Source organism: Amycolatopsis sp. lyj-108 (genome assembly GCF_046549005.1).
Classification (GTDB): domain Bacteria; phylum Actinomycetota; class Actinomycetes; order Mycobacteriales; family Pseudonocardiaceae; genus Amycolatopsis.
The window spans coordinates 451293-507010 of record NZ_JAJPWQ010000005.1 but is presented as its reverse complement, the minus strand read 5'-3'; the positions used below and the strand labels follow the sequence as shown (position 1 = coordinate 507010).

60 protein-coding genes and 1 tRNA gene (2 of these 61 cut by a window edge) are annotated in these 55718 nt (G+C 68.9%); 39 read left to right on the top strand and 22 right to left on the bottom strand.

The annotated features are described in order from the left end of the window. The 17 genes from ACLJO0_RS21780 to ACLJO0_RS21700 all read left to right on the top strand — a co-directional run. A protein-coding gene (locus ACLJO0_RS21780; protein ID WP_410580269.1) for a hypothetical protein crosses the window boundary here: on the top strand, window positions 1–400 show its 3' portion. It extends 50 nt beyond the left edge of the window; only the last 400 of its 450 coding nucleotides appear in the window; its start codon lies off the left edge, out of view; its stop codon occupies window positions 398–400. A gap of 17 nt (window positions 401–417) precedes the next feature. Continuing rightward, entirely contained in the window at window positions 418–858 is a 441-nt protein-coding gene (locus ACLJO0_RS21775; RefSeq protein ID WP_410580268.1) for a hypothetical protein, read from the top strand. 121 nt (window positions 859–979) lie between these two features. After that, complete coding sequence (locus ACLJO0_RS21770; RefSeq protein WP_410580267.1) at window positions 980–1351, top strand: hypothetical protein; 372 nt, start codon at window positions 980–982, stop codon at window positions 1349–1351. Then, window positions 1348–2001 carry an HNH endonuclease family protein gene (locus tag ACLJO0_RS21765; RefSeq protein WP_410580266.1) on the top strand — a complete coding sequence of 218 codons (654 nt, stop codon included), beginning with the start codon at window positions 1348–1350 and terminating at the stop codon, window positions 1999–2001. Before ACLJO0_RS21770 ends, ACLJO0_RS21765 begins: the two co-directional genes overlap by 4 nt. A 15-nt stretch (window positions 2002–2016) precedes the next feature. After that, a complete protein-coding gene (locus ACLJO0_RS21760; RefSeq protein ID WP_410580265.1) occupies window positions 2017–2268 on the top strand; it encodes a hypothetical protein in 252 nt (83 codons plus the stop codon). 17 nt (window positions 2269–2285) lie between these two features. Beyond that, window positions 2286–2888 (top strand): hypothetical protein, encoded by a 603-nt coding sequence (locus ACLJO0_RS21755; RefSeq protein ID WP_410580264.1) that lies wholly within the window; start codon window positions 2286–2288, stop codon window positions 2886–2888. Window positions 2889–2904: 16 nt separating this feature from the next. Further along, window positions 2905–3213 (top strand): hypothetical protein, encoded by a 309-nt coding sequence (locus ACLJO0_RS21750; protein ID WP_410580263.1) that lies wholly within the window; start codon window positions 2905–2907, stop codon window positions 3211–3213. After that, window positions 3210–4118 carry a bifunctional DNA primase/polymerase gene (locus ACLJO0_RS21745; protein WP_410580262.1) on the top strand — a complete coding sequence of 303 codons (909 nt, stop codon included), beginning with the start codon at window positions 3210–3212 and terminating at the stop codon, window positions 4116–4118. The genes ACLJO0_RS21750 and ACLJO0_RS21745 overlap by 4 nt, the downstream gene beginning before the upstream one ends. A gap of 84 nt (window positions 4119–4202) precedes the next feature. Beyond that, window positions 4203–4427 carry a hypothetical protein gene (locus ACLJO0_RS21740; RefSeq protein ID WP_410580261.1) on the top strand — a complete coding sequence of 75 codons (225 nt, stop codon included), beginning with the start codon at window positions 4203–4205 and terminating at the stop codon, window positions 4425–4427. A 47-nt stretch (window positions 4428–4474) separates the two neighbouring features. Further along, window positions 4475–4657: a hypothetical protein gene (locus ACLJO0_RS21735; protein ID WP_410580260.1), complete on the top strand. Its 183-nt coding sequence runs from the start codon at window positions 4475–4477 to the stop codon at window positions 4655–4657. 126 nt (window positions 4658–4783) lie between these two features. After that, window positions 4784–5302, top strand: a complete 519-nt coding sequence (locus ACLJO0_RS21730; RefSeq protein ID WP_410580259.1) for an AAA family ATPase — start codon at window positions 4784–4786, stop codon at window positions 5300–5302. Between the two features lie 32 nt (window positions 5303–5334). Continuing rightward, a complete protein-coding gene (locus tag ACLJO0_RS21725) occupies window positions 5335–5640 on the top strand; it encodes a hypothetical protein (RefSeq protein ID WP_410580258.1) in 306 nt (101 codons plus the stop codon). Continuing rightward, window positions 5637–6218 (top strand): DUF1643 domain-containing protein, encoded by a 582-nt coding sequence (locus tag ACLJO0_RS21720; protein WP_410580257.1) that lies wholly within the window; start codon window positions 5637–5639, stop codon window positions 6216–6218. The genes ACLJO0_RS21725 and ACLJO0_RS21720 overlap by 4 nt, the downstream gene beginning before the upstream one ends. Further along, complete coding sequence (locus tag ACLJO0_RS21715) at window positions 6218–7189, top strand: hypothetical protein (protein WP_410580256.1); 972 nt, start codon at window positions 6218–6220, stop codon at window positions 7187–7189. The genes ACLJO0_RS21720 and ACLJO0_RS21715 overlap by 1 nt, the downstream gene beginning before the upstream one ends. Before the next feature lie 39 nt (window positions 7190–7228). After that, complete coding sequence (locus ACLJO0_RS21710) at window positions 7229–8818, top strand: hypothetical protein (RefSeq protein ID WP_410580255.1); 1590 nt, start codon at window positions 7229–7231, stop codon at window positions 8816–8818. 360 nt (window positions 8819–9178) lie between these two features. Next, a complete protein-coding gene (locus ACLJO0_RS21705; RefSeq protein ID WP_410580254.1) occupies window positions 9179–9385 on the top strand; it encodes a helix-turn-helix domain-containing protein in 207 nt (68 codons plus the stop codon). Beyond that, on the top strand, window positions 9385–10545 hold the full coding sequence (locus ACLJO0_RS21700) for a tyrosine-type recombinase/integrase (protein ID WP_410580253.1): 1161 nt from the start codon (window positions 9385–9387) through the stop codon (window positions 10543–10545). The genes ACLJO0_RS21705 and ACLJO0_RS21700 overlap by 1 nt, the downstream gene beginning before the upstream one ends. Before the next feature lie 55 nt (window positions 10546–10600). On the opposite strand, the gene ACLJO0_RS21695 is transcribed toward ACLJO0_RS21700, so the two are convergent. From ACLJO0_RS21695 to ACLJO0_RS21685, 3 genes are all read right to left on the bottom strand, one after another. Continuing rightward, window positions 10601–10675: transfer RNA gene (locus ACLJO0_RS21695), tRNA-Val, on the bottom strand. 39 nt (window positions 10676–10714) lie between these two features. Beyond that, on the bottom strand, window positions 10715–11176 hold the full coding sequence (locus tag ACLJO0_RS21690) for a peroxiredoxin (RefSeq protein ID WP_125792822.1): 462 nt from the start codon (window positions 11174–11176) through the stop codon (window positions 10715–10717). Window positions 11177–11252: 76 nt separating this feature from the next. Continuing rightward, window positions 11253–11684 (bottom strand): DUF3052 domain-containing protein, encoded by a 432-nt coding sequence (locus tag ACLJO0_RS21685; protein WP_125786920.1) that lies wholly within the window; start codon window positions 11682–11684, stop codon window positions 11253–11255. Window positions 11685–12086: 402 nt separating this feature from the next. Here ACLJO0_RS21685 and aceE point away from each other — a divergent pair, with 402 nt between their 5' ends. Both aceE and ACLJO0_RS21675 read left to right on the top strand, forming a co-directional pair. Further along, complete coding sequence (gene aceE / locus ACLJO0_RS21680; protein WP_410580252.1) at window positions 12087–14882, top strand: pyruvate dehydrogenase (acetyl-transferring), homodimeric type; 2796 nt, start codon at window positions 12087–12089, stop codon at window positions 14880–14882. A 126-nt stretch (window positions 14883–15008) separates the two neighbouring features. Continuing rightward, window positions 15009–16220, top strand: coding sequence for an alpha-hydroxy-acid oxidizing protein (locus ACLJO0_RS21675; protein WP_410580251.1), 1212 nt, complete (start codon window positions 15009–15011; stop codon window positions 16218–16220). A gap of 65 nt (window positions 16221–16285) precedes the next feature. On the opposite strand, the gene ACLJO0_RS21670 is transcribed toward ACLJO0_RS21675, so the two are convergent. Beyond that, window positions 16286–16927, bottom strand: a complete 642-nt coding sequence (locus ACLJO0_RS21670) for a nicotinamide riboside transporter PnuC (RefSeq protein WP_410580250.1) — start codon at window positions 16925–16927, stop codon at window positions 16286–16288. A 226-nt stretch (window positions 16928–17153) separates the two neighbouring features. Next, window positions 17154–17891, bottom strand: a complete 738-nt coding sequence (locus tag ACLJO0_RS21665) for a mechanosensitive ion channel family protein (protein ID WP_125792818.1) — start codon at window positions 17889–17891, stop codon at window positions 17154–17156. 327 nt (window positions 17892–18218) lie between these two features. Between ACLJO0_RS21665 and ACLJO0_RS21660 the strand changes: the two genes are divergently transcribed. Further along, entirely contained in the window at window positions 18219–19433 is a 1215-nt protein-coding gene (locus ACLJO0_RS21660) for a PucR family transcriptional regulator (RefSeq protein WP_125786411.1), read from the top strand. A gap of 181 nt (window positions 19434–19614) precedes the next feature. Here ACLJO0_RS21660 and ACLJO0_RS21655 read toward each other — a convergent pair whose 3' ends face one another. After that, entirely contained in the window at window positions 19615–20184 is a 570-nt protein-coding gene (locus tag ACLJO0_RS21655; protein WP_410580249.1) for a DinB family protein, read from the bottom strand. Window positions 20185–20383: 199 nt separating this feature from the next. Between ACLJO0_RS21655 and ACLJO0_RS21650 the strand changes: the two genes are divergently transcribed. The 4 genes from ACLJO0_RS21650 (at window position 20384) to ACLJO0_RS21635 (ending at window position 23895) form a co-directional block, all read left to right on the top strand. Further along, complete coding sequence (locus tag ACLJO0_RS21650; RefSeq protein WP_410580248.1) at window positions 20384–21310, top strand: ACP S-malonyltransferase; 927 nt, start codon at window positions 20384–20386, stop codon at window positions 21308–21310. Then, window positions 21307–22290: a beta-ketoacyl-ACP synthase III gene (locus tag ACLJO0_RS21645; RefSeq protein ID WP_125792815.1), complete on the top strand. Its 984-nt coding sequence runs from the start codon at window positions 21307–21309 to the stop codon at window positions 22288–22290. Before ACLJO0_RS21650 ends, ACLJO0_RS21645 begins: the two co-directional genes overlap by 4 nt. A gap of 68 nt (window positions 22291–22358) precedes the next feature. Further along, on the top strand, window positions 22359–22604 hold the full coding sequence (locus ACLJO0_RS21640; RefSeq protein ID WP_004559006.1) for an acyl carrier protein: 246 nt from the start codon (window positions 22359–22361) through the stop codon (window positions 22602–22604). Between the two features lie 40 nt (window positions 22605–22644). Then, window positions 22645–23895 (top strand): beta-ketoacyl-[acyl-carrier-protein] synthase family protein, encoded by a 1251-nt coding sequence (locus ACLJO0_RS21635; protein WP_410580247.1) that lies wholly within the window; start codon window positions 22645–22647, stop codon window positions 23893–23895. A 52-nt stretch (window positions 23896–23947) separates the two neighbouring features. Here ACLJO0_RS21635 and ACLJO0_RS21630 read toward each other — a convergent pair whose 3' ends face one another. After that, complete coding sequence (locus ACLJO0_RS21630) at window positions 23948–24517, bottom strand: hypothetical protein (RefSeq protein WP_410580246.1); 570 nt, start codon at window positions 24515–24517, stop codon at window positions 23948–23950. Between the two features lie 47 nt (window positions 24518–24564). Beyond that, on the bottom strand, window positions 24565–25074 hold the full coding sequence (locus tag ACLJO0_RS21625; protein ID WP_410580245.1) for an RICIN domain-containing protein: 510 nt from the start codon (window positions 25072–25074) through the stop codon (window positions 24565–24567). Between the two features lie 139 nt (window positions 25075–25213). On the opposite strand from ACLJO0_RS21625, the gene ACLJO0_RS21620 reads away from it, so the two are divergent. Beyond that, a complete protein-coding gene (locus ACLJO0_RS21620) occupies window positions 25214–26770 on the top strand; it encodes an alpha/beta fold hydrolase (RefSeq protein ID WP_410580244.1) in 1557 nt (518 codons plus the stop codon). Here ACLJO0_RS21620 and ACLJO0_RS21615 read toward each other — a convergent pair. From ACLJO0_RS21615 to ACLJO0_RS21600, 4 genes are all read right to left on the bottom strand, one after another. Continuing rightward, window positions 26751–29111: a cation-translocating P-type ATPase gene (locus ACLJO0_RS21615; protein ID WP_410580243.1), complete on the bottom strand. Its 2361-nt coding sequence runs from the start codon at window positions 29109–29111 to the stop codon at window positions 26751–26753. The two genes, ACLJO0_RS21620 and ACLJO0_RS21615, sit on opposite strands and share 20 nt — an antisense overlap. A 65-nt stretch (window positions 29112–29176) precedes the next feature. Next, window positions 29177–29770 carry a hypothetical protein gene (locus ACLJO0_RS21610; RefSeq protein ID WP_410580242.1) on the bottom strand — a complete coding sequence of 198 codons (594 nt, stop codon included), beginning with the start codon at window positions 29768–29770 and terminating at the stop codon, window positions 29177–29179. Between the two features lie 42 nt (window positions 29771–29812). Then, the gene (locus ACLJO0_RS21605; RefSeq protein WP_005154552.1) at window positions 29813–30316 is read right to left on the bottom strand and encodes a DUF3145 domain-containing protein; all 504 of its coding nucleotides are present in this window, start codon (window positions 30314–30316) and stop codon (window positions 29813–29815) included. A 223-nt stretch (window positions 30317–30539) separates the two neighbouring features. Next, the gene (locus tag ACLJO0_RS21600) at window positions 30540–32012 is read right to left on the bottom strand and encodes a S8 family serine peptidase (RefSeq protein ID WP_410580241.1); all 1473 of its coding nucleotides are present in this window, start codon (window positions 32010–32012) and stop codon (window positions 30540–30542) included. A gap of 193 nt (window positions 32013–32205) precedes the next feature. Here ACLJO0_RS21600 and ACLJO0_RS21595 point away from each other — a divergent pair, with 193 nt between their 5' ends. After that, window positions 32206–33657: a hypothetical protein gene (locus tag ACLJO0_RS21595; protein WP_410580240.1), complete on the top strand. Its 1452-nt coding sequence runs from the start codon at window positions 32206–32208 to the stop codon at window positions 33655–33657. Here the strand turns inward: ACLJO0_RS21595 and ACLJO0_RS21590 are convergent. Next, entirely contained in the window at window positions 33654–35027 is a 1374-nt protein-coding gene (locus ACLJO0_RS21590; RefSeq protein WP_410580239.1) for a dihydrolipoyl dehydrogenase family protein, read from the bottom strand. The two genes, ACLJO0_RS21595 and ACLJO0_RS21590, sit on opposite strands and share 4 nt — an antisense overlap. A gap of 157 nt (window positions 35028–35184) precedes the next feature. On the opposite strand from ACLJO0_RS21590, the gene ACLJO0_RS21585 reads away from it, so the two are divergent. Continuing rightward, a complete protein-coding gene (locus tag ACLJO0_RS21585; RefSeq protein ID WP_410580238.1) occupies window positions 35185–35913 on the top strand; it encodes a histone-like nucleoid-structuring protein Lsr2 in 729 nt (242 codons plus the stop codon). A 101-nt stretch (window positions 35914–36014) separates the two neighbouring features. Here ACLJO0_RS21585 and ACLJO0_RS21580 read toward each other — a convergent pair whose 3' ends face one another. The 5 genes from ACLJO0_RS21580 to ACLJO0_RS21560 all read right to left on the bottom strand — a co-directional run bounded on the left by ACLJO0_RS21580 (window position 36015) and on the right by ACLJO0_RS21560 (window position 40700). After that, entirely contained in the window at window positions 36015–36764 is a 750-nt protein-coding gene (locus ACLJO0_RS21580; protein WP_125792809.1) for a lipoate--protein ligase family protein, read from the bottom strand. Continuing rightward, entirely contained in the window at window positions 36761–38146 is a 1386-nt protein-coding gene (locus tag ACLJO0_RS21575) for an NAD(P)(+) transhydrogenase (Re/Si-specific) subunit beta (RefSeq protein WP_410580237.1), read from the bottom strand. The genes ACLJO0_RS21580 and ACLJO0_RS21575 overlap by 4 nt, the downstream gene beginning before the upstream one ends. Then, window positions 38143–38442, bottom strand: coding sequence for an NAD(P) transhydrogenase subunit alpha (locus ACLJO0_RS21570; protein WP_007032801.1), 300 nt, complete (start codon window positions 38440–38442; stop codon window positions 38143–38145). Before ACLJO0_RS21570 ends, ACLJO0_RS21575 begins: the two co-directional genes overlap by 4 nt. Next, a complete protein-coding gene (locus ACLJO0_RS21565) occupies window positions 38442–39548 on the bottom strand; it encodes a Re/Si-specific NAD(P)(+) transhydrogenase subunit alpha (RefSeq protein WP_125792807.1) in 1107 nt (368 codons plus the stop codon). The genes ACLJO0_RS21570 and ACLJO0_RS21565 overlap by 1 nt, the downstream gene beginning before the upstream one ends. A gap of 495 nt (window positions 39549–40043) precedes the next feature. Continuing rightward, the gene (locus tag ACLJO0_RS21560) at window positions 40044–40700 is read right to left on the bottom strand and encodes a TetR family transcriptional regulator (protein WP_125792806.1); all 657 of its coding nucleotides are present in this window, start codon (window positions 40698–40700) and stop codon (window positions 40044–40046) included. 89 nt (window positions 40701–40789) lie between these two features. Between ACLJO0_RS21560 and ACLJO0_RS21555 the strand changes: the two genes are divergently transcribed. The 5 genes from ACLJO0_RS21555 (at window position 40790) to ACLJO0_RS21535 (ending at window position 45238) form a co-directional block, all read left to right on the top strand. Continuing rightward, on the top strand, window positions 40790–41881 hold the full coding sequence (locus ACLJO0_RS21555; RefSeq protein WP_410580236.1) for a ferredoxin reductase: 1092 nt from the start codon (window positions 40790–40792) through the stop codon (window positions 41879–41881). Between the two features lie 13 nt (window positions 41882–41894). Further along, complete coding sequence (locus tag ACLJO0_RS21550; RefSeq protein WP_125786426.1) at window positions 41895–43010, top strand: fatty acid desaturase family protein; 1116 nt, start codon at window positions 41895–41897, stop codon at window positions 43008–43010. Between the two features lie 10 nt (window positions 43011–43020). Beyond that, the gene (locus tag ACLJO0_RS21545) at window positions 43021–43221 is read left to right on the top strand and encodes a hypothetical protein (protein ID WP_125786427.1); all 201 of its coding nucleotides are present in this window, start codon (window positions 43021–43023) and stop codon (window positions 43219–43221) included. An 84-nt stretch (window positions 43222–43305) separates the two neighbouring features. After that, window positions 43306–44577 (top strand): sensor histidine kinase, encoded by a 1272-nt coding sequence (locus ACLJO0_RS21540; protein ID WP_410580235.1) that lies wholly within the window; start codon window positions 43306–43308, stop codon window positions 44575–44577. Window positions 44578–44593: 16 nt separating this feature from the next. After that, on the top strand, window positions 44594–45238 hold the full coding sequence (locus ACLJO0_RS21535; protein ID WP_410580234.1) for a response regulator: 645 nt from the start codon (window positions 44594–44596) through the stop codon (window positions 45236–45238). Between the two features lie 322 nt (window positions 45239–45560). Here ACLJO0_RS21535 and ACLJO0_RS21530 read toward each other — a convergent pair whose 3' ends face one another. Continuing rightward, the gene (locus ACLJO0_RS21530) at window positions 45561–46091 is read right to left on the bottom strand and encodes a GNAT family N-acetyltransferase (protein ID WP_410580330.1); all 531 of its coding nucleotides are present in this window, start codon (window positions 46089–46091) and stop codon (window positions 45561–45563) included. A gap of 31 nt (window positions 46092–46122) precedes the next feature. On the opposite strand from ACLJO0_RS21530, the gene ACLJO0_RS21525 reads away from it, so the two are divergent. The 3 genes from ACLJO0_RS21525 to ACLJO0_RS21515 are packed head-to-tail and all read left to right on the top strand — an operon-like array spanning window position 46123 to window position 47922. Continuing rightward, entirely contained in the window at window positions 46123–46686 is a 564-nt protein-coding gene (locus ACLJO0_RS21525) for a helix-turn-helix domain-containing protein (RefSeq protein WP_410580233.1), read from the top strand. Between the two features lie 10 nt (window positions 46687–46696). Next, complete coding sequence (locus ACLJO0_RS21520; protein WP_410580232.1) at window positions 46697–47506, top strand: DUF3626 domain-containing protein; 810 nt, start codon at window positions 46697–46699, stop codon at window positions 47504–47506. Between the two features lie 5 nt (window positions 47507–47511). Then, window positions 47512–47922, top strand: coding sequence for a YjbQ family protein (locus ACLJO0_RS21515; RefSeq protein WP_410580231.1), 411 nt, complete (start codon window positions 47512–47514; stop codon window positions 47920–47922). Here the strand turns inward: ACLJO0_RS21515 and ACLJO0_RS21510 are convergent. After that, window positions 47860–48864, bottom strand: coding sequence for an ABC transporter permease (locus tag ACLJO0_RS21510; RefSeq protein ID WP_410580230.1), 1005 nt, complete (start codon window positions 48862–48864; stop codon window positions 47860–47862). The two genes, ACLJO0_RS21515 and ACLJO0_RS21510, sit on opposite strands and share 63 nt — an antisense overlap. A 127-nt stretch (window positions 48865–48991) precedes the next feature. On the opposite strand from ACLJO0_RS21510, the gene ACLJO0_RS21505 reads away from it, so the two are divergent. The 4 genes from ACLJO0_RS21505 (at window position 48992) to ACLJO0_RS21490 (ending at window position 53702) form a co-directional block, all read left to right on the top strand. Further along, window positions 48992–49678, top strand: a complete 687-nt coding sequence (locus ACLJO0_RS21505; protein ID WP_125792970.1) for an HAD hydrolase-like protein — start codon at window positions 48992–48994, stop codon at window positions 49676–49678. Between the two features lie 9 nt (window positions 49679–49687). Continuing rightward, complete coding sequence (locus tag ACLJO0_RS21500; RefSeq protein ID WP_410580229.1) at window positions 49688–50608, top strand: hypothetical protein; 921 nt, start codon at window positions 49688–49690, stop codon at window positions 50606–50608. After that, window positions 50605–51462, top strand: a complete 858-nt coding sequence (locus ACLJO0_RS21495; RefSeq protein ID WP_410580228.1) for a hypothetical protein — start codon at window positions 50605–50607, stop codon at window positions 51460–51462. The genes ACLJO0_RS21500 and ACLJO0_RS21495 overlap by 4 nt, the downstream gene beginning before the upstream one ends. Window positions 51463–51533: 71 nt before the next feature. Beyond that, complete coding sequence (locus ACLJO0_RS21490; protein ID WP_410580227.1) at window positions 51534–53702, top strand: bifunctional lysylphosphatidylglycerol flippase/synthetase MprF; 2169 nt, start codon at window positions 51534–51536, stop codon at window positions 53700–53702. Window positions 53703–54184: 482 nt separating this feature from the next. On the opposite strand, the gene ACLJO0_RS21485 is transcribed toward ACLJO0_RS21490, so the two are convergent. Both ACLJO0_RS21485 and ACLJO0_RS21480 read right to left on the bottom strand, forming a co-directional pair. Further along, the gene (locus tag ACLJO0_RS21485) at window positions 54185–55120 is read right to left on the bottom strand and encodes a hypothetical protein (protein WP_410580226.1); all 936 of its coding nucleotides are present in this window, start codon (window positions 55118–55120) and stop codon (window positions 54185–54187) included. Then, a protein-coding gene (locus ACLJO0_RS21480) for a proline--tRNA ligase (RefSeq protein ID WP_410580225.1) crosses the window boundary here: on the bottom strand, window positions 55120–55718 show its 3' end. It continues 1150 nt past the right edge of the window; only the last 599 of its 1749 coding nucleotides appear in the window; its start codon lies off the right edge, out of view; the stop codon is at window positions 55120–55122. The genes ACLJO0_RS21485 and ACLJO0_RS21480 overlap by 1 nt, the downstream gene beginning before the upstream one ends.

The following is a 55718-nucleotide window of genomic DNA, read 5'->3' as shown; positions in this document are numbered from 1 at the left end:
CGAGGTCGGGCACGCGATCGCCTGCCAGGCCGCCGGGTTGCGGGTGATCGAGGTGCGGCTGTTCCCGGACCGCGGCTATGTCGAGCACAAGGAGGCCGATCCGGCCGACCAGGCCCAGGTCGACGGGGAGCTGGTGGTGCTGCTGGCCGGGCTGGAGGCCGGGGCCCGCTGGCGGCAGAAGCACTCCGGGCTGTGGCGCGGGGAGGCGCTGCGCTGGTCCCGCGGCTGCTCCGATTCGGACCTGGCGCTGTTCCGCCGCACCAAACGGAACGCGTCGATCTCGCCGTCCCGGTTGGAGTCCCGCGCCCGGTCCCTGGTCGCCCGGCAGTGGGGGCGGATCGACCGGCTGTCCCGCAAGCTCGCCGACTCCGGCCGCCTACCGGTCGGCCAATTCAACTGACCACGAGGGGGTTTGTCATGGGGTTGTTCAGTCCTGCTCGCGATCCGGAAGACCCGCGTCAGCTCCAGATCGCGGTGCACGAGCTGGGTCACGCGTGGGCGTGGAAGGAAGGCGGGTTCCGGATTCTGGAGATCCGGCACACCGGCGACGCCGGGTGGGTCGACACCAACCGGGAGCAGCGCGGGTGGGATCAGGACATCGCCCGTGAGTACTGCCTCGGCTGCTGGGGCGGATTCGAGGCTGAAGACCGGTGGATGCGGAAGTTCGGCCACGGCCGCGCTCACCGCGGCAACAGCGGCCACGACATCAGCAACTTCAAGCACGTCGCCCGCGGCCTGAAACCCGGGCTGCAGGAAAGCAAGGCCCGCGCGATCGCGCGGGACCGGGTCGCGAAGCACTGGTCGCAGATCCTGCGCCAGGCCCCGGTCCTGGTCCGCGACGGCCGGATCTCCATCTGACCCGGCTGTCCCCGATCCGGCCGGCCGCGGCCCCTTCACCACACACCGTTCGCCGGTCCGGCGGCAGGCCACCGTCGCCCCGCCGGTCCGGCGAAACCCATCACCGCAAGGAGGTCTCTTCATGTTCCTGCCCATGTCCGACCTGTCCGAGAGCGACGCGTTCGCCTGCCTCGGAGTCCGCCGCCCCACCGTGATCCTGCACAACCGCGACGTGTTCGCGGTCGGGTTCACCCGGCCCGACGTCGCGCGGGACGCCGTTGATGCGGCCGTCCTGGATCTGTGGCTGCCGGTGCCGACGCGGGACGACGCGAGCGTGTTCCGGCTGGCGTGGTTCGCCTACACCCACCCCCTCCGCCAGGGCGACCCGGCGATGCGCCGCGCCGTTCCTGGCGAGGACGGCGCGTTCCCGGTCATGGTGTGGCGCGCGGTCGACGTCGACACCGCCCGCACCCGGCAGGTGGCCGCACTCGACGCGCTGGTGGTGGCCGCGTGATCTCCCGGAGCATCGGCGCGCTCGTCGTCGCCGCCGCGCTGGCGGCCACGCCGGCCGGATGCCAGACCGCGAGAACCCGTCCGGCCGACACCGTCGCCGCCGACGTCGCCCCCGGCGGCACGACCCGGATCGACGCGGCCGCGGTGCGGGCCCGGCTGGAGAAACTGCGGATCGCCGTCGAAGACACCGGCAATGTCTACCGGCGAACCGATTGGCCGCACTGGGAACCGGTCACGGGCGGCTGCGACGCCCGCGAACACGCACTCAAGACCCAGGGAACCGGGGTCACCACAGGGAAAGGCTGCGCGGTCACCGGCGGCCGGTGGGTCTCGCCGTACGACGGGATCACCATCACCGTCGCCGGGCAGCTCGACGTCGACCACGTCGTCCCGCTCGCCGAGGCCGCCCGCTCCGGCACCCGCGGCTGGTCCCGCGCCGACCGCCAGCGCTACGCCAACGACCCGGACGTGCTGATCGCCGTCACCGCGAAATCCAACCGGTCCAAAGGCGACTCCGACCCGGCCAAGTGGCTGCCCGCCAAAGACGCGTGCGGCTACCTCGCCCGCTGGGTCGAGACCAAACACGACTACCGGATGACCGTCGACCAGGCCGAGCGCGACGCGATCGCCGCCGCGCTCAGCCGCTGCTGAAAGGAAGTGACGCCGATGTCGACTGTTCACCTGATGACGACCTACGACGCGAACGGGGACGAGGTCGCCGCCGTCTGCTCGTGCTGGTTCGGCCAGTCGCACCACGGGGAAGCACGCCGCGGTCATCCCGTCGTCGGCGCCGCGATCAGCGCCGGGAACCCGACCGCCATGCCGGGTCACCAAACCTGGTCGGCCGCCCATGGCTGCGAGTGCGGCTTCGCGTGTCCCTCGATCGCCTACTGGCTCGCCCACCTGGAGGCCCTGTGACGAACGGAAAACCGGCCATGCACGGACTCTACGACGAGGTCGCGTCGGCATCGGGGGTGTATCAGCCGATGCTCGTGCCGCCCGCCGGAACCCGCCGGGGCGACGCCATACGGCTGCTGGCCGCCACCTGCACGGCGCGGGTAACGGTCACCGCCGCCATCCATCAGCCCGCTGGTGGCGTACCGCGGTTCACGCTGATACGGGACCCGAGCGTCACCGACGGCGCACCGGGCATCGACGAGTACGCCGCGATCGCCGCCTCGCTCAAGCACGACCACGGCTGGCGGGTCCTGGCGGCTGGCGACGCGAGCCTGCCGGTCACGGTGATGCTCGGGTTGCGTGAGGGCTACGTGCAGGGCGCGCCGGTGCACGACGCGGCGGAAGTCCTGTCCCTGCTGTGGTTCCACCTCGCCAGCGGCGTGTTCATCAGCAGGGTCCACCTGATGTGTGCCCGGCACCTCGACGGCGAGGTGCGGGTCCACGACGAACCCGGCGTGCTCATCGTCGGTGAAGCACCGATCCTGCCCGCCGTCGCCAGCGTCGCCGCCCGGCTGGCGCAGCACCGGTTCGTCGTCACCGACCGGGACCAGAACCGCACCTACGCCCTGCGCCGCCGCTGACGGGCGGTGCGTGGCCATGGCTGGCGGCAAACGCACCACCCGCTACACGGCCACCGACGTCGTCGAGTGGCTGCGTGACATCGAGTACGCCGACCCCGCCTCCGCCCGGCAGGCGGGCCGCGCGGTGGCACGGGCGTGGAACGACAACGAGTTCTACGCCTCCGCCACCGCACTGCCGATCGCACGGTGCCTGCGCTCCTCGCCGGAAATGGCCGGGCCGCTCGACGCGGTGCTGTCCCGGCTGGCGCGGCGCTTCGCGGTGCACCTGCACGAGTGCCCGGCATGGGACCCGAAACCGCACTGGCGGAAGGAGATCCGTGGATGACTGACGTGCACCGTGACGCCCTGATGCGGGCGGCGCTGGAGATGGCTGGCAGGGGGATACCGGTCTTCCCCCTCTGGCCCGGCACCAAGATCGCGGCCTGGCACCGTCCCGGTCGCTGTCCCGAAACCGGTGCCTGCGCCGAGGGGCACGCGATGCCGGAAGACCTCGCCACCCTCGACCCCGACCGGATCCGATGGCGCTGGGCGGACCGGCCGTGGAACGTCGGTGTCTTCCCCGGCCCCGCCGGCCGGATCGTCGTCGACTGCGACCAGCCCAAGACAGGGACCGGTCCGGACGGCTGGGACCAGCTCCAGGCACTCGCGGCCGACCGGGGCGGGCCACTGCCGGACACCTGGACCGTCACCACCCCGTCCAGTGGGCGGCACCTGTGGTTCCTGGTCCCGCCCGGGTGCCGACTGCGCGGGACGGTCAAACACATCGCGTCCCATGTGGACACGAGGTGCTGGGGCACCTACGCCCTCGCCCCGGGGTCGGTGTTCGAGGGCGGCGCCTACGAACTGCTCGACGACACCAGCGAAGCCGAGTTCCCCGGCTGGCTGATCCAGGCCAACGTCGAACACGCCACCACCGCCATCTCCGGAGGCGGTGAGAAGCCCGTGAAGGCGCCGGACGCGTTCGCGGCGGCCGCGGTGCGGGGCGAGACCGACCGTGTCCGCCGCGAGCCGAAGGGGCAGCGGAACAAGGTCCTGTCGACCGCCGCCTACGCACTCGGTCAGCTCGTCGGCGCGCATGTGTTGGACGAGCACCTGGCGCGGACCGAGCTCCAGGCCGCTGTCGCCGCCTGGGGCACACCCGAATCCCGGGTGAAAGACCACGGGGTCATCGAAACCAGCCTGCGCGCGGGCATGCGCAATCCCCGCCGCATCACCGGAAAAGCGGCCTGAACCCCGGGCCAATCGCACCACCAACCCACACACCCCGGCCGTCGACCGGCGGCCGGAATCCTCACACCGGAAGGAAACACCATCATGGCGAACAACCGTTTCGAGTGGACCGTCAAGGGCAGCGAGCGCACGCAGGGCGGCATCAAGCACACCGCCGGCGACGCGTGGGCCATCGCGGGCAAGCGCGCCGCCTCGCAGCTCAAGAGCACCATCGACTCCGCCACGATCAGCGTCAACGGCGAGACCATCTCCGTCACCAAGAACACGCTCGCCCGGGAGATCGCCGCGAGGATCAAGGCCAGCAAGTAGTCACGCCGTCCGTCACAACGTTCGCTGACCAGGAGAAAGGCTTCGTAATGACTGACTTCGATCCGGATCTTGATGAGGAAGACCTGGGTGCCCCGGTAGCTGGTCTCGTCACTGGTATCTGCCGACGCTGCGAAGCGCAGATCACCGACGTCACTGAGGAAGAAGGCGAACGCTGGGAGCTGGAACACCGGCGAACCTGCCCGCGTAAAGACGACCCCGCGATCTGGTAGCCCTCGTGCAGTTCATGCGCGAGGCCTCGAAGGTCAAGGCCAGCAAGTAACCCCAGTATCCCGTCGTGAGGGCCCGCGCAGCTCGGCTGCGCGGGCCCTCACTGTGTTCGAAGGAAAGGGGGCCGCGTGACGCGCGCGACCCTGATCGCCACGATCGGCCCGTGCGGGGCCGGGAAGACCACCTGGCGGCAACGTCACGCACCCGTCGACGCGGTCGTGGTGTCGCTCGACGAGACCCGGGCGGCGCTGTCGCCGTGCGGGTGTTCGGCGAACCAGGCCGTCAACGCCGCCGCCGTCGAGGCCGCCACCGCCACCACCCGGGAGGTACTGGCGGCCGGGGGCACGGTCGTGTGGGACACGACCGCCTACCTGCCGCGGTTCCGGTGGAAGCTGCTCGACCTCGCCGACGACTACGGCGCCCACACGATCGGGCTGGTGGTGCTGCCGCCGCTGCTGACCGCGCTCGACCGCAACGCCGGCCGGGACGCCACCGCGTGCCCGCACTGCGGATACGCCCGCCGCGTCCCCGACCCGGTCGTCTGGCGCATGCACCACGCCATCACCACCGCCCTGCCGCGCCTGCCCGGCGAGGGCTGGCACGAACTGCGGTTCCTTGACCTGCCGCCCTATCTGCGCACCCGCTGAACCCGTTGCACCACAAGCGAAGGAGTTCCGTCATGGCCGCGATCATCCACCGCTGCACCACCTGCACCCACCCGGACCTGTTCCACTCCGAACGCGACGAGGGCAACTCCGGCAAGTGCAGCTACGGCGCCTGCCACGCCAGCCCGCACACCTTCGGCCCGCCCGAGATCATCCCGACCTGGTCCGCAGGCGGAGACCCGACCAGTCAAGCCAAGCCCGATCCCACGCTGATCGAGCCGGGATCCAGCGGCGGCGCCAGCTTCGGCCGGACCTGTGACTGCGAGGACTGCTGGGCGCTCTATCGCGCCGAAACTGCCCCGGCGGGGGTGAGCGCGTGAACCCGCTGCCTGACACCGGCCCCTTCTCCGAACGGCTCGACGTGCAGGTCCGACCAGACCTGCTCTCGGAGTCGGTCGCCGTGTTCAACTCCACCGGCACGCACCGCTATCTGCTCACCCGTCGGTGGGGAGCGGGCGACTCGCTCACGGTGATCATGCTCAACCCGTCCACTGCGGACGCGTTCGCCGACGACCCCACGATCACCCGTGTCACGCGGTTCGCCCGCCGTGACGGCTACGGCGGGTTGGTGGTGCTCAACCTCTACGGGCTGCGCGCCACCGATCCCGTCGAGCTGGCCCGCGCGGACGACCCGGTCGGGCCGGACAACGACACGATGATCGCCGGATGTACCTGGGACACCGCGCGTCCCGTGGTGGTCGCCTGGGGTGCGATCGCCTACCAGCCCCGGCACCGGGCCCGCGTCGCCGCCGTCGTCCACGACCTGACCGGACGGGGTGTGCCGCTGTGGTGCCTCGGTCGCACCGCCGCCTGGCACCCCCGCCATCCGCTGTACCTGCCCGCCGATGCGCCCCTGGGCCCGTGGTGGCTACCGCCCAACGCGAAGGAGGTGCGCTGATGGCCAGTGTTCCGCGGATTCTCAGTCTGGGTGCTGGGGTTCAGTCGACGACGCTGATGCTGTTGTCAGCCCACGGGGTGCTCCCGCGGTTTGATGCCGCGATTTTCGCGGATACCGGGTGGGAACCGCCGGCGGTGTACACGCACCTGGAGCGGCTTGAGAGTGAGGTCGCAATCCCGGCCGGGATTCCGATCCTGCGTGTGCAGGTCGGCAACATCCGCCACGACGCGCTGGACCCAGTTCGAGGGTTCGCCTCGATGCCGCTGTATGTCCGCAACCCAGACGGATCCCGGGGTATCGGCCGCCGTCAATGCACAGCGGAGTACAAGATCCGGCCGATCCAGGAACAGGTACGGCGGATGCTGGGTGCGAAACCGAAAGCCAACGGGCGCCCCGGTCGGGTTCCCAAGGGCCGGCACGTGGTGCAGGCGATTGGGATCTCGCGCGATGAAATCCAGCGCGCGAAGGACTCCCGCGTGACCTACTCCCGCCACGAACACCCGCTGCTGGACCTGCCCGGCGCCGCCGACGGGCGGCGCGGGTGGACACGCTCGGACTGTCGCCGCTACCTCCGCCGGCACAATTTCGGCACCACACCGAAAAGCGCCTGCGTCGGATGCCCGTTCCGGCGGAACGCGTCCTGGCGCCGGATGCGCGACCACGACCCCGCATCGTGGGCGGACGCGGTCGCGTTCGACCGGGCCATCCGCCACGACTACCCCCGCGCCGCCGCACGCGGTGCCACGTTGCGCGGCGAGTACTTCCTGCACGAGTCGCGGCTGCCGCTCGACCAGGCCCCGATCGACCGGGTCACCCGCGCCGAATGGGCGGCCCGCCAGTCCAACGTCTTCGATGCGATCGCTGACAACGCCTTCGACCTCGACGACGACCCGGACGCCGATGTCGGCTGCTCGCCGTTCACCTGCCCCGGATCACTTGCCACTGGGGAGCACCTGGAACCCGTCGCGTGACCCGGCGGACGCACCACCCGCACGACCGAAGGAGGCCACATGTCCAGCACGCCCGACACCACGCCGCACGGCGGCACGTCGTTGTGGCCGGTCGGCGACGACGGCCGGCGGATCGTGCGGATCGGTGAGGACCCGGACGCCATCCGGGTCCTCACCCGCGCCTTGGACGCGCGGATCATCCCCGGCACCTACGTCTCCGACGGCGCCCCCGTCGTGATCGAGGAGATCTCCGGCGCGGCAGGGCCGGAATCTGCCGACGAGGACGTGGCGCTACCGCTGACCGCGTCGGTGCTGAAACCGTCGCTGTTGGCGGCGCTGCTGGCCGAACACGCCACCGTCCACGGGCAGAAGAACGGGAAACCGGCGGAGGTCAGCCCGCCGGGCCCGGTGCTGTCCGCGGTGCTTGCCCGCCGGGCGTGGCCGGGGCTGCCGGTGCTGCACCGGATCATCTCCACCCCGGTTCTGCGTCCGGACGGAACCCTGCTGCAAACGCCGGGATACGACGAACGCACCGGGTTCTACCTCGCGGGCAACACCCACCTCGCGCCGATCCCGGACAATCCCACTCCGGACGAGGTAGCCGCCGCGCGGGAGTTCCTGCTGGAGCGGTTCTTGCGGGACTTCCCGTGGCGTGACCCGGCCGCCGACCGCGCGAACTATCTGGCGCTGCTGGTGACGCCGTTGATCCGGTCGTTCACCCGTGCGTTGTCGCCGTTCGGGCTGATCGAGGCGTCCATGCCCGGCTCGGGGAAAACGATCCTGACCGGCTGCGTCGGGTTGTTGGTCGGGCAGACCGTGCAGACCTGGAACGAATCGGAGGACGAACTCCGCAAGACCATCACCACCGTTCTCGCTGACGACCACGGCGTGATCGTGTTCGACAACCTGGAGGAAGGGACGGTGGTCAACTCCGCCGTGCTCGCGCGGCTGATGACCGAACGGACGTGGGCGGACCGGAAGCTGGGCACCAACAGCAACGCCAGGTTCACCAACGACCGCCTGTGGCTGGCGACTGGGAACAACCTCCGCACCGGCGGCGACATGGCCTCGCGGACGGTGTGGGTGCGGCTCGACCCGGACTGTCCCCGGCCGGAGGCGCGGACGGGGTTCACGATCCCGAACCTGGATTCCTGGATCCTCGATCCGCGTAACCGGGCCACGGTGCTGCGGCACATCCTGATCCTGATCCTCGACTGGACCAGCCACGGCGCCCCGCTGGCTTCCGGGGCGATTCCGCAGATGCGGCAGTTCACCGCGTGGGCCAAGCAACTCGGCGGGTTCCTTGAGCACCACGGGATCACGGGGTTCCTGGCGAACGCGGACAGCGTGCGCGGGCTGGACGACGACAACGCCGAATGGCGCTCGTTCCTCCACGCCTGGCTGGACGTCCACGGCGACAGCCGCCTCACCGCGCAACAGCTTCGGGTGTCTGGCGAACCCACCGCGGGCACCGATCCCTGGGCCGGGACGTTCCCGACCACGCCGGCCGGGAAGCCCGTCACGACCAAGTCCCTGGGCAGGAGGCTGGCAGGACATGTGGACCGCTGGCACACCGACATCGTGTTACGCAGCGCGATCGACAGTCACCACAACTGCCGAACCTACTGGGTCGAGGAAGCCAGCTCCTAGGAATCCCGGGGAAAGAAACCCGCAAACCCGCAAACCCGCAAAACAAGCTCTGACCAGGAGAAACACCACGCGGGTTTAAATGATCATGGTCTCTTCCAAACCCGCAAACCCGCGGCTTTGCGGGTTTGCGGGTATGTCCTCCGCATCGAAACCCGCACACATCTACGCAGGTCAGAGGCCACTTTGCGGGTTTGCGGGTTTGCGGGTTTGGTTTCAGCCCCCGCGCCCCCAGCACCCAAACCCGCCATCCACCACCTGCCAGCACTCTGACCCAACCCGCTACCCAACGTCACGTCGAACAGGCCGCCGGGCCACCACCGGCGGCCTGTTCGACGTGCCCGAACGAAGGGAATCGCCGCCATGGAACCCACTGCGCCCGACCAGGAACCGTTGCTGTTGAAAGTCGATGAGGCGGCGAGGCTGCTGTGCATTGGCAGGACGCGGGTCTACGACCTGATCCGGTCGAACGACCTGCGCTCAGTGAAGATTTTCGGTGCGCGCCGGATCCCGCGTACGTCGCTCGACAGCTACGTCGCCAGCCTGCTTGAGGAATCGGAGGCCGCCTGATGACCCGTCGTGCCGCGAACGGCCTGGGCACCATCGTCAAACGCAAGGACGGCCGCTACCAAGCCGCGGTCCACGTCTCGACGTCGACTGGCGAGACCAAACGCAAGTACGTCTACGGCAAGACCTGGCAAGAGGCCAACGACAAGCGTGTCGAGATGCTGGACAACAACCGCAAAGGAGTGCCGTCGATCGCGTCCAGCATGCGACTGGGTGACTACCTCGATCACTGGCTGGAGGAAATCATCAGGGTGGAGCGCGGCCCGTCCACCTACTCCGGTTACGAGATCGTCGTGCGCCGGTACATCAAAAAGCACCTCGGCACAAAGAAGCTCAACGCCCTGACCCCGACGCACGTGCGTGCCTTCGTGGCCAAGCTGCGGAAAGAGAAAACCGTACTCGGCAAGCCACTCTCCGACCGTTACGTCCAGAACGTCTTCGAGACGTTGCGCAGCGCGCTCAGTTCGGCGATGCGCGAGGAGCTGATCGGGCGGAACGTCGCCCGCCTGGTGGAAACGCCGTCGCGGGGCGGTTTCGACGCCGAGCCGTTGTCCGAAGCCGACGCGCGGAAGTTCATCGCGCAGGTGTCGCAGCACTGGCTCTGCGCCTTGTGGTTGATTCTCGTCACGACGGGTCTACGGAAGGGCGAGGTGCTCGGGCTGACCTGGTCCGACGTCGACATGGAGACCGGGGCGTTCCGGGTGAAGCGGACCGTGCAGCGGGTGCGCGGCCAGCTGTTGTTCGGCAAGGTCAAGACCAAGAAGTCGAAACGGACGCTGTATCTCGGGCAGGTGTGCCTCGCCGCGCTGGCGCGATATCGCCAGGAGTCGATCGACCGGCTCAAGCCGCCGTACAACCCGGCGGCCGGCCAGCCCGACGATCTGATCTTCGTGACCAGCTCAGGGCGGGTCGTCGAGCCACGCAACGTCAACACCATGCTCAACCGGCTGCTGCTCCAGGCCGGGCTCGAACGAGCCCGGGTGCATGACCTGCGGCACACGGCGGCGACCCTGCTGCTGATGGACGGCGCGACGATCCGAGAGGTGATGGAGCAGCTCGGCCACGCGTCGATCGCCACCACGGCGAACATCTACGGGCACGTCTTGGACGAGGCGAAGCGGCGGATGGCCGCCCGCATGGACCGGCTCGCGAGCCCTGACTGATGTCAATCGGTGATGTCAACGGGGCCCCCAATGATCTTGGGAGCCCCGTTTGGCCTGGTGGGCGCAGTAGGGATCGAACCTACGACCGCTCGGGTGTAAACCGAGTGCTCTCCCGCTGAGCTATGCGCCCGGAAGGTGGCACCCGCGCACGGGTGCCACCGGTGAAGACTCAGGCCAGCGAGGCCACGGCCTTCTTCCACGCCTGCTGGTCACGCGCCTCGCCGGGCTGGTTGACCTCGGCGAACCGCACGATGCCGTCCTTGTCGATCAGGAAGGTGCCGCGGGTGGCCAGACCGGCCGTCTCGTTGAAGACGCCGTAGGCCTTCGCGACCTCACCGTGCGGCCAGAAGTCCGAAAGCAGGGGGAACTGGTAGCCCTCCTGCTCGGCCCACGCCTTGAGCGAGAACGGGGTGTCCACGGACACGCCGATGACCTGGACGCCCTGGCCGTCGTAATCCGCGAACTCGTCGCGGAGCTGGCACAGCTCGCCGGTGCAGATGCCGCTGAACGCGAACGGGTAGAACACGAGCAGGACCGGCTTCTCGCCCTGGAAGGACGACAGCTTCACGGCCTGCTTGTTGTAGTCGTTGAGCGTGAAGTCCGGGGCTTGCGTTCCGACCTCGACGGCCATACCGGCGGTTTCCTCTCAAGAGCGAACAGGGGCCTGCGACGACAACCCTATCGTGTCGCTCGCGCGGCTCCTGAGGTCACCGCTTGGTCTTCGACGACTTCGGCGACACCAGCCGGGTTCCCGCCCACTTGGGGCCGGCGCTGATGTTGGCCGTCTGCGCCAATCCCACCTGCGGCACCGCTTCGGCGATCTCGCTCGGCTGGACGTGTCCTGGCTGCCCCGTTTTCGGGGTCAGCACCCAGATCACGCCGTTCTCGTTCAAGGGGGTCCGGACCTCGATCAGCGTGTCGCCGAGATCACCGTCGTCTTCGCGCCACCACAGCAGCACCACGTCGATGACCTCGTCGGCGTCCTCGTCGAGGATGTCGCCGCCGATCTGCTCCTCGATCGCCGCACGAAGATCGTCATCGACGTCCTCGTCCCAGCCGATCTCCTGGACCACCATGTCCGGCTTGATCCCAAGCCTTTCGGCGACGCTGTTCTGATCAGCGTCTCCCGCGGCGACCACTGCTGTCACTCCTCCAACTACGACGGAGCGTGGTGTCACCACGGCCGGATCGACCGGGCGGGCACCACACTCGGGTACACGATGCCCGTTAGCGAACACTGGTGAGGCGCTGCGCGCAACCGTCCACACCGGATCTTGAACAACTCGTGTCGCAGCGTACGGGCATTCGGACCACTCGGGCGAGGTCAATTCAGGCGCGCCTGGGCGCCTCCGAACGCCCTGCTCTAGGGTGGGAGAGAAAACGCGCGCGCGAATACAGGCGCGTGCGAGGCGTGTCGCAATCGGGTCCGCGAACGTTACCGATCAGTAGCGGTGACGAGAACGGAACCGGAGGACGACGATGGAAGGCGAACACGCCCGCGTACGAGCACAACCAGCTACCACCTTTTGCAAGGAGACCCCTTGGCCCCGCAGAACGACGGCGCCTCCGGCAAGGAGACCCCGGCACGCGTCCGCGTCATCCGTGACGGCTTGGCGGCGCACCTGCCCGACATCGACCCGGAGGAGACCGCCGAATGGCTGGACTCCTTCGACGAGGCGCTGGCCAGGGGTGGTCAGCAGCGCGCCAGGTACCTGATGCTGCGCATCCTCGAGCGGGCCAGGGAACGCCACGTCGGCGTTCCGGCGCTGACGTCGACGGACTACGTCAACACCATCCCCACCGAGAACGAACCCTGGTTCCCCGGTGACGAGGAGATCGAGCGCCGCTACCGCGCCTACATCCGGTGGAACGCCGCGATCATGGTGCACCGCGCGCAGCGTCCTGGCGTGGGTGTCGGCGGGCACATCTCGACCTACGGCTCGTCCGCGGCGCTGTACGAAGTGGGCTTCAACCACTTCTTCCGCGGCAAGGACCACTCGGGCGGCGGAGACCAGATCTTCATCCAGGGACACGCCTCCCCCGGCATCTACGCCCGCGCGTTCCTCGAGGGCAGGCTGAGCGAGAACCAGCTGGACGGGTTCCGCCAGGAGTACTCGCACGCCGGCGAGGGCGGCGGCCTGCCGTCGTACCCGCACCCGCGGCTGATGCCGGAGTTCTGGGAGAACCCGACCGTGTCCATGGGCCTCGGCCCGATGAACGCGATCTACCAGGCGCGGTTCAACCGCTACCTGCGCGATCGCGGCATCAAGGACACCAGCGACCAGCACGTCTGGGCGTTCCTCGGCGACGGCGAGATGGACGAGCCGGAATCGCGCGGCCTCATCCACGTGGCCGCCGGCGAAGGCCTCGACAACCTGACCTTCGTGATCAACTGCAACCTGCAGCGGCTCGACGGCCCGGTGCGCGGCAACGGCAAGATCATCCAGGAGCTGGAGTCGTACTTCCGCGGCGCCGGCTGGAACGTCATCAAGGTCATCTGGGGCCGCGAGTGGGACTCGCTGCTGCACGCCGACCGTGACGGCGCGCTGGTCAACCTGATGAACACCACCCCGGACGGCGACTTCCAGACCTACAAGGCCAACGACGGCGCCTTCGTCCGCGAGCACTTCTTCGGCCGCGACCCGCGGACCAAGGAGCTGGTCAAGGACCTCACCGACGCCGACGTCTGGAACCTCAAGCGCGGCGGGCACGACTACCGCAAGGTCTACGCGGCCTACAAGTCGTCGCTGGAACACCACGGCCAGCCGACGGTGATCCTGGCCCACACCATCAAGGGTTACGGCCTCGGGCCGTCCTTCGAGGGCCGCAACGCCACGCACCAGATGAAGAAGCTCACCCTCGACGACCTCAAGCTGTTCCGGGACGCCCAGCGCATCCCGATCAGCGACGAGGAACTCGAGCGAGACCCGAAGCTCCCGCCGTACTACCACCCCGGCAAGGAATCGGCGGAGATCGAGTACATGATCGGCCGCCGCAAGGCGCTCGGCGGGTTCCTGCCGGAGCGTCGCCCGAAGGCCTCGAAGGCCCTCGTGCTGCCCGGCGACAAGGTCTACGAAGGCATCCGCAAGGGCTCGGGCAAGCAGGAGGTCGCCACCACGATGGCGTTCGTCCGGCTCGTCCGCGAGCTGGCGAAGGACTCCGAGATCGGCAAGCGGATCGTGCCGATCATCCCGGACGAGGCGCGCACCTTCGGCCTCGACTCGATGTTCCCGACGGCCAAGATCTACAACCCGCACGGCCAGACGTACACGTCGGTCGACGCGAGCCTGATGCTGGCCTACAAGGAGTCCGAAAAGGGCGTCATCCTGCACGAGGGCATCAACGAGGCGGGGTCCACCGCGTCGTTCACCGCCGTCGGCACCTCGTACGCCACGCACGGCGAGCCGATGATCCCGATCTACATCTTCTATTCGATGTTCGGGTTCCAGCGGACCGGTGACGGCCTCTACGCGGCGGCGGACCAGATGGCCCGCGGGTTCGTGCTCGGCGCCACCGCCGGCCGCACCACGCTGACCGGTGAGGGCCTGCAGCACGCCGACGGGCATTCGCTGCTGCTGGCGGCGACCAACCCGGCCGTCGTGGCCTACGACGCGGCGTGGTCGTTCGAGATCGCCCACATCGTGCGGGACGGTCTGCGCCGGATGTACGGCGAGACCGGGCCGGACGGCAACGGCGAGAACATCTTCTACTACATGACGATCTACAACGAGCCCTACCAGCAGCCCGCCGAGCCCGAGAACCTCGACGTCGACGGCCTGCTGAAGGGTCTGTACCGCTACGCCGACGCCCCGTCGGGCGACGGTCCGGAGGCGCAGATCCTGGTGTCCGGCGTCACCATGCCCGACGCACTTCGCGCGCAGCAGATGCTCGCCGAGGAGTGGGGCGTTCGCGCGGCCGTGTGGTCGGCGACGTCGTGGACCGAGCTGCGGCGTGAAGCCGTCGAGGTCGACCACGACAACCTGCTCCACCCGGGCGACTCCCCGCGTGTGCCGTACATCACGCAGAAGCTGTCCGGTGCGAACGGGCCGGTCGTCGCGGTTTCGGACTGGATGCGCGCCGTGCCGGACCTCATCCGCCCGTGGGTGCCGAACGACATGCTGACGCTGGGCACCGACGGGTTCGGGTTCTCCGACACCCGCCCGGCCGCCCGGCGGAAGTTCCTGGTCGACGCGCAGTCGATCGTGGTCGGCACGCTGAGCGCGCTCGCCAAGCGCGGCGAGTTCGACCGGGCGAAGGTGGCCGAGGCGGCGCGGAAGTACCGCCTCGACGACGTGGCCGCCGCGGGTCCGCAGTTGTCGGACTCCGGCAGCGCCTGACGCTGAGATGAAGGGGCTTTTCATTGCAAAATTTGCGATGAAAGGCCCCTTCATTGCGTCCGGCGGCGAAGTGGTTAGGGTTAGACATCGGATGTTTCTGGGGGTAAGCGGGAAGGGTGAGTGAGTGTGACCAAGCGTCGACTGCCGAAGCCGAGTGAGCTGAAGCAGATCCTGCGGCCGAAGCCGATCGTGCTCAACCCCACCGAACGACGGCTTGCGGGCGCGCACACGATCGCCGACCTGCGGATGCTCGCCCGCAAGCGGACCCCGCGGGCGGCGTTCGACTACACCGACGGCGCCGCGGAGCTGGAGGACAGCCTCCGCCGTGCCCGGCAAGCCTTCCGCAGCATCGAATTCCACCCCAACGTCCTGCGCGGGGTGTCCGATGTGGACACCGGCAAGGAGATCCTCGGCAAGCGTTCGGAGCTGCCGTTCGCGTTCGCGCCGACCGGGTTCACGCGCATGATGAACCATGAGGGCGAGTCCGCGGTGGCCCGCGTCGCCCAGCGCAACGGTATCCCGATGGGTCTGTCGACGATGGCGACGACGTCGATCGAAGATCTCGCGGCGGCCGCCCCGGAGGCCCGCAAGTGGTTCCAGCTCTACGTCTGGCGCGACCACAAAGCAGGCGAAGATCTGATGAATCGCGCCTGGGCCGCCGGATTCGACACGCTCATGCTGACGGTGGACACTCCGGTCGCGGGCGCGCGGCTGCGCGACGTCCGCAACGGGCTGACCATCCCGCCCGCGCTCACCCTCAAGACGTTCGTCGACGGCGCGATGCATCCGGCGTGGTGGTTCAACCTGCTGACCACCGAGCCGCTGACCTTCGCGTCGCTGAGCCAGTTCGACGGCACGGTCGCCGAACTGCTCAACCAGCTCTTCGACCCGACCCTGAACTTCGACGACCTCGACTGGGTCCGCCAGACCTGGCCGGGCAAGCTCGTGGTCAAGGGCATCCAGAACGTCGACGACGCGCGTGACGTGGTCAAGCACGGCGCGGACGCGGTGCTGCTGTCCAATCACGGCGGTCGTCAGCTCGACCGCGCGCCGACCCCGATCGAACTGTTGCCCGCCGTGCTCGACGAGATCCAGGGCGACGCGGAGGTGTGGGTCGACACCGGCATCCTCTCCGGCGGCGACATCGTGGCCGCGATCGCGCGTGGCGCCGACGCGGTGCTCATCGGGCGCGCGTTCCTCTACGGCCTGATGGCCGGGGGCGAGCGCGGTGTTCAGCGGTGCGTGGACATCCTGCGCGCCGAGATGGTCCGGACGATGCAGCTGCTTGGCGTGCGCACCCTCGCCGACCTCAAGCCGTCGCACGCCACCATGCGCTGACTCCCCTCGCAATTCGGCACCTACTTGCGCATGCGAGTACCGCAAGCAGGTGCCGAATTGCGTGGTCAGCGGGCCGCGGCGGTGACCCCGGCAGGCGCGGTGAGGACCTGCTTCGCCGTGCGGTTCCAGCTCCACCAGCCGTGTACGACCAAGCCGGCGAACACGATGTAGACCGCGGCTGAGAAGTACAGGCCCGAGGAGAGCTGCAGCGGTACGCCGATCGCGTCGACGACCAGCCACACCAGCCAGAACTCGACGAGACCCGCGCCCTGCGCGGCGAAGGCGACCAGCGTGCCGACGAAGATCGCGGCGTCCGGCCATGGCGCCCACGAGGCGTTCAGCGCGTCGAGGACCAGTGCCATCGCGGTGGTGCCGATCGCGAACGCGCCGATCATCGCCAGCCGCTCGCCGAGACGGCCCTTGCGGACGACGACGCCGTAGACCGGGTCACTGCGGCGGGACCAGGCCCACCAGCCGTAGATCGAGATGACGAGGATCGCGATCTGCCTGGTGGCGAGCCCGCCGAGATGCGCGGAGAGGTAGACCGAAAAGAGCAGCACGGTGGCGCCGACCTGGACCGGCCACGTCCACAGCGTGCGGCGTTGCGCCAGGAAGACCACGGCCAGCGCGAAGATCTGCCCCGCCAGTTCGGCGAAGGAGATCCACTGTCCGAGCACCGTGACACCGTTGTGCAGCAGGAACTCCACGTCCGCACCCCTCTCCGTCTCCCGCTCCAACATGCTCCGTCGCGACGCCATTCCCCAGCGAGTGTGAGGTGCGGAACAGGGAGACGGCTCGAGAGACGCTGAGGCGGAGTAGCCGGGGACCCGCGGGACACGAAAAGGGCCCTTCACCGCGTGCTCCGCGGCGACGGGCCCTCATCGACTCCACGCGGGCCCGGTGCCTTCCTCGATCACCGGGCCCGCGGGATGCTCAGGAATCTACGCGACCGATGCCCACAGGCGAAGTCGGCGGCTCCGAACGGACCTCCTGCTTGCCGGCGCCCGGCTCCAACTGGCCCTGCAGATTCGCCAGCCAGCCCTGCCAGCGCTCCTGCGCGGGCTTGATCAGGCCGCCGCCGAAGCCGACGACGATGACGCCGCCGATGGTGGCGAGAACGGCCACCAGGATCGGCCCGGTGATCGCCGTCGCGATGTTCACCTGGCCGAGCGCGGCGATGATGCCGAACGCCATGATCATCCAGTAGGCGATCGTGCCGAGCAGCCGTCCCGCCGGCCGGGTGGAGAGCGCTCCGGTCACCAGGTCGCGGACGACCTTCGCGACGGCGGCCGCGACGATCACCAGCACCAGCGCCACCAGGATCCGCGGCAGGAACGCGATGATGTCGTTGAGCAGCGCGCTGACCGGATTGCTCTCACCGAATACGCCGAACGCGAGTTGCAGCGCGATCAGGAGAATGAAGTAGTACACGAGTTTGACGAGGATTCCGCCCGCGTCGACATTCGCCTGTTTGAGCGTTCCGGTGAGTCCGGTCTTCTCGATGAGCTTGCCGAATCCGATCTTCGACAGAACCAGTCCCAATGCCTTCGACAAGGCTTTCGCGATCAACCAGCCGATGAACAGGATGACCAGGAAACCGACCAACTTCGGCACGAAGGTGGCGACAAGGTTCCATGCTTGTCCCAGACCGTCTTTCAGCTGCTCGCCCACGGCGAACTCCCTCCTCTGCGCATCCGCGACCTACCCGGTGCGGCTTGCGAGGGATCGTTGATCACCGGCACCGCACCGGCAACTCGGCGACCCACGATCGAGTGAGTGAGCTAGCGGGAAAAGATCCACAAGTCGCATACTTGTCCTACCGGTGGGGACCGGGGAGACGAGGCCGTCCGGCGCAGCGAAAAACGCTCGCGCCGGGCGGCCTCGAGTATTTTACGAACTCTTTTCGCAATTCACCGTCGTCTGTCCACTTCGGACTGGAGCGGCAAAGGACCGCAGGATGAAGGCCACCTTTGCCCGGCGGACTAGGATCGGCTGACCATGGCTGATGCGACCTCCGGACGGCAAGTGCCCAAGCACCACGGGCTGTCCGTCAAGACCCTCCGGCGGCTCGAGCACGCCTCCGGCCGGCTCGCGAGCGCGAGCGTGGCGGTGATGGAAGAGCGGCTGAGCTGGTTCAACCGTCTTCCCGCCGACCAGCGCGCGAGTGTCCTGCTGATCACCCAGGCGGGTGCCGCCGGTTTCGTCGATTGGCTCCGCGACGCGAAGGAGGCGCTCTCCCTCACCACCGAGGCGTTCCGCGAAGCACCCGCCGAACTTTCCCGCTGGGTGAGCCTGCGGCAGGCGGTCGGCATGGTGCGCCTGGCGATCGAGGTGTTCGAGGAGCAACTGCCGGAGTTCGCCGCGAACGAGGCGGAACGCGCCGCGCTGATCGAGGGGATCCTGCGCTACGGCAGGGAGATCGCGTTCGCCGCCGCCAACTCCTACGCGGCAGCCGCCGAGGCCCGCGGCGCCTGGGACGCGCGGCTGGAGGCACTGGTCGTCGACGGCATCGTCCGCGGCGACGCCGAGGAAGCGGTGCTCTCACGCGCCGCCGCGCTCGGCTGGGATCCCGCCGCGCCCGCCACCGCGCTGGTCGGCACCCCGACGTCGGACGACCCGCCCGCCGTCGTGTTCGAGGTCCGCAGCCGCGCCGCCAGGGTCGGGCGCCCGGTGCTGCTTTCGGTGCAGGGATCCCGGCTGGTCGTGGTCGTCGCCGGTCCCACCGACGGCAGCGTCAAGGACCGCGAAATCCTCACCAAGCTTTCGGTCGCCTTCGCCGAAGGCCCGGTCGTCGCCGGGCCGACCGTGCCCACCCTCGCCGAAGCGCATCACAGCGCGACTGAGGCGCTCTCGGGCCTGCGGGCCGTCGTCGGCTGGCCCGGCGCGCCACGGCCCGCGAGATCGATCGACCTGCTGCCGGAACGCGCGTTGTCCGGCGATCCCGAAGCCGAACGCCTGCTCGTCGAGCAGATCGCCCGGCCGCTGGAGGAAGCAGGCCCGGCACTGCTGCGGACGGTGGAGACGTACCTCGACAGCGGCGGCGTCCTGGAGACCTGCGCGCGGACGCTGTTCGTCCACCCGAACACCGTCCGGTACCGGCTGCGGAAGGCCGCCGAACTCACCGGCCGCCACGCCGCCGAATCGCGCGACGCCTGGGTGCTGAAGGTGGCATTGACCGTCGGGCGGCTGGCTCGCGCTCGTGGGCTCTGGTAGCCGCGGGTCGTGGTCGCGGCCCCGCCCGCCGACGCCATGACCCACCCGGCAACGCCATGAAAGGTCCTTTCCTTGCAAAATTTGCAAGGAAAGGACCTTTCATGGCGTCGGGAAGGTGTGAAGGTCGAGTTTCCTTCACGCGCCGCCTGCGTGAACGCTGGTGCCGCTGAAGCTCATACGGTCAGGCCGTGGCCGACTCGGCAGCCTTGGCCGCCCGCTCGATTTCCGCCCGCCGGTTCTCCCAGAAGGCCGCGTCCTGCCGGGTCGTCTCGACCTCGCCGTCCACTTGCTCGCGCAGGATGTCGGCGTGCCCGGCGTGCCTGCTGGTCTCCGTGAGCATGTGGACCAGGACGTTGAACAGCAGCACGTCCGGACGTGGCCACCAGGGCACGTGGCCGGGCGAGTCGATGGCGAGAGCGGCGACGGTCGCGTCCGAGTGTTCCCAGACGCGCCGGTAGCGGCCAGCGATCTCCTCGCGAGTTTCGTGTTCGGTCGCCCACAGGTCGGTACCGCGCTGCTCGAGATCGTCCCATCGGGGGACGGGCTCGGGGAACGGCCGATCGAAGACCTCGCCGAAGTACCGGGCCTCCCAGACCGACAAGTGCTTGACGAGACCGAGCAGGTTGGTCCCCGTCGTGGTCAGCGGACGACGGATGTCGTACTCGGACAACCCGTCCAGCTTCCGGAGCAGCACTTCACGGATCTCCCGCAGTTCGCCGTGCAGGTACTCCTTCGCGAAATCGTCGATCATGCGCACGAGCATGCACCAACCGGCCGGTGACTCTGCGCAGTGACGGACTTCATAGGGAAAGCTGGTTGAACCCGACAAGGCTTTTGGGTTAAGCGCAGAGATCAGGATGGCACTTTTGGAGGGTTCCCACAATTACGTCGGCCGGACTTGGTGAGCGTCGGCATCACGACCATGGTGGCCGAGAGTGTTCTCTAGTGGGGTGACAGTCGCAGTCCTCGCCCCCGGTCAGGGTTCCCAAGCCCCAGGCATGCTCTCCCCTTGGCTCGAGCTCGACGGTGCCCGCGCGCGCGTCGAAGCCTGGTCCGAGCGGGCCGGTCTCGACCTGGTCCGTCTCGGCACCGAAGCCGACGCCGAGGAGATCCAGGACACCGCGATCACGCAGCCGCTGATCGTGGCGCTGTCGCTGCTGGCGTTCGAGCACCTTCAGCGTGAGGCCCCGGTCGCCGCGGACTCGCCGGTCGCCGGTCACTCCGTCGGTGAGCTGGCGGCCGCCGCCATCGCCGGGGTGCTGAGCCCCGAAGACGCCGTCGCGCTGGCCGCCGTCCGCGGCGCGGAAATGGCGAAGGCGTGCGCGCTGGAGCCCACGAGCATGGCCGCGGTCATGCTCGGCGACCCGGAGCAGGTCGTCGCGTGGCTCGACGGGCACGGCCTCGCCGCGGCGAACCGCAACGGCGCCGGCCAGATCGTCGCCTCCGGCGCCGCCGACGCGATCGAGAAGATCGTGGCCGAGCCGATGGAGGGCACCAAGGTCCGGGCGCTCAAGGTCGCGGGCGCGTTCCACACCTCCTACATGGCACCCGCGCGTGAAGCGCTGGCCGCCCACGCTGCGAAGATCACCCCGGCGGACCCGACGCGTCCGCTGCTGTCGAACGCCGACGGCCAGGTCGTCACCAGCGGGGCCGAATACCTCGACCGGCTGGTCAAGCAGGTCACGAACCCGGTGCGCTGGGATCTGACCATGGACGGTCTGGTCTCCGCGGGTGTCACCTCGACGCTCGAACTTCCGCCGGCGGGCACGCTGACCGGGCTGGTCAAGCGGCAGCTCAAGGGAACCGTGACCACCACGATCGCTCTGAAGACGCCCGCCGAGCTGGCGAAGCTTCAGGGGCAGGAGGACGCTTCGTGACCGACCGATCCACCTTGCGGCAGGCGCCGGGCGCCGCCGGGACCCGCATCCTCGGTGTCGGGAGCTTCCAGCCCGAGAAGATCGTGACCAACGACGATCTCTCGAAGATCATGGACACCAACGACCAGTGGATCCGCGATCGGGTCGGCATCGTCGAGCGCCGGTTCGCCGAAAAGGACGAGTCGCTGGTCGACATGGCGGTCAAGGCAGGCACCGCCGCGCTGGCGGACGCCGGGGTGGATCCGTCCGAAGTGGACACGGTCATCCTGCCGAACTGCACGATGCCGACGCAGATCCCGAACGCCGCCGCGCAGGTGGCCGACCGGATCGGCATCACGCATCCGGCCGCGTTCGATCTCAACGCCGCCTGCGCCGGGTTCTGTTACGGCATCGGCGTCGCCTCGGACCTCATCCGGGCGGGCACCGCGAAGAAGGCGCTCGTCATCGGCGCCGAGAAGCTCACCGACCACGTCGACCCGGTCGACCGCGCGAACGCGATCATCTTCGCCGACGGCGCGGGCGCGGCGGTGGTCGGCGCGGCCGACACCCCGCAGATCGGCCCGGTCGCGTGGGGCAGCGCCGGCGAGCACGTCGACCTCATCTACATGCGCGACGACAAGTGGATCTACCAGGAGGGCCAGTCGGTCTTCCGCTGGGCGACCACGCAGATCGCGCCGATCGCCTTGCACGCGCTGGAACTGGCCGGGCTCGAACCGTCCGATGTGGACGTGCTCATCCCGCATCAGGCCAACCTGCGCATCGTCGAAGCCATCGCCAAGAAGCTGCGCGCCAAGGGCGCCCGCGAGGACATGGTCGTGGCCGACGACATCAAGTACTCGGGCAACACCTCGTCCGCGTCGATTCCGCTGGCGCTGGACCACATGCGCAAGGCAGGCACCGTGAAACAGGGCGACGTCGTACTCGCCGTGGGCTTCGGTGCCGGACTCTCCTACGCGGGCCAGGCCTTCATCTGCCCGTGATGAATACTTCCCTTGCGGACACCGTGTCCGCAGGGCAGCCGAAAGCATCACCGAGAAGGGAACAACCAGTGGCAGACAACGCAGAGATCCTCGCCGGCCTCGCCGAGATCGTCGAAGAGGTCGCCGGTGTGGCGCAGGACGACGTGACCGCCGAGAAGTCCTTCGTGGACGACCTCGACATCGACTCGCTGTCCATGGTGGAGATCGCTGTTCAGGCTGAGGACAAGTTCGGCGTCAAGATCCCGGACGACGAGCTCGCGAACCTGAAGACCGTTGGCGACGCGGTGAACTACGTGTCGGCCAACTCCAAGTAAGTCCGACTTCTTGATTGGCGCCGACCTTGGGGAGACTCCAATGAGCAACATCGACGTCGTGATCACCGGGATGGGCGCGACCACGCCGCTCGGCGGGGACGTCGCGTCCACGTGGGACGGCCTGCTCGCCGGGGCGAGCGGGATCCGCCGCATCGAAGCCGACTGGGTCGACGAACTCGAACTGCCGGTGAAGATCGGCGCCATGCTCGCCGTCGACCCGTCCGAAGTCCTGCCGCGGGTCCAGGCCCGACGGCTGGACCGCTGTGAGCAGGTGGCGCTCATCGCCGCCCGGCAGGCTTGGGCGGACGCGGGCTTCGAGCAGCCGACCGACGAGCATCAGGATGTGGAACCCGAGCGCCTCGGGGTGACCATCGGTACCGGTGTCGGCGGTCCGGTCACCCTGATCTCCCAGAACGACCTTCTGCACAAGCAGGGACTCCGCAAGGTCTCCCCGCTGACCGTGCCGATGCTGATGCCGAACGGCCCCGCCGCTCACGTCGGGATCGACCTGAAGGCGCGGGCCGGCGTGCACTCGCCCGCCTCGGCCTGCGCGTCGGGCGCGGAAGGCATCGCCGCCGGCTACGAGATGATCCGCTCGGGCCGGGCCGACGTCGTGGTCGCCGGTGGTGCCGAATCGTGCATCCACCCGATCACCCTCGCCGGTTTCGCCCAGGCGCGGACGGTGTCCACCCGCAACGACGACCCGACGAAGGCGTCCAGGCCGTTCGACGTGAACCGTGACGGTTTCGTCCTCGGCGAGGGCTCCGGTGTCGTGATCCTCGAGCGGGCGGACCGCGCCAAGGCCCGCAACGCGCGGATCTACGCGCAGCTGAGCGGCTACGGGATCACTTCGGACGCGTACCACATCACGGGCAACCACCCGGAGGGCATCGGCCAGATCGCCGCCATGCGGCAGGCGATGACGATGGCCGGGGTCTCCCCTGCCGACGTCGGCCACGTCAACGCGCACGCGACCTCGACGGTCGTCGGCGACGTCGGCGAGGCCGCGGCGATCCGCAACGCGGTCGGCGAGCACGTGGTGGTGACCGCTCCCAAGGGCGCGCTCGGTCACCTGGTCGGCGGTGCGGGCGCGGTCGAGGGCATCGCCACGATCCTGGCGATCTACCACGGGCTCATCCCGGCGACACTGAACCTCGAGGACCTGGACCCGAAGGTGCAGCTCGACGTCGTCTCCGGCGAGGCGCGCAAGGTCGAGCTGGGCGCGGCGATCAGCAACTCGTTCGGCTTCGGCGGGCACAACACGGCGCTGCTGTTCACCCCGGCGGCCTGATTTCAGTACGTGAAGGCCCCCTTCACTGCGTCTAGCGCAGTGAAGGGGGCCTTTACGTACTTCGGGCGCGCTGCTTGAAATCGGGCCGATCGGCTTCCGCGATGTTCATGACGTGAGCGACCTGACGCGGGAGCGTGTACTCGATTTCGACGACATGCTCCCAATGGTCGCGCAGCTCGCGAAGTGCTTTCTCCCTGTCCGCGCCGAGGTTGTGCAGTGCCGACGCGACCCTGCGGTCCAGTTCGTAGATCACCTCGCAGGTGGCCTGAATCTCCTCGTACACCTTCAAGTTGAGACTCGCGACCATGGTCATCAGGCCGAGGCATTTCGGCATCGCCGCATGCACCTCGTCGTCGTATGATCGAATTCTCGCCTCATCGAGTTCCGAAGGATCGTTCTTCGCGAACCAGGTCACCCAGTTGATCGCGTGCTGGATCGCGAACATGGCGGAGAAGACGCCCGCCGCCTGCTCTCTCAGCGCGGCGATGTAAGCCGCGTGTTCGGCCTTCTCATGTCGCAGACGTTCGTTGCGTACGGTGACGAGGTTCGTGATGATGCTGCCGACCAATGCCGCCATCGCTCCGGCTGCGGCTCCGAGAAGTGCCGCCACGGCTGGACTCATTCGCTCCCTCTCCTCGCCGGCCGCACCACCACGCCGGCCCTGTTCGTCTAAGGGTGGATGAACCACAGTGTCATGGGGTGGTCCTCCTGGCAGTCGTAGATCTGCATCTGCGTGAGATCCGCGGTCTCCCCCTTGGCGTCCAGGCACCGGGTCGGGTTGCCGCCGCCGACCTTCGAACGGATGAAGTCCGGCACGGAGTTGGGGAACGCCGGCGGGACCCACCGCTGACCGCTGTTCGTATTGCAGCTCACCTGGATGACCGGGGCTCTGTTGGTGTTGCTGCCGAGGACATCGAGGCAGCGGCCACTCGCCTGGTTGATGAAGCGGAAGGTGCCAGGCGTGTTGGGGACGATCGCCCATTTCTGGACGGCGTTGTTGTTGCAGGGCATCTGCACCACAGGCACGCTGTTCCCCAGCGGGTTGCCCGGGTGCGGCTGGATGCACTTGTTGCTGCCGAAGTTGCGCACACGGTTGTAGCCGTCCGCGCTTGCGGGCGGTGCGGCCAGCGCCGTCACCGCGAGCGCGGCGCTCAGCAGTCCGATGATCTTGGCCTTCATGATTCCCCTCGTCTCCCTGGGTGCCGCCGATCGCGGCCTGGTGCGTCGAGACTGGCCGGGAGTGCTGCGTCACCGCTGCGCCCGCGCTGCGGTGGAACGTTTCCGCCTCGGGGGACGACCTCTCCAGGAGGGGGGTCTCATGCTGGTGCGGATTCTCGGGCCGGTGGACGTGGTGGCCGATGGTGCGGCGCGGCCGGTACGGGGCTTGCGGCGCAAGGCGTTGCTCGCCGTGCTGGCGTTACGGGCGGGCGAGATCGTGAGCGTCGACCGGCTCACCGACTTGGTGTGGGGCGCCCGGCCGCCCGCGGCGAACACGGTGCAGACCCACGTTTCGGCGTTGCGCCGGATGCTGGGCGACCGCGACGCGATCGTGGCTCGCTCCCCTGGCTATGTCCTGAACGCGGCGACGGATCTGGGAGACGCCCAACGTCTGATCGATCAGGCCGGGCGGGCGGCGGATCCCGCCACGACCGCGGCGTGCCTGCGGGAGGCACTGACGTTGTGGCGGGACAGGCCGCTGGCCGACGTCACCGGGATGACGTGGCTGGACGAGCAGGCCGAGCGGCTCGCGTTGCTGCGACTCGACGCCGTGGAAGCGCTGGGCGAGGCGCGGCTGGCGCTCGGCGAGCACGCGCGGCTCGTGCCCGAGCTGGAAGAGCTGTGCCGCCTGCATCCGTTCCGCGAGAACCTGCACCGGCAGCTGATGCTCGCGTTGTACGGCGTGGGAAGGCAGGCGGACGCGCTCGACGTGTACGACCGCCTGCGGCGGGCGCTGGACGATCAGCTGGGTGTCGAGCCGGGTCCGGCGCTGCGCGAGTCGCATGCCGCACTGCTCCGTCAGGACACCGCCTTGGACCGGTCACCGGCGCCCCTCACCGCCGAGCCGAACAGGTTCTGCACCACCGGCTCCGGCGCGCGGATCGCCTACAACGCCACCGGCCGGGGATCCCCGCTGGTGGTCCCGCCCGGCTGGATCGCGGCGCTGGAGCTGGGCTGGCAAGACCCGGGACTACGCGCGCTCTACGCGCCCTTGTTGGCCGGACACCGGGTGATCCGCTACGACATGCCGGGTACCGGGTTGTCCGGGCCCGTTCTCCGGCCGCGATCGCTGGACGGCGAGGTCGAAGGGCTGCGCACGGTCGTCGACGCGGCCGGAGCGGAGCGGGTGGCGCTGCTCGGCGTGTCGATGGGGGCGCCCGTGGCGCTGGCGTTCGCGGCCCGCTATCCGCACCGGGTGGATCACCTCGTGCTGTACGGCGGGTACGCCGACGGCGGCGCCATCGCGCCCGCGTCCGCCCGGCGGGCGTTCGTGGGCCTGGTCCGGGAGAACTGGGGCCTCGGCACGGAACTGCTCGCCGACGTCCTGATGCCCGACGGCGACGCGGCGGCCCGCGCGCGGTTCGTCCGCATGCAGCGCGCGACGGCGTCGGCCGAGGCGGCCGCCGGTTTGCTGACCACCTGCTACGAATTCCGCGTCACCGAGTTGCTCGACCGGATCGCCGTCCCGACATTGGTGCTGCACCGGCGCGACGATCGGGCCATCCCCTACGAGCTGGGCAAGGAGCTCGCGACCCGGATCCCGAACGCCCGGTTCGCCGTGCTGGAGGGCCGCAGCCACCTGCCGTACGTCGGAGACGCGCACGCGGTCGTGAACGCGATCCTGGACTTCCTCGCTGTCACGCCTCCTGACGCTTGACCAGATACCGCCCGGCCCACCAGGCCACTTCCACCAGCACGATCCCCACCCCGGCACAGGCGAACGCCGACAGCGTGTACGCGCTCACGCTCGGGTCCAGCGCGAAGAACTTCTGTGTGAACGGGATCAGGAACAACGCGAGCGTCAGCACGACCATCCCGCCGATCAGCAGGATCTTCCACCACCGGTACGGCCGCGCGACGATCCCGAGCACCCACAGCGCGATCGTGATGAGCGTGATCAGCGCGGTCGTCCCCGCCTGGATCTTGTCCAGTTCGGACTGTCCCGATCCCTTGTACACCAGCAGGTAGCTCACGAAGGTCGCGGTGGCGATGACCAGCCCGGCCGGGACGGCCATCCGCATCACCCTGCCGACGAAGCCGCTGCGGGCGCGTTCGTTGTTCGGCGCCAGCGAAAGCACGAAGGCGGGTAGGCCGATCGTGAACCACGCGGTGATGGTGATGTGCCGCGGCAGGAACGGGAACGGCACCTGCGCGATGCCGACCATCAGCGCCAGCAGCACCGAGTACACCGTCTTGGTGAGGAACAGGTTCGAGACGCGCTCGATGTTGCCGATCACGCGCCGCCCCTCGGCGACGACGTGCGGCAGGGTGGCGAACTTGTCGTCCAGGAGCACGATCTGCGCGACCGCGCGGGTGGCGGGACTGCCGGCACCCATGGCGACACCGATGTCCGCGTCCTTCAGCGCGAGGACGTCGTTCACGCCGTCGCCGGTCATCGCGACGGTGTGGCCCTTCGACTGCAGGGCACCGACCATCGCGCGTTTCTGCAACGGGGTCACGCGGCCGAAGACGGCGCGTTCCTCCAGGGTGTCGGCCAGCTTTTCGGCGTCGTCCGGGAGCTTCCGCGCGTCGACGGGTTTGTCCGCGCCCGGCAGGTCCAGGGTGCCCGCGACGGCGCCCACCGAAATGGCGTTGTCGCCGGAGATGACCTTGACCGCGACGTCCTGGTGCGCGAAGAAGTCCAGAGTGTCCTTCGCGTCCGGGCGGACCTTCTGCTCCAGCACCACGAGCGCGACCGGTTCGATGTCGCCGGGTCCCTCGGCCGCGTCGACGGCGCGCTCCGCGCGGCCCAGCAACAGGACGCGCAGGCCGCGAGAGCCGATCTTCTCGGCCTCCGCCCGGTGCTCCCCTTCGGGCAGCAGGACGTCGGCCGCGCCGAGCACCCAGTCGCCGTCGCCGTTGAACGACGCGCCACTCCACTTGCGCGCGGAGGAGAACGGCATGGTCGTGGAAACCCGCCAGCCCGGATCGGTCCGGTGCGCCTCCGCGATCGCCTGCAGGCTCGCGTTCGGCCGGGGATCGGCGGCGGCGAGCGCGGCCAGCGCGTCGTCCACCGGATGGCCCGGCGTGATCTCCCGGACCTCGGAAAGCCGCATCGCGTTCTCGGTGAGCGTGCCGGTCTTGTCCGCGCACACCACGTCGACCCTGGCGAGTCCCTCGATCGCCGGGAGTTCCTGCACCAGGCACTGGCGCTTGCCGAGCCGGATGACGCCGACCGCCAGCGCGACGCTGGTCATCAGCACCAGTCCTTCGGGCACCATCGGCACGAGCGCCGCGACCATGCCGCGCAGCGCGTCCGGCCACGCCTGGTCGCCCGCGAGCTGGTTGTAGATGGTCAGCGCGCCCGCCGGGACGAGCAGGTACGTGATGAACTTGAGGATCTTGTCGATGCCCTGCCGCAGCTCCGACTTCACCAGGGTGAACTTGCTGGCCTCCGCGGCCAGTTTCGCCGCGTAGGATTCGTCGCCGATGACGTCGGCGCGGTAGGTGCCGCTGCCCGCGACGACGAAGCTGCCGGAGAGCACCTTGTCGCCTGGCTGTTTGACCACCGGATCGGATTCACCGGTCAGCAGCGACTCGTCGACCTCCAGCGCGTCGGCCGTCAGCGTCGGGCCGTCGACGACGATCTTGTCGCCGGGCCCCAGTTCGACGAGGTCGCCGAGCACGACGTCTTCCGGGGCGATCTCGGCGCTCTGCCCGTCACGGCGGACCGTGGGCTTCGCCTGACCGACGATGGCGAGCCGCTCCAAGGTCCGTTTCGCCCGGAGTTCCTGGATGATGCCGACCGCGCTGTTGACGATGATCAACCCGCCGAACAACCCGTCGATGAAGTACCCCGTCGACAGGATGAGCACGAACAGCACGCCGTAGATCGCGTTGATCCGGGTGAAGACGTTCGCGCGGATGATCTCGCCGGTGGTCCGGCTGGTCTTCGTCGAGACGACGTTGGTCTGGCCCGCGGCCACCCGCCGGGCGACCTCTTCGCTGGTGAGCCCCCTCGAGGCGTCGGTCAGCAGGGCCGGCTGATCTATTGCCATGCCCGCGACTCTATTCCGCCCGGTCCCCGCCCGCGTCAGCCTGCGGGACCATGTCACCCCTTACTTCAGCAATTTTCGTGTTCGGGGTTGGTACCGCCTTCGGTGGTGTCGACGCGCCACGACCCGCTCTCCAGCCGCAGCGGCAGCACCAGCCGCCAGCGGATGCACGCCTCCGGCAGGTACACCGGCGCGTCTTCGACGTCCTGCGTACTGGTGAAGGCGACGAGTACCCGGAGCGTGTTCGGCGCGCCCGGCTCGATGCGGTAAACGAGGATGCTGCCGTCCCGAGTGGACTGATAGTCCTTCTTCCACTCCGCCGCTGTCTTGGTCTTCGCCCGTTCGCGGGTGACCACCGAAGTCCACTTCGGATAGTCGCGTTCGTTGATGGAGTCGAAATATCCCTGCAGCACCTGCCGGACGCTTTGGTACTGCGGATGTGCGAAGACGTCGGGAGTCACCTCGACGGCCGGCGAGCCAGGCTGCTCCTCCGGGGCGACCGACGTCGGCGAGTCGCTGACGACCGGTTCGGTGGGCGCGGCTTCCGGGCGCAGGTAGAGATCGCGTGCCAGCAGCCCGACGCCAACGGTCAGGGAGACCACGACCACGATGACGGGGATCAGCCACCGCTGGCGAGAGAAGGGGCGAGGCTGGGCGGTCACCCTGAAAGGTTAGCCGCCCGCCTCTTCCGTCTTCACCGGCGTCTACCCGACTTGGTGCAGCCAGGTGACCGGGGCACCGTCACCGGCGTGCCGGTACGGTTCGAGCGCTTCGTCCCAGTTGGCGGCGAGGAGCTCGTCGAGCTTGTGCGCCAACGATTCGCCGGCGCGGACCTTGCTCACGAGAGCGCGCAACTGGTCCTCACCCACGACGATGTCGCCGTTGGCACTGGTCCTGCCGTGCCACAGGCCGAGACCCGGGGCGAAACAGAACCTCTCGCCGTCGACCCCCGCACTGGGCTCTTCGGTGACTTCGAACCTGATCATCGGCCACGCCTTGAGCGCGGACGCCAGCTTTCCGCCGGTGCCCGAAGGCGCACGCCAACCACATTCGGCGCGGAGCTGTCCTGGACTGGCGGGCTGCGCCGTCCACTTCAACTCGACTCGGGCACCCAGGGTGCCCGAAATGGCCCACTCGACGTGCGGACACACCGCAGACGGCGACGAGTGGACGTACACCACGCCACGGGTGTTGCCACGGGTGCTCACTGCTGACCTCCGCTACTCGACGAGGGGCGTCTTCCCCTACGACCTCGCGAGCTGCGCTGGTCAGGTGGCTCGTGCCGCCTCCCGGTACGCGTGAGCACATTGTGCACCCCAACTGTGCTGTTTGGCCACATGAACACCATAAGTCGCACCTGATTGGGACGCGTGACTCACGTGAAGGCCCCCTTCACTGGGCTCAGCCGCGTGAAGGGGGCCTTCACGCGGGTTAACCCTGGGCGCCGAGGGACTTCGCCGCGGCGAAGGTGTCCATCAGGCCGGCGCCCTTGTCGAAGCTCGACGTGTACGGCCCGGCCGCCACGTACGGCGAGCCGTTGGCGAACTTGTACGCCGTGCCCTTGATCGCGGCCTCGATGTCACCCGGGGTCGCGGACGGCGCGACCTGGAACAGCTGCGCGACGATGCCGGCGATCTGCGGTGCCGCCATCGAAGTCCCGCTGATCACGTTGTAGGTGGCGAGGTCCAGGAGTCCAGGGCCGTTCTTGGGTTGCAGGCCCTGCGTGCAGATCGGCTGCGTGGGACGGCAGGACGAGAGGATGTTCTCCCCCGGCGCGGAGACGTCGGGCCAGCTCGCCTGGTCCGTCTTGAGACCGCGCGAGGAGAAGTCGGATACCGTGCCGTCGCGGGTGCCGGTCCCCTGGTCGTTGAACGACGCCGCGGAAAGCACGCCCGGCGTCTGGTCCTGCCCCGGCGGGTTGGAGAGGTTCGCCGAGCCGTCACCGCCGTCGTTCCCGTTCGCCCACACCGTGACGACGCCTTCCGCGGCGAGCGCGCGTTGCAGCTTCACGGTCGCCGAGTTCGGGTCGAAGGCGCCGCCGCCGCTGGGACCGTAGGAGTTGTTGGTCACCTTGATCGGCGGGCAGACCGACGCCGCGACACCCGCGCCGCAGGGTGCCTTGTGGTTCTCCAGCACCCAGTTCAGCGCCGCGTCCGTGCCGAGTACGAGCAGCGCCGCCCCGGTCGAGACCGAGACGATCTTCGAACCCGGCGCCGAGCCGCCGACCTTGGTGCCGTCGGTCAGCGTCAGCTGGTTCCCGGCGGCGATGCCGGTGACGTGCGTGCCGTGGCCGCCGAGGGCGAGGGTGTCGGTGTCGACGGAGGTCGGGACGTCGACGATGCAGTTCGTCGCCGTGCCGTCGATACAGAGACTCTTGAGGTTGCGCACCACCCGTGTCTTGCCGTCGGCGCCCTTGAACGCCGGATGGGTCGGGTCGACGCCGGTGTCGATGATCGCGACGGAGACGCCCCTGCCGTCCACGGGAGCGCCGCTTGCGTCCTTGAGCTGCGCCTGCGTCTGGAGGCTCCGCGTCGCCGTGGTGCCGGGGCTGCCGTGCGCCTTGAGCTTCTCGTTGCCTTCGACGTAGGTGACCCCGGCGGCCTCGCGCACCGCGCGCACCTGGTCGGCGGTGCCCCGGACGGCGACGACGCCGATCTTCCCGAACGAGGTGATCTTCGTGAGTCCGGCCGAGCGGGTCGCGCGTTCGGCGGTGGCGACGTCGTCGGCGTGCACGAGCGCGGTCACCCCCGTGGCGCCGGTGACGGCGGAGAGCAGGCGGGACAGTCCGGGGGCGACGGGGGCGAGCGGTCCCGCGGCCTGCGCGGGGACCATCCCCGCGGCCGGGACTGCTAGCAAGGCGAAGACGAGCGCTGCGCGTCGACGCCAGGGACGAGATACGGCCATTGCGTTTCTCCTGGTGACAGGGGGCAAGGAACTGTCACTTACCAACGAGTACCACCCGGACGGGTGACGGTGCTCACGCGCATTACAACTTTTCGGAGCAACATCACCGCGCCTACCTGCGACGTGTCTTCCCGTTGCTCCGGATGGAGGCGCTAGTTTGTGCAGCGAGACCGACGAGATGGGGAGGGGTTCGGTGCGACTCGTTCGCCTCGCTCAACAGCCGTCCCGGGTGGCCGAGGACGTCCGCGCCGCGCTGGCTTCACTCGGCCGGGGCAGCAACGTCGTCGGCGGGGTCGCCCTCGTCGGCGCCAGCCCGGTCGACGGGCGGCCCGTGGAGGCCGTCGTCGTCATGCCGAAGGGCGTCCTCATCGTCATCGGCGTCGACCTGCCGGACCCGGCGTTGAAACTCGAAGCCCCGCTCGGCGGACCGTGGAAGGCCGACGGCTGGCCGCTGGTCCACGGCGACACCTCGATCAACCCGGCCACGGACGCGCTCTCGCTGTCCGCCGCGTGCACCCACAAGATCGCGGACGTCGCCCCCGGCGCCGGGCCGATCGGCACGATCATCGCCGTCGGCCCCTATGTGGAGACGGTCGACCAGCCCGCCGCGGACCTCGCCGGATCGGTCCGCGTCCTGTACCCGACGGCGACGACGATGCTCGCCGCGACGGTCTCGCTGGCCACCGCGCCCCGACCCCGCTCGGTCCAGCAAGCGCGGGAGCTGATCGCCGCGCTCGCCCCCGACGCGCCGCCGATGCCCGAGGAGATGTTGCTCGGCGAGGGTTTCAGCGCCTTCTCCGACGACGAGCCGACGGTGATCCGCGAGAACCCGCTCGTCGCCATCGCCCAGACGGTTCCGGTGCAACATCCGGGGAAAGCGAAGAGACCGGCGAAACCGGCCGTTCCGCCCGTCAAGCCCGTGCCGGCCGCCCCGCCCGTTCAGCCTGCTCAGCAGGCCGTCGCCGCGAAGCCCGCTCCTCCGGCACGGCAAACCCCGCCACCGGCGGCTGCTCCCGCTGAACCGTCCCCGAAGAAGTCGCACCAGTCCAAGACGGTGAAGTGGCTTCCGGTCGCCGCGATCGGCCTGCTCATCGTGCTGCTGGTCGCGGCCATCAGCGTGGCCTCCGGCGGTGACGACACGGCGTCCACGCAGACTCCCCCGCCGCCGACCCCTGCCAGCAGCCCTCCGCCACCGAGCAGCAGCGCGGTGGAGAACATCCAGTTCACCTCGCGGGCGTCGGCCGCGGATCAGAAATGCGCGTCGCACGCGTACGGCGACGTCCAGTCGAGCCTTCAGCAGACGAGTTGCGCAGGGGTGAAACGGGCCAGTTTCGCCAGTTCCATCGACGGCCGGGCCGCCGCGGTGACGATCGCCGTCGTGGAATTCCCGAACACCGAGCAGGCGACCGCGTTCAAGGCCGCCGCCGACACCCCCGGCGGTGGCGGCATCCTCGACCTCGCCACCGAGACCAACCAGTGGCAGGGCGACGTCCCGGTGTTCGAGGGCGCCGCCTACCAGAGCAGCCTTGACGGGAAATCGGTCCGGCTGGTCCAGGTGGTATGGGTGCCGGGACCGTCCACTGCGGACGATCCCGGCCTGGTCCGCGGCGCGAAGGCCGCGCTCGAACTGCCTGTGAACGGCTAAAGGCCGTATGCCTCCAGCAGGCGCAGCCACACCTCGCTGATCGTCGGGAACGACGGGACCGCGTGCCACAGCCTCGACAGCGGGACCTCCCCGACGATCGCGATCGTCGCCGAGTGCAGTAGTTCGGACACATCCTGCCCGACGAAGGTCGCGCCGAGGAGGACACCGCGTTCGGTGTCGACGACGATCCGCGCCTTGCCCGCGTAACCGTCCGCGTGCAGCGAAGAACCGGCGACCGCGATGTCGATGTCGACGACGCGGTGCGGCTTGCCCTCCTCGGGTCCGGCGAGCCCGACCGAAGCGACCTCCGGGTCGGTGAAGACGACCTGCGGGATGGCGTGGTGATCGGCCGTGGCGCTGTGCGCGCTCCAGGCGGCGGAATCGACCGGCTTGCCCGCCGCCTGCGCCGCCACGGAGTCCCCGGCGGCCCTGGCCGCGTACTTGCCCTGATGGGTCAGCGGGGCCCGGCCGGTGACGTCGCCGACGGCGAACAGCCAGTCACCGTCCACAGCGGACACACGGCCGTTGTCGTCCGTCTCGAGCGGCGCGCCCGCTTCGAGCCCGATCGACTCGACGCCGAGTCCGTCGGTCGCCGGGCGGCGGCCGGTGGCGACGAGGAGTTCGTCGACGACCAACCGGTCACCGCCCTTCAACGCCAATTCCTTGCCACCGTCCACTGCGGACACGGAGTCGATGCCGGAGCCGGTGTGCACGGTGACCCCGGCTTCGCGGAGCCCCGCGATGACCGCGTCACCCGCGAACTCCGGCAGCCGCGGCAAGGGACGCGCCCCCGAGATGATCAGGTGCACTTCGGCGCCGAGGGTGGCGAAAGCCTGCGCCATTTCGACTCCGACCACACCGCCGCCCAGTACGCCGAGACGGCCCGGAACCTTCTCCGCCGAAGTCGCCTCCCGCGAACCCCACGGGGAAACGGTGTCCAGCCCGGGGATCGACGGCGTCCGCGGGACGCTGCCGGTGGCGACGATCACGGCGTGCCGCGCGGTCAGCACGTCGCCGCCGTCGACGGTGACCTCCCGCTCACCGGTGATCCGGCCGTGCCCGCGGATCGGGACGATCCCGACGCCTTCGGCCCACTTGACCTGTCCGGTGTCGTCTCCCTTGCCGGTGAACCAGTCCCGGCGCGCGAACACCTCGGCCGGGTCGACCGCATCGCCCACCGGGACGCCGGGGACCCGCTTGGCGGCGGCGAGGAGGTTCCCCGGCCGTAGCAACGCCTTGCTCGGAATGCAGGCCCAGTAAGAACATTCGCCGCCGAAGCGCTCGTGTTCGACGAGCGCGACCCGCAGTCCGCCGCGTGCTGCCCGTTCGGCGGCGACCTCGCCGACGGGGCCGCCTCCGATCACGATCACGTCAAAAGTCTGTGCTGACATGCATTCAGCGCACACCACCGCGCAGCTTCGCGCAACCTGCCGCTATCCTCGTGTCGCTGCGTGAGTCATCAGCCGCGGGTTCAGGTTGCACCGTGCCGGTTACGCAGTAGAACGATCGAGCGCGGGAGGTTTTTTCATGGCCAGGAACACTGCTGTGCATTTGCTGGATGATCTGACCGGCGAGGCGGCCGAAGAAACGGTCGCTTTCGGTTTGGACGGAATCGCTTACGACATCGACCTTTCGGCCGACAACGCCACCGCACTCCGGGAAACCCTGCGTGCCTATGTGGAAAACGGCCGACGGATCGGTGGACGGAAACTGCGGCCGCGAGTCGTGCAGCGACCCAAGGGCGCACGGGTGTCGAAGTCGACCCCGAAGACCACGGCCACCGCCGCGAAGGCCGAGGCGAAGTCGGCCGCGAAGCCGGGCCGCAAGCCCGCCGCGAAGGGTGTCGCCGGCCGCAAGCCCGCCGCCGCCAAGGCCGCGCCCAAGACCGCCGCCGCGAAGACCACCGCCGCCAAGGCGGAGGCCAAGGCTCCGGCCAGGACCACCGCGAAAGCCACCGCTGCCAAGGCGAAGGCGACCCGCGGCACGACGGCGAAGGCCACCGCGACCAAGACCACGGCCGGTCGCGCGAAGACCGCCGCCGCGACCAAGACCACGGCCAAGGCAGCGCCGAAGGCCGCTGCCAAGACGACCGCCGTGAAGGCCGCGCCGAAGGCCGCCGCCGCGAAGACGACGGCCGCCAAGGCCGCGCCGAAGGCCGCCGCCAAGACGCCGGTGAAGAAGGCCGCGGAGCCGAAGAAGACCACGCGCGCCGCCCGTAAGGTGCCGGCCGTGACATTCTCGGCGACCGAAAAGTAGTTCCGCTAAAAGCAAATGGCCCCCTTCGCGTAATTGAGCGAAGGGGGCCATTTGTGTCGAGTCTCGTGAGTGGTAAGTGTCGTTCTAACGACACTTACCACTCACGAGGCCGGACGCTGAGCCCCTTCCGAATGCCACTTCGGATACCCGTACCGCGTGTGCCGGAGCGAGCGGTGCCACTCCCGCTCCTCGGCCGAGGGCTTCCGGGTGGTGAGTTCACCCAGTCGCGCGGCCGCCGCCACGCGGACCGCGGCCGTGACTTCGGCAACACCTTTGCGCAGGCCATGCTCGGCGAGCGACGCGACCGGGCTCCGGTGAGAGTCGAGCGGACGGGGATCCGCGGGTGCCGAAGTGAGGTACCGGCCGACCCGCTCGGCCGCGGTCGACACGAGCAGTGTCGAATGCGCGAGCAAGCCCGTTCTCGTCCGGAACACGGCGAAACCGCACAGCTTCGCGTCACCGACGAACAGTCCCCGATCACCGACCCGCGACGGCAGCCCGAGTTCGGCCACCGTCGCGGTCATCAGTTCCCCGAGCGCTTCGAGCGGCTTGACGGCTTTCGCCGACAAGCCGAGCTCTGGCAGGACGAGGGTGATGTTGAGATTGCCGGGATCGTGGAACACGGTGCCGCCGCCGCTGGCCCGGCGGAGCACCGGGACGCCGTCGCTCGCGCAGACGTCGGCCTTGACCTCGCGTTCGATCTTCTGCCCCCGCCCCACGACCACGGAGTCGGTGCTGCGCCAGATCCACAGGACCGGCGCCTCCGGTGCGGCGCGCAGGAGGGCTTCGTCGAACGCGAGGTTGTCGGCCGGGTCGTCGAACGAGGCGACGACTTCCGAAGGACCGATCACAGTGCTTTGAGTTCCTCCACGATCTCGCCCACCGACGATTTGGCGTCGCCGAAGAGCATGCTTGTCTTCGCATCGTAGAAGAGCTCGTTGTCGATGCCGGCGAAGCCCGAGCTCATCGAGCGCTTGAGCACGATCACCGACCGGCTGTGGTTCACCTTGAGGATCGGCATCCCGTAGATGGGCGAGCCCGGATCGGTCTCCGCGGCCGGGTTCGTGACGTCGTTCGCGCCGATCACCAGCGCGACGTCGGTCTGGGCGAACTCGGAGTTGATCTCGTCCATTTCCTTGAGCTGTTCGTACGGGACGTCGGCCTCGGCGAGGAGCACGTTCATATGCCCCGGCATCCGGCCCGCCACCGGGTGGATGGCGTAGGCGACCGTGATCCCCTTGGCCTCCAGCAGTTTCGCCATCTCGCGGACCACGTGCTGTGCCTGCGCGACGGCCATGCCGTAGCCGGGGACGACCACGACCTTGTTCGCGTACGCCATCTGGATCGCGGTGTCGGACGCGCTGGTGCTGCGGACCGGGCGGACCTCGCCGGACCCACCGCTCGAAACCGCCGTGCCGCCACCGAACCCGCCGGCGACGATGGCCGGGATCGACCGGTTCATCGCCTTCGCCATCAGGTTCGTCAGGATCGAACCCGAAGCACCGACGATCATGCCCGCCACGATCAGCGCGGTGTTGTCGAGCGCGAGCCCCATGGCCGCGGCCGACAATCCGGTGAGCGCGTTCAGCAACGAGATGACGACCGGCATGTCCGCGCCGCCGATCGGCAGCACGACCACCACGCCGAGCACGCCGGCCGCGATCAGCAGGCCGATCATCAGCAGTTCGGCGTCACCGCCGACGGCGATGACGACCGCGAAGACGATCGCGGCGATCAGCACCAGCGCGTTCACCGGCTGCTGCAGTTTGCCCAGCGTGATCGGGCGACCGGAAATGAGCTCCTGCAGTTTCCCGAACGCGATGTTCGAGCCCCAGAAGGACACCGATCCGACGATCGCGGCGAACAACGACGCGATCGCGACGTACGCCGGCTCGTGCGCGTAGCCCTCGGTGGTGCGGAACTCGACCCACGCGATGAGCGCGACCGCCCCGCCGCCGACGCCGTTGAACAGCGCCACCATCTGCGGCATCGCGGTCATCTTCACCTTGCGCGCGGACGGCACGCCGACGACGACACCGATCGCGACGCCGAGCGCGATCAGCAGCCAGTTGCTCATTCCCGGGGTCAGGAGCGTCGCGATCACCGCGATGCCCATGCCGATCGCGGCGATCCAGTTGCCGCGTACCGCGGTGCGCGGACCGGTCAGCCCCATCAGGCCGTAGATGAACAGTGCGAAGGAAATGATGTAGAGGACGGCGATGAAGGTCGTCACTTGTCACCACCGTCTTCCGGCTTCTTCGCCTTGAACATCGAGAGCATCCGGTCGGTGACGAGGAAGCCGCCGACCACGTTGATCGTGCCGAAGGCGATCGCGATCACCAGCAGGATCTTGTTCAGTACGCCGTCGACCCCGAGGCCGAGCACGATGAGCCCGCCGAGCAGGACGATGCCGTGGATGGCGTTGGTGCCCGACATGAGCGGGGTGTGCAGCGTGTTGGGCACCTTGGAAATGACCGTGAAGCCCACGAATCCGGCGAGTACGAGGATCGCCAAACTGCCTACGAGCATCACTCGCCCCCTTCTTCTTTTCCGGCGACGCAGGCCCCGGCGACGATCTCGTCGGAGAAGTCGAGCGCGAGCTTGCCTTCGGAGTCGACGAGCAGTTCGAGCAACTCGGTGACATTGCGCGCGTAGAGCTCGCTGGAATGCGCGGGCATCTCCGCGGCGAGGTTGAGCGGCGAGCAGATGGTGACGTCGTGCTCGACGACCTCCTCGCCCGGTTTCGTCAGTTCGCAGTTGCCGCCGGACTCGCCTGCGAGGTCGACCACGACACCACCGGCGGGCATCCCCTTCACCGCGTCGGCGGTGACGAGGACCGGCGCCTTGCGGCCGGGGACGAGCGCGGTGGTGATCACGACGTCGAACCTCGTGATCGCCTCGGTGAGCCTGCGTTGCTGCTCGGCCTTTTCCTCGTCGGTCAGCTCGCGGGCGTACCCGCCTTCGCCGACCGCCTCGATGCCGAGGTCGAGGAATTTCGCGCCGAGCGACTTGACCTGCTCGCCGACCTCCGGCCGGACGTCGTACCCGGTGGTCTGCGCGCCGAGCCGTTTCGCCGTCGCCAAGGCCTGCAAACCGGCGACACCCGCGCCGAGCACGAGCACCTTCGCCGGTGGCACCGTTCCGGCCGCGGTGGTGAGCATCGGGAAGAACCGGGTGAGCTTCTCCGCCGCCAGCAACACCGCGCGATAGCCCGCGACACTGCTCTGCGACGACAACGCGTCCATCGCCTGCGCGCGGGAGATCCGCGGGATCGCCTCGACGGCGAAGGCGCGGACGCCCGCCGATTCGAGCGCCGCTATCCCGTCCGGATCACCCCGTGGATTCAGGAAGCCGATGAGAATGGTGCCCTGCTTGAGCTTCGCGACTTCGGCCGCGCTCGGAGGCGCCACCTTCACCACGATGTCGGCATCCCACGGATCGCCGATCACCGCGCCGGCCTGCTCGAAGGTCTCGTCGGCGAGCAGCGCGCCGGCGCCCGCGCCGGGCTCGACCACCACCCGCAGTCCGCGTCCGGAGACGCGCTCGATGAGCTTCGGTACCAGCGCGATGCGGCGTTCACCTTGTCCGGTTTCCCGGACAACACCGACCGTGAGCTGCTCGTTTTCTGCCGCCACAGGCGACCTCCTCGCTGGAGAGGACCACACGAACCCGCACTGTTTACCACGTCCGGCCGACAACTTTCCTGGCTGAACGTATCCGGACGGCATCTTTCCGTGACATCGCTCATCACGATCGATCCAGCCATCGATCCAGGTGCGCGACGTCATAAGGGGCTGGCCGCTGGTGAGAGGAAAGTCGAACGTGGCGTGTCCGGGTGGTCGTGAGCTGCGGCGCTTCTTGCGTGATGCCAGTACATGAAGGCCCCCTTCCTGTACCTGGGCGCAAGGGTGGGGTCCTTCATGTACTTGGGGAAGGTGTCCTTCACGCGCTGTCGCTGTAGCGCCGAGGCTGCGATCCCGACCCGCTTGACCTGCACGACACCGGCGCGGCTGTACTCAGGCGGGCTGAAGGGGACCTTCACCGCATCAGACGTGACGAAGGCGCCCTTCACCGCGTGACATGCGGCGAAGGACGCTTTCAGCCCGCCTTGCGGGGCAGCGCTTTCCGCATCACGGAACGCTTCGCCAGTTCGGCACGCCCAGAAAGATCAGCCGCAGCCGCCGTTCGGCCGTGCGCCCGATCTCGTCGTCCCGCGAAGGCGCCTCGAGCAACTCCAGCACCGTCGTGAGCATGGTCGTCACGATCAGGTCGGCGAGCAGGTGGAGATCTTCGGTGCTCCATTCGCGGAGATTGTCGAACCGCGCGAGGTCGACGGCGAGTTCGCTGACGAAGAGCTTGAGCTCGAACGCGATCGCCTGCCGGACCGGTCCCGTGCCGCCGTAACGCTCCCTGGTGAGGAAATGGAAGTGGTCCTCGTGCGCCCGGACGTGCTCGCGCAGGATGCGCACGGACATCTTGATCATGTCGTTGTACGCGGCCGGTTTGGTGCGTGCCGAACGGATCATCGTGCGCAGTGTGCGCATCGACTCCTCGACGAGCGCCACGCCCAGTTCGTCCATCGACGCGAAATGGCGGTAGAACGCCGTCGGCACGATGCCTGCCTGTTTCGCCACCTCGCGCAGGCTCAGCCCGGAGAACCCTCGTTCCGCCACCAGATCCAGGGCGGCGTCCAGCAGCGCCTGCCGTGTGCGCTGTTTGCGCTCCTGCCGGGAAACGGGCTCCGTTGTCACGACGGACAGCGTAATCGCCTCCGCACTATCACCCACGTCACATCGCCCTCCTCTCGCGTTGACAAGCGCGACCATCGCCACTTCACTGTTGAGTGTACAAGCGTTCACTGAATTTGGGAGAAGTGATGACGGCACTGGTACCGCGCAGGGCCAGGCGGCTGGCCTCGCTGGCCGAGGCCCTGCTCACGCCCCATGGCATGGACCGCTACCTCGAACTCGTCGATCCGATGCTGGTCCGCCGGGAGATCCGCGGCCTGGTCACCGACGTCCGGCGGCAGACACCCGACACGGTCACGCTGACCATCCGGCCGAGCCGCGCCTGGCGGGGACACGTCGCGGGCCAGTACGTGCGGGTGACCGTCGAGATCGACGGCGTCCGCCGGACCCGCTGTTACTCACCCGCCGGTTCGGAGCACGACGGATCACTGGAACTGACGATCAAGGCCGATCCGCAGGGACTCGTCTCGCGGCACCTGAACCGCACGGTCACCATCGGTTCGGTGCTCGGACTGTCCACTCCGGACGGTGACTTCACCCTGCCGTCGCCGAGGCCCCGGCGGATCCTGCTGCTGAGCGGCGGGAGCGGGATCACGCCCGTCCTGTCGATGCTGCGCACGCTGGCGGACGAGAAGTACGAGGGCGATCTCGCCTTCCTGCACTACTCCAACGGGGCCGAAGACGCGCTCTACCGCGCCGAGCTCGCCGACCTCGCGCGCCGCCTGCGCGGCCTGCGGGTGGTACACGCGTTCACTCACACCGAAACCGGCGGCGACCTGCACGGGTTCTTCTCGAAGGAACACCTCGCCGAGGCCGCGCCGTGGTATCCCGACGCCGAAACCTTCCTGTGCGGTCCGAAGCCGCTGATGGATTCGGTCCGCGAGGTTTTCGAGGCCGACGGTCTCGGCGCACATCTGCACACCGAGGAGTTCACGCCGCCGACGCTCACCTTCGACACCGAGAACGCCGAAGGGCAGGTGCGGTTCGCGCGCAGCGGCCACGAATTCGCCAACTCCGGGAAACCGTTGCTGGAGCAGGCCGAAGAGGCGGGGCTCAGCCCGGAACACGGCTGCCGGATGGGCATCTGCTTCTCCTGCACTCAGATCAAGACCTCCGGTTGCGTCCGCAACGCCAAGACCGGCGAGACCTCCAGCGAAGAGAACGAAGAGATCCAGCTCTGCATCTCCGTCCCGGTCGGGGACGTCGAGATCAACGCTTAGAAAGGAGCCAGTCATGACCGGCTTGCAGGACAAGCTCACCCCCGCCCAGGTCGAGGAGTTCGGCCGCGAACTGGACGAGATCCGGCAGCGGATCGTCGCCGATCTCGGCCAGGTCGACGTCGACTACATCCACAACGTGATCAAGACCCAGCGCGCGCTCGAAGTCGCCGGGCGCGGGCTGCTGTTCGCCGGGTTCTTCCCGCCCGCGTGGGTCGCCGGGGTGACCGCGCTTTCGGTGGCGAAGATCCTCGACAACATGGAGATCGGCCACAACGTCATGCACGGCCAGTACGACTGGACGCGCGACCCGGCGCTGAGCTCGCAGAAGTTCGAATGGGACACCGTCGCACCTTCGGAGAACTGGCGCCATTCCCACAACTACATCCACCACACGTACACGAACATCCTCGACAAGGACCGCGACATCGGTTACGGCGTCCTGCGGATCGACCCGGCGCAGAAGTGGAACCCGTACTACCTGGGCAACCCGGTGTACGCGACGCTGCTCGCGCTGTTCTTCCAGTGGGGCGTCATGCTGCACGACCTCGAGTTCGACCGCGTCGTCAAGGGCGAGCGCAAGTGGTCGGACAACAAGGAGGTCGGCCTGAAGATGCTCAAGAAGGCCGGGCGCCAGGTCGGCAAGGACTACGTGCTCTTCCCGCTGCTGACCGGTCCGCTCGCGCCGCTGACCTTCCTCGGCAACGCCACCGCGAACCTGACCCGCAACCTGTGGGCGTTCTCGATCATCTTCTGCGGGCACTTCCCCGCCGACGTCGAGAGCTTCACCGAGGAAGAGACCGAGAACGAGTCGCGGGGCCAGTGGTACCTGCGGCAGATCCTCGGCTCCGCGAACATCAGCGGCGGCAAACTCTTCCACATCATGACCGGGAACCTCTCGCACCAGATCGAGCACCACCTGTTCCCGGACATCCCCGCGCGCCGCTACCCGCAGATCGCGGGCGAGGTGCGGGCGATCTGCGAGAAGTACGGCCTGCCCTACAACACCGGTCCCCTGCACAAGCAGCTGTTCTCGGTGGCCAAGAAGATCGTGAAACTGGCACTGCCCTGGAACGGTGAACCCCGCACTCCGGCTACCGTGGAGAGCGACAAGACCCTCCGAGCGGCTTAAGGTGTCTGACATGGTCGGTCAGTTCGAAAGCACCAAGGACGTGGTCCAAGAGGTCACCGAGTCCGCGGCCACCCACATCGGCAACATCGCGACGATCATCACCGGCGCGATCCGGGACATCGCCCGCGAGACCGGCGATTGGCTGACGGACGTCATCGAGATGCGTGAGGCGTCCCAGCGGGCGCAGGCCGACGGGACCCGCGAAGACTGAGGGTCGCCCCCACGTCGGGTTTCGAGAACGAAGATTACGGAAAACCCCATGGGCACGAGGCGGTGACCACGGCAGGCTGAAGCCATGATCACCCGCCTCGCCCCGCACCGGTTCGCCGGTCGCGTCCTCAGCGCGCAGCTGAGCCGCGCGTACTGGGCCGAGCTGGCGTGGGTGATCATCGGCGCGCCGCTGACGCTGGTGTTCATGGCGCTCGTCGTCGTCGGGCTGTTCCTCGGGATCGGCCTGAGCCTGCTCACCATCGGCCTGCCGGTGCTCATCGGCGTCCTGGCGGGAGCGCGGCTGATCGGCGCCGCCCACATCGGTCTGGCGCGTGCCCTGCTCAGGACCACGGTCGCCCCGCCGGCCCGGCCCGAGCTGCGGCCGGGGCTCTGGAACGGGGTCAAAGGGCGGCTCGGCGATCCGATGGGCTGGCGGTCGATCGCCTACCTGGTGATCCGGCTGCCGTTGTCGTTGACCGGGTTCTTCCTGGTCGTGTCCCTGTTCGTGTACGCCGTGAGCACACTGACCTATCCGCTGTTCTGGTTCACCCTGAACGGCGATGCCATGCCGACGTTCGACCTCCGCGTCGACACCTGGCCCCTCACCCTGCCGCTCGCCCTCACCGGGCTGGCCGTGCTGCTGGCGATGCCGTGGGTGGTCCACGGCCTCGCCGAATTCGACCGCCTGCTGGTGCGCGGGGTGCTCGGCGCCGAGGACCTCTCCAAACGTGTGCGCGACCTCGAACGGACCCGGGCGACCGCGGTCGACGACGCGACGCGGCGGCTGCGCCGGATCGAACGCGACCTGCACGACGGCGCGCAGGCCCAGCTGGTCGCGCTGGCGATGAAGCTCGGCATCGCGAAGGACGAGCTGGCGGGTGACGGCGACATCGAGCAGGTCACCGCCCTGGTCACCGCCGCGCACGCCAACGCGAAACAGGCGCTGGTCGAACTGCGCGACCTCGCCCGCGGCATCCACCCCGCCGCACTCGACGCCGGCCTCGACGTCGCACTGTCCACTTTGGCCGCGGGCTCGGGCATCGACGCGCGGATCACCGTGGACCTGCCGAGCAGGCCGTCGCCGTCGATCGAGACGATCGCCTACTTCACCGTCGCCGAGTTGCTGACCAATGCCGCCAAACACACTTCCGCCGCGATCGAGGTCGACGTGGGTATCGTCGGCGACGGCCTGCGCCTCGTGGTGCGGGACGGCGGTGAAGGCGGGGCCCGGCTGGAACGCGGCGGCGGGCTCGCCGGAATCGCCGAGAGGCTCGCGACGGTGGACGGCGGGCTCGACATCGACAGCCCTCCCGGAGGGCCTACGGTGATCAGCGCGGGGATACCACTACGGAAATAGAACAATGGGGGGCGGCGTGCGCGTCGTGATCGCGGAGGATTCGGCCATCCTGCGGGCGGGACTAGTCGAACTGCTGAATCTTCGGGGACACGAGGTCGTCGCGGCCGTCGCCGACGGCGACAGCCTGTGCGCGGCGGTCCGCGAACACCGGCCAGACGTGTCCATTGTGGACATCCGGATGCCGCCGACGCACACGGACGAAGGACTCCGCGCGTCGATCGCGTTGCGTGCGGAACTGCCGGGGTGCGCGATCCTGCTGTTCTCGCAGTACGTCGAAACGCAGTACGCGACAGAACTCCTCGCCGACCGCGCGGGCGGCGTCGGCTACCTGCTGAAGGACCGAGTCGCGGAGGTGTCGGACTTCCTCGACGCGCTTCAGCGGGTCGCCGACGGTGAGACCGTGCTCGACCCGGAAGTGGTCAGCCAGCTGTTCACCGCCACCCGGAAGACGGACGCGCTCGCGGGACTGACGCCGCGGGAACGTGAGGTGCTGGGACTGATGGCCGAGGGGCGGTCGAACTCGGCCATCGCGGCGGCGCTGTTCCTTTCGTCGGGCTCGGTGGAGAAGTACGTGTCGAGCATCTTCGGGAAGCTGGCGCTGCCCCAGTCCGAGGGGGACAACCGGCGGGTTCTCGCCGTGCTGCGGTACCTGGAGTCCTGAGAAGTGGGCTGAAGGGGCCCTTCGCCGCATCTCGTGCGGTGAAGGACGCTTTCGCTGCATGACATGTGGGGAAAGCTCCCTTCGGCCTAGGCCGGCTCCTGCAAGTCATGTTCGCGGTCCCCCTCCCGGTGACCGGGTGGATTTCGGGTCATCCAACGCACCAAAAATCCACACGGTCGGCGATGGCCCTGACAGCGAGTGAGGGGTGTGTGGATATAGGGACACTCAACGTCCCTATATCCACACACCCTCCCGCGACACCAAAGGTCCCCCGCTCCCTTTCCGCAGGTCAGCACGCCAGCCGATACTTACAGGACACGGCCTACGCCGGCTCCACCGGAACCCCGTCCGCCTCCGGCAGGCACAGCTGCACCCACATGACATCCCGCCAGGCCCCGTGCTTGTACCCGATCCGCCGATAGGTCCCCACCGGCTCGAAGCCCAGCGCGCGATGCAGTCCGGCGCTCGCGTCGTTCGGCAGCACCATTCCCGCGCAGAAGTTCCGGAAGCCACGCGACGCCAGCTTGTCCAGCAGCGCTTGATAGAGCGCGCGCCCGCCACCGGTCCGCCGCCGGCCGAGCTCCAGATAGATACTGACCTCGCAAGACCAGCGATAGGACGGTCGGCCGCTGAAGGGGCCTCCGTAGGCGTAGCCGGTGACGCGGCCTTCGTCGTCTTCGAGCACGAGCCACGCATGCTTTCGCTGCGCCTTGGCGATGCGCTCGGCCATCTCGTCCGGCTTGGGCGGCTCGGTCTCGAACGAAATCACCGTGTCGGTGACATACGGCGCGTAGATCTCCGCGCACGCCATCGCGTCGGCTTCCGTCGCTTCCCTGATCACCATGGCGACCATAGTAACCAAGGCTGCCACTATAGTGTGCAGCATGTCGGATCCCTTGTCCGCGTCGCTCGCCGCGACGCTCCAGTCCGCGAGACTCGACCAGAACCTTTCGGCCAACGCCCTCGCCGAGTCCTCGGGGGTGTCCAGGGCGATGATCGGCAAGATCGAACGCGGCGAGGCGCAGCCGACGGCCGTCCTGCTCAGCAGGCTTTCCGCCGCCCTCGGGATGACGTTGTCCGAGTTGATCGCGCGCGCCGAACACGGTGACCGCAGGCTCGTGCGCGTGGCCGATCAGCCGACCTGGACCGACCCGGACACCGGCTATGTGCGCCGCGCGGTGTCGCCTTCGCTCGGCGGGCCGCTCGAACTGGTCGAGGTCGTGCTGCCCGCGGGCGCCGAGGTCGCCTTCCCCGCCCACACCTATGCGCTGACCCACCACCAGATCTGGGTGCTGGACGGGCATTTGCGGTTCCGCGAGGGCGACGTCGAGCACGAACTCGACGCGGGAGACTGCCTTCAGCTCGGCACTCCGCAGCAGTGCGCCTACGTCAACCCGACCGGGGAGCCGGTCCGATATCTGGTCGCGCTCGCCCGGCGGCACGCCTGATACTCGGGCAATGGAGCATCGGGCCCTCGCGTACGTCGCGGCGAAAGCCGGCGGCGGGTACGAGGCCGGGCTGCCGGTGACCCTGCACTTCCATCCGGACAGTTCCACAGTGGACGGACGTCCACTGCTGGCTGCGATGGCGGCGGACGGGTTCTACCGCAACCAGTTCGAAACCGGGACGAGCAACGGAGGGCTGACCGCGTATCCCGGCGGAGATCGCTGGCAGTGGGAGAGCCGGATGTTCGGCGGTGCCTACGACGACGCACCGCCCGCCGAACGGCCGAAGTACGGCGCCTTGAACTTCCGTCGCCGCGCGGCAGGCGCCGCGCCGAGATTCGGCTCAGCCCATTTCCGGATGGCCGCGCACACCGTGGACAGGACGACGTTCTGTTATCCGGACAGTGTGCTGGCACCCCAGGATTTCGGCCACGGCACCAGGGTTTCCGCGCTGATCGCCTTGGCGGAGCAAGACGACACCGACCTTCTCGACGACTACATCGAGGCGCACGTCCACGGCCCCGTCGACCTCGCGACGGATGTCGAAGCGCTCGTCCTCGACCCGAGTCACCGCGGCACCGACGTCGAAAAGGCCGCGTCACGACTCGGCTGCCCGGTCGAATGGCATCCGGGTTTCCGCCTGTCGACCGAAGAACTCGAACGGCACCCCGGATACCGCGGTGCCGAATTCGTCGAACTCGGCCTGACACTGGCCGAGGACGGCTATCTCGATCCCCGTGTCCTCGGCGAAGCGCGCCACGTCGACCAGCAAGCCCTCAAACGCGTCTGGCACTACGTCGCCCGCTTCGGGGCACTACCGTGAAGAGCATGTATTCCACGGAGATCGAGGTGCGCACCGGCAGCGTGGCCGTGGTGCACGACCTGACCAAGGACGCCGAGACCTTCCTGCGCGACGCGGACGCCGAGGACGGGATCCTGCACGTCTTCGTCCCGCACGCGACGTCCGGGCTGGCGATCCTCGAGACCGGCGCGGGCAGCGACGACGACCTGCTGGCGGCGCTCGACGACCTGCTCCCCCGCGACGGCCGCTGGCGGCATCAGCACGGCAGTCCCGGTCACGGCCGTGACCACGTCCTTCCCGCGCTGCTGCCGCCGTACGCGACGATCCCGGTGCTCGGCGGCGTGCTGACGCTGGGCACCTGGCAGTCGGTCTGCCTAGTGGACACCAACCTGGACAACCCGGTCCGGCGAGTCCGCTTCAGTCTTCTGGAGGGCTGACCGGCCCGGCCACAGCGCGAGCACCAGTCCTGCCGCGAGCAGCCCGGAGAGCACCCAGACCCCGGTCGCGACGTCCGGCGCGCCGGGTACGCCCTGCAGCAGGCTCCGGAGGCCTTCGGCGGAGAACCGGAACGGCGTCCATGACCACAGCACCGCGCGGTACGCGGGGTTCAGCAGTTCCGGCACCTGACCCGCGACGGCGGGCGCGACCAGGTACAGCGGGCCGAGGATCGCCATCGCCCGTACGCCGAGCAGCCGAAGCAGGCCGGTCTGCAGAGCGGCGAACGCGGTCGAGGCCAGGAAAAGGAAGCCGAGGACGTCCCAGCCGAGCGGGAGCGAGGAGTCCCACAGCTTCAGGAATCCGGCCAGCACACCGGTGACCAGCACGCCTGCCGAAACGATCTGCGTGAAGCGCGCGGCGGCTCCCGCGTCCCGGCCGATCCGCCGTCCGGCCAGGATCAGCACGGCGCCGGCGGCCAGGCAGCCGACCCAAGCCAGCGCGCTCAGCGCGAGCGGGGCGACCCGGCCCGCCGCACTGGCGGGATGCAGTGTTTCGACCTTGGGTGTCCCGCCGAGTGCTTGCGCGGCGCCGGTCAGCGCCTGGTGCGCGATCTGCGTTCCGGACGGATTCACCGCCCCGGAGACGATGATCGTCGACGGAAGTTCGAGGACTCCGTAGACCTCCTTGTCCTCCAACAGTTTCCGGCCTTCGTCGAGTGAGGTCACCCGCCACGAGACCTGCCCTCCGCCATGGGACGCGATCCCCTTCGCGGCCGCCTGGAGCGGCCCCGGGGGCGCGGCCACGGCGACGGGGAGACCGTCGGGCGCGACGGTGGCCTGCGCGCCGAAGGTGAGAAAGCCGAGTACGGCGGCGATCAGTGCACCGGCCACCGCGGCGAGTAAGGCGAACGCCCCGGCGGGGCGATGGCTCTGGGTCGGCATGGCCGTCCTCCATTTATTCATCCTGTGTTGAATTAGTCGCCAAGGTAGGCGTCCGTGCCACGGAAGTCAACAGACGTTGAATAAGCTCACCGGTACCGTCGACCGCGTGACTACTCCGCACCGGCTCGTGCTGTGGGACATCGACCAGACCCTCGTGGACCTGCGCGGCGTCGGCGCCGCCTGGTACACGACCGCGCTCGCCGAGGTCGCGGGCGTCGAACTGCGGGCGCTGCCGAACTTCGGCGGCCGCACCGAACGCGCCATCAGCGCGGACATCCTGACCTCGCACGGCGTCGAGCCCACCGAGGAGAACGTGCGCAAGCTCTGGCTCGCGCTGATCGCGGTCTCCGAAAGCCACGCCCCGACGCTGTCCTCCAGCGGCCGGGCGCTTCCGGGCGCCAAAGACGCGCTGAACGCCTTCGCCACGCACGGCGGCATCGTCCAGACCCTGGTCACCGGGAACCTGCCGGAGATCTCCGTGCACAAGCTGACCGCGTTCGACCTGCACGAGCACGTGGACTTCGAGATCGGCGGCTATGGCTCGCTCTCGGCACACCGGCCCGATCTGGTGCCCGCCGCCGTCGGCCACGCTTCGGCGAAACACGGCACCGAGTTCGCGCCGGCGTCGGTCGTCGTCATCGGCGACACCCCGGACGACGTGCGGGCCGCGCTCGACAACGGCGCCGTCGCGGTGGCCGTGGCGACCGGGCAGTTCAGCGCCGGGGAACTGGCCGACGCGGGCGCGCACACCGTGCTCGAAAACCTGTCCGACCTGCCAGCGGTGCGTGCGGCCGTGCTCGGGGACGCCGACTAAACTCGGTCCATGGCATACCCAGGCGGCAACGGCTGGCCGGAGCAACCACAGCAGCCCGATCAGCGGCAGCCCCCGCAGCATGGGTACCCGCCCCAGTACGCCCAGGATCCCCAGCAGCAATATCAGGGTTATCAGCAGCAGGGTTTCCAGCAGTTCCCGCAGCAGGCCTACCAGGGTTTCTCTCCGGAGCCGCCGAAGAAGGGCAAGAAAGGCCTGTGGATCGGCCTTGGCGCGCTCGTCCTGGTCATCGCCGTCGGCGCCACGCTGTTCTTCGTCCTGCGTGAGGGTGACGGTCCGCGGCCAGAGCCCACTCCACCACCCGCGGCCGCGTCCGCGTCGAACCCGCCGTCGACATCCCAGAGCGGCGGCGCCCCGGAGGACAACAAGGTCCCGTCCAAGACGTTGGGCTGGCAAGGAATCGTCTCCAGACAGGACAAGACGGCGTACGACCTGCCCCCCACGGGCTGGGAGACCAAGCCGGGATACGTCACCGGGAACACCGAGCGCGAGTTCAAGATGGTGATCCGCGAGGCGATGAGGTTCAAGCTCGGCGCCTGCCCCGACATCAGTGGTTCGCACCGGGGAATGGTCGGCTTCGCCACCGCGGATCAGATCCCCGTCGAGAACGCCGCCAGAGGCGCGGTCCGGCTCTGGATCCAGTCCGCCACCGGCAAGGCCGACGTGCCGCTCCCCGAAATCAAGCAGATCCCCATCGCCGGCGGCACGATCCAGGCGCTCAGTTCCTCCGCCTCGTTCACCCCGAGCGAAGGCGAAGGCTGCCGGGCGCCGAGCGTGAAGGTCACGTCTGCGGCCTTCAAGATCGGTGAGCAGACCGTCTGCTTCGTGATGGTCCTCGATCAGGGCACCCCGGACGCCCTGTCCGAAGCGGACGCGCAAATGATCCTCGCGAGTTTGAGGCCGCAGCAATGACCGGCCCCGGTGGGCCCATCGACGAACCTCGGCCGTGGTTCGTCGATCCGCTCACCGGGCAGCCACTCGAAACCGAAACCGAGGCAGAACGGACGGCGCCGCTTCCGGTCATCCGGGACAGCGCTCCGCCGCGCCGTCGCTTCCGCCTCAGGCCGGTGCTGGGCGTTCTCGGCCTTGCCGTCGTCATCGCCGTCGGCACCACGGCCACCTACCAGGCCAAGACCGCGACGCCGCCGCCGTCCGTCCACGATCTCGTCCTGCCCGATCCGGTGGGGCCCACCCGGATCAAGCCGGTGATCGCGGGCTGGCAGCCCGTGCAGTCCGACGATCACCCGCTCGTCTACGACGTCCCGCCGGACTGGAAGATCGAAGCTCCCGACGTCGCCGTCGGGTACGAGACACCGGCAGGCGACCTCGTCACCCTGCAGGGTGTCGCCCGGTACCGCCGCGACTTCTGCCCCGCCGCCGAACTCTCGGCGCGGGCGATGGCGGGGTTCACCACCGTCGATGAGGGCGAGGTCGGGGGCATCGCCCAGGCGGCCGAGGAAACGACCCTGCGGTGGGCCGAAGCTGCGTACGGGCGGTCCACGAAGGCCGAGGTCGGCAAGGCCGGGCCGGTGCCGCTCCTCGACGGCGGCACGACCGCCAACGCCGTGACCACCACCGTCGTCCCCGCCGCGGACGGACCGTGCCCCGCTCCCTCGGTCGCGATCACCGCGATCGCCCTCCCGCTGGACGCACTGCCCGGATCCGGCCGCTACCACGTCCTCCTGGTGCTGGCGGACCAGGAGATCTCCGGCCAGGTGGCCAGGGACGTCGTCCTCAAGATGGGTGAGAGCATCCGTCGCGAGTAGCACTCCCCTAAGGGAAATATGGGTCCCCTGCCGGATGTGGCCGACGGGCTCCCGCACTTACCTTGATCTCCATGCCAACAGGGGGAAGCGGGACGGCCGCGCCGGGCCGGACACACAAGATCGCCACGGTGCTGAGGCACCGGCTGCCTTTCACCACCCTCGTCACGGTGACCATGCTCGCGCTCGCCTTGGCCACGGGCGCGCTCTGGTCGGCCGCCGAGGATCGCGCGGTGTATCCGTACATCGCGTATGGGCTGCCGTCGCTCGAAGCGGGCCGATGGTGGACCTTGCTGACCGGACCGCTGTTCGCGGTCGTCCCGCTTTACTACCTGCCGATGGTGCTCAGCTTCGCGTTGTTCGCCGGGTTCGCGGAATGGCGGCTCGGCACGCGGCGGGCGATGGCCGTCGCCATCGGCGGCCAGTTCGTCAGTGTGCTGGTGGCGGTGCAGTTTCTCGCGTTGAGCCGTAACTCCGGCTGGGAATGGGCGGAACGGGTCGCCGGCAGCCTCGACGTCGGGTTCTCCGGCGGCGCGCTCGCCGCGGTCGCGGTCGCCAGCGCCACCCTGCGCCCGCCGTGGCGGCTGCGGTTGCGCGCCGGATTGTGCGTCTACGCTGGGATCGCGATCATCTTCGTCGGCACACTGGCCGACCTCGTGCACTTCTTCGCACTCGTCCTCGCCCTGCCGTTCGGGCGCAGGTTCCTCGGCGCCAAGGACGCCTCGCGCGAACGGAGGCCGAGCCTGCGCGAGTGGCGGTTCTACGTCGTGGCCGGGCTGCTGGTGCTGACCGTCGCCGAACTGGTGATGTCCTTCGTGCCGGGCAACGGACCCTTCGGGTCGTCCGAAGAGCTTTCGCTGTCCACGTGGGAAGTCATCGTCCTGTGCCTGATCGTCGTGCCGATCATGAACGGCCTGCGCAAGGGGAGCCAGGTCGCCTGGTGGTGCGCGATGATCCTGACGTCGTTCGTCATCCTGCAGGTGATGGTCTACGGCGGGGTGCTCACGCTGGCGGAGCTCTTCGGCGAGGACGCCGGCCTGATGGATCCGCCGCTGTTCTTCGTGGACAACCTTCTGTGGACGGTCGAATTCGCGCTGTTGATCTCCGCGCGAGGCGCCTTCCGGGTGCCGTCGCGGCGGAAGCGCCGCCGTCTCGGCCGGATGGGCAACCCCGCGCTGGCCCGCACGCTGCTCAGCCGTCACGGCGGAAGCACGCTTTCGTGGATGACGACCTGGCCGCAGAACTCGTATTTCGTGGCCGCGGACGGCAAGTCCTACCTCGCCTACCGGCGGCACGCCGGGGTCGCCATCGCCCTCGGCGACCCGATCGCCCCGGACGGCGCGGCCGACCGGACGATCGCCGAGTTCATCACCATGTGCGAGAACACCGGTCTCGTACCGTGCCTGTTCTCCGCCACCGGCGACACCACCGCCAAGACCGAAGAGCTCGGCTGGAAGCAGGTCCAGGTCGCCGAGGACACCCTGATCGAACTGGAAACGCTGGAGTTCCGCGGAAAGCGCTGGCAGGACGTGCGGACCGCGCTCAACCGCGCCAAGAAGGACGGCATCGAGTTCCGGCTCGTCCGGCTCGCCGATCAGCCGCGCGCGGTGATCTCGCAGGTGCGCGCGATCTCCGAGGAGTGGATCAGCGACAAGGGCATGCCGGAAATGGGCTTCACCCTCGGCGGGGTCGACGAGGCGATGGACCCCGAGACCCGCGTGGGTCTCGCGGTCGACGCGGACGGCGTCGTCCACGGTGTGACGTCATGGCTGCCGGTGCACACCGGCGCGGGCGCGATCGGCGGCTGGACGCTCGACGTCATGCGCAAACGCGCCGACGGATTCCGCCCGTCGATGGAGTTCCTGATCGCGTCGTCGTGCCTGGCCTTCCGTGAGGAAGGCGCGAAGTTCGTTTCGCTGTCCGGTGCCCCGCTGGCGAGCTCCGGCGAACCCGCGCACGCCGTCGAGCGGGTGCTCGACGCGCTCGGCACGATGATGGAACCGTTCTACGGCTTCCGTTCACTGCACGCGTTCAAGGCGAAGTTCCAGCCGCGCCACGTCCCGCTGTACCTCGCGTTCCGCGACGAGGCGGATCTGCCGCGGATCGGGATCGCGCTCGGCCGGGCCTACCTGCCGAACACGGGACTGCTGCGGCTGGCGAAGCTCGCGCGCTCCGGCAAGAAGCCTCAGCGCCTGCTCGCGAACCCGCAGCCGCGAGCGACTTCTTCGCTGGCTTCACACTAGAAGGGGCCTTAGCGCAGCTCGGTGACAGGGAGGCCTTCGCGGCGCGGGTCCGGACTGGCTGACGAAACCCAGCCAGCTCTCGCGTGTTCAGACTCCGCACACCCGACTGCGGCATCCAAGCACGCGAGTCACGCCCTACCGAAGTACATGAAGGCCCCCTTCCTTGCGCTAGGCGCAAGGAAGGGGGCCTTCATGTACTTCACGACCAGCCGCCGAGGACACAGCCACCCCGCCGTCACCAGGGACCACATCCGAAAGTAGCGAAAGCCTCCTTCGCTACCGTCAGGGTAGGCAAGGAGGCCCTCACCCGCGCCACGACACGTTCGACTTACCCTCACTGGTCGTCATACGGGTCATGCCCCGCGTCTGACCTGGTCCGAAGGCGTCCATCACTGCATCAGACGCAGCGAAGGGAGCCTTCGCCCCACCGACTCGATCATGCCGCATTCGGACCCCTCACCATCCCGGCTCCGCCAGCAAGTTCAGCGCAACGTCGAAGGCGGCGGCGTGATGGTCTTGCGGTCGGCCTCCGGGACACCCCGGTAGGTCTTGAGGATCTTCAGGATCTGCTCGCGGTCCGCACCGCCCGGCGTGTCCTGGCCCGAATAGACGGCCAGGGCCGCCGAAGCTTCGCCCAGCTCCGGTGCGAGCACGCCGACCAGGGCGCGCCGCGCGCCACAAGGTCCGGGCGGGGTGACGACCTCCGCGAGGACGATGCTCGCGGGGACCTTCTTGCCGGTACCGAGCGTGAACTCGGCAGGCTGGGCCGGTTCCTTGGTGATCTTGGCCGTCAGCGGACCGTTCTCCGGGTTGTAGGCGCTGACGGCGAGGTCGTCGATCGCCTTCTGCGCCGCGGCGGAAGGTTCGGAGACCTTCACGTTCGTCACGCCGCTGCCGCCGATCCTGCTCTCCTTGTCCTGCGGGCAGTAGCCGTCGCCGACGAAGGCGCTGGCGACCATGCGGATGCCCGGGACCTGGGTGCCCTTCTCCCAGCCGTGGATCGTGCCGGGTTTCGGCGTCCAGTTCGGCGGGACGTCGTAGGCGTAGACGCCGTCCTTCCCGGCCACCGACTGCCAGCCGTCGGTCACCGGCGGCGCGACGACCTGGGGTGAAGGCGTGTAGACGATCGGGGCCCGGGTGGTCGGCGTACTGCTCGACGACCGGTCCGAACCGTTGTTCGCGAGCGTCGCGACCGCGATGACACCGAGCGTCGCGAAGAAGCCGTACATGGCCCTTCGCCCGCTTCGTGACATCGGCTGCTTCGCGGGCTGCGGCTCCGGTTCGACAGGAGCGGCCAGTTCCGGGACCGGCGGCGTGTAGCCGGACGAGTCCGAGGGCTGGTAGCCCCCGAACCCGTCCAGCGCCGCGTTGTCCTCGTAGCCCGGGGAATCCCCGCGCTTCTTGCCGAACAAGCCCATTACGAACGGACGAGCTTGACCAGATGCTCCACGACCGCGTCCACGGCGATCTCTTCACGGTCGCCGGTGCGGCGGTCCTTGACTTCGACGACGCCGTTCGCCAGCCCGCGCCCGACCACCAGGATGGTCGGCACGCCGACGAGTTCGGCGTCCGCGAACTTCACACCGGGGCTGGCCTTGCGGTCGTCGAGGACGACCTCGACACCGGCGGCGTCCAGTTCGGCCGCGAGCTTCTCGGCGCCCGCGGTGACCGTCTCGTCCTTGCCCGCGATGACGATGTGGACGTCGAACGGCGAGACCTCGCGCGGCCAGATGATGCCGAGGTCGTCGTAGTTCTGCTCGGCGAGCACGCCGACGAGGCGGGAGACACCCACGCCGTACGAGCCCATGGTGATGCGGATGGGCTTGGAGTCCGGGCCCAGCGCGTCGAGTTCGAACGCGTCCGCGTACTTGCGGCCGAGCTGGAAGATGTGCCCGATCTCGATACCGCGCGCGGCGACCAGGGTGCCCTTGCCGTCGGGCGACGCGTCGCCTTCACGGACCTCGGCGGCCTCGATCGCGCCGTCGCCGGTGAAGTCGCGGCCCGCGACCAGGTCGA

Bases quoted from the DNA above. Each gene is read 5' to 3' on its own strand.
- ACLJO0_RS21745 (WP_410580262.1), top strand. From the start codon at position 3,210: ATGACTGACGTGCACCGTGACGCCCTGATGCGGGCGGCGCTGGAGATG.
- ACLJO0_RS21495 (WP_410580228.1), top strand. From the start codon at position 50,605: ATGACCGGCCCCGGTGGGCCCATCGACGAACCTCGGCCGTGGTTCGTC.
- ACLJO0_RS21555 (WP_410580236.1), top strand. From the start codon at position 40,790: ATGACGGCACTGGTACCGCGCAGGGCCAGGCGGCTGGCCTCGCTGGCC.
- ACLJO0_RS21700 (WP_410580253.1), top strand. From the start codon at position 9,385: ATGACCCGTCGTGCCGCGAACGGCCTGGGCACCATCGTCAAACGCAAG.
- ACLJO0_RS21750 (WP_410580263.1), top strand. From the start codon at position 2,905: ATGGCTGGCGGCAAACGCACCACCCGCTACACGGCCACCGACGTCGTC.
- ACLJO0_RS21770 (WP_410580267.1), top strand. From the start codon at position 980: ATGTTCCTGCCCATGTCCGACCTGTCCGAGAGCGACGCGTTCGCCTGC.
- ACLJO0_RS21660 (WP_125786411.1), top strand. From the start codon at position 18,219: ATGGCTGATGCGACCTCCGGACGGCAAGTGCCCAAGCACCACGGGCTG.
- ACLJO0_RS21615 (WP_410580243.1), bottom strand. From the start codon at position 29,111: ATGGCAATAGATCAGCCGGCCCTGCTGACCGACGCCTCGAGGGGGCTC.
- ACLJO0_RS21570 (WP_007032801.1), bottom strand. From the start codon at position 38,442: ATGCTCGTAGGCAGTTTGGCGATCCTCGTACTCGCCGGATTCGTGGGC.
- ACLJO0_RS21715 (WP_410580256.1), top strand. From the start codon at position 6,218: ATGGCCAGTGTTCCGCGGATTCTCAGTCTGGGTGCTGGGGTTCAGTCG.
- ACLJO0_RS21490 (WP_410580227.1), top strand. From the start codon at position 51,534: ATGCCAACAGGGGGAAGCGGGACGGCCGCGCCGGGCCGGACACACAAG.
- ACLJO0_RS21585 (WP_410580238.1), top strand. From the start codon at position 35,185: ATGGCCAGGAACACTGCTGTGCATTTGCTGGATGATCTGACCGGCGAG.
- ACLJO0_RS21635 (WP_410580247.1), top strand. From the start codon at position 22,645: ATGAGCAACATCGACGTCGTGATCACCGGGATGGGCGCGACCACGCCG.
- ACLJO0_RS21485 (WP_410580226.1), bottom strand. From the start codon at position 55,120: ATGGGCTTGTTCGGCAAGAAGCGCGGGGATTCCCCGGGCTACGAGGAC.
- ACLJO0_RS21725 (WP_410580258.1), top strand. From the start codon at position 5,335: ATGGCCGCGATCATCCACCGCTGCACCACCTGCACCCACCCGGACCTG.
- ACLJO0_RS21620 (WP_410580244.1), top strand. From the start codon at position 25,214: ATGCTGGTGCGGATTCTCGGGCCGGTGGACGTGGTGGCCGATGGTGCG.
- ACLJO0_RS21690 (WP_125792822.1), bottom strand. From the start codon at position 11,176: ATGGCCGTCGAGGTCGGAACGCAAGCCCCGGACTTCACGCTCAACGAC.
- ACLJO0_RS21735 (WP_410580260.1), top strand. From the start codon at position 4,475: ATGACTGACTTCGATCCGGATCTTGATGAGGAAGACCTGGGTGCCCCG.
- ACLJO0_RS21510 (WP_410580230.1), bottom strand. From the start codon at position 48,864: ATGCCGACCCAGAGCCATCGCCCCGCCGGGGCGTTCGCCTTACTCGCC.
- ACLJO0_RS21630 (WP_410580246.1), bottom strand. From the start codon at position 24,517: ATGAGTCCAGCCGTGGCGGCACTTCTCGGAGCCGCAGCCGGAGCGATG.
- ACLJO0_RS21520 (WP_410580232.1), top strand. From the start codon at position 46,697: ATGGAGCATCGGGCCCTCGCGTACGTCGCGGCGAAAGCCGGCGGCGGG.
- ACLJO0_RS21545 (WP_125786427.1), top strand. From the start codon at position 43,021: ATGGTCGGTCAGTTCGAAAGCACCAAGGACGTGGTCCAAGAGGTCACC.
- ACLJO0_RS21775 (WP_410580268.1), top strand. From the start codon at position 418: ATGGGGTTGTTCAGTCCTGCTCGCGATCCGGAAGACCCGCGTCAGCTC.
- ACLJO0_RS21755 (WP_410580264.1), top strand. From the start codon at position 2,286: ATGCACGGACTCTACGACGAGGTCGCGTCGGCATCGGGGGTGTATCAG.
- ACLJO0_RS21530 (WP_410580330.1), bottom strand. From the start codon at position 46,091: ATGGTCGCCATGGTGATCAGGGAAGCGACGGAAGCCGACGCGATGGCG.
- ACLJO0_RS21500 (WP_410580229.1), top strand. From the start codon at position 49,688: ATGGCATACCCAGGCGGCAACGGCTGGCCGGAGCAACCACAGCAGCCC.
- ACLJO0_RS21550 (WP_125786426.1), top strand. From the start codon at position 41,895: ATGACCGGCTTGCAGGACAAGCTCACCCCCGCCCAGGTCGAGGAGTTC.
- ACLJO0_RS21600 (WP_410580241.1), bottom strand. From the start codon at position 32,012: ATGGCCGTATCTCGTCCCTGGCGTCGACGCGCAGCGCTCGTCTTCGCC.
- ACLJO0_RS21525 (WP_410580233.1), top strand. From the start codon at position 46,123: ATGTCGGATCCCTTGTCCGCGTCGCTCGCCGCGACGCTCCAGTCCGCG.
- ACLJO0_RS21540 (WP_410580235.1), top strand. From the start codon at position 43,306: ATGATCACCCGCCTCGCCCCGCACCGGTTCGCCGGTCGCGTCCTCAGC.
- ACLJO0_RS21710 (WP_410580255.1), top strand. From the start codon at position 7,229: ATGTCCAGCACGCCCGACACCACGCCGCACGGCGGCACGTCGTTGTGG.
- ACLJO0_RS21760 (WP_410580265.1), top strand. From the start codon at position 2,017: ATGTCGACTGTTCACCTGATGACGACCTACGACGCGAACGGGGACGAG.
- ACLJO0_RS21655 (WP_410580249.1), bottom strand. From the start codon at position 20,184: ATGATCGACGATTTCGCGAAGGAGTACCTGCACGGCGAACTGCGGGAG.
- ACLJO0_RS21515 (WP_410580231.1), top strand. From the start codon at position 47,512: ATGTATTCCACGGAGATCGAGGTGCGCACCGGCAGCGTGGCCGTGGTG.
- ACLJO0_RS21740 (WP_410580261.1), top strand. From the start codon at position 4,203: ATGGCGAACAACCGTTTCGAGTGGACCGTCAAGGGCAGCGAGCGCACG.
- ACLJO0_RS21625 (WP_410580245.1), bottom strand. From the start codon at position 25,074: ATGAAGGCCAAGATCATCGGACTGCTGAGCGCCGCGCTCGCGGTGACG.
- ACLJO0_RS21705 (WP_410580254.1), top strand. From the start codon at position 9,179: ATGGAACCCACTGCGCCCGACCAGGAACCGTTGCTGTTGAAAGTCGAT.